A 47,541-nucleotide genomic window follows, 5' to 3' on the forward strand; every position below is an offset into this window, starting at 1 on the left:
CATATTTTTTTAATCGATACGGCCACCACCGAGATATACACAATGCTCTTGGTCGGAAGCGTAAGTTGTGTATATAAGACGGGGGGTGGGTGTAACTGGGGCAGGCGGTGGCGGTGGTTGGGGTCTTGGCGGCGGCGGCGGAGGGGCCTCCTGGGGAGGGGCGGCCTGAGATTGAGGTGGACTGCCTTGAGACGGAGGGACTTCTACCCGCTCACCCCCATCGCGGGAATCGACTTCTGAAACCAGATCTGCTTCCTCTGGGGGCTGCAGATCTTCTGGATCCAGAAGGATAAACTCAATGGCTTCTTGTTCTGGCTCGCGAGTGAGCCAAAGCCGCCCCAAGTGGAGCAATCCCAGCAGCACCAGCACGTGCAGCAGCAGCGACAGCGCCACCATCCAAAAAAAGTTGCGAGATTCATCCTCGCGGCGGCGCTGCTCAATCCAGATGCTGGTCATAGCCAAGATTGCCCTTTCCTTTCTTCAACGCTCTCAACACACCGAGTTGTCTGTTGCAGACTGGGCCACGGGGGTAACACCCCAGCTAGTGTTATAGCATCCGAGCAGTTGGCACTCCTGCGCAAAGGCGTATAGTCTATCTCGGGCTCGGGAAGGGATCCCACCTTGCAGCAGCTCTAAGATCGCCTACCTTGAAAAGAGCGGGGATCCCATTAGCCGGGGAAAAGCCCCACAGCTCGGGGTGCTGGCTCTGATGTTGGCTGGTGGGGCACTTTTGGTGGCTTTTTAGGAGCGACGTTATGGAACCCATCCGCTTTCATCTGGCCTTTCCAGTTGCCGATATTGCCTTGGCCAAGGCCTACTACGGCGATGGCTTGGGCTGTGAGATCGGTCGAGAAACCTCTGCTGCCGTTATTTTTAACCTGTACGGCCATCAACTGGTGGCCCACCTCACCCACGAAGAGCTGACGCCCCAGCGGGGCATCTACCCTCGTCATTTTGGCCTGATCTTCCCTACCCAAGGGGATTGGCAGGCGCTGGCCGACCGTGCCTTGGCGCGGGCCTTGCCCTTTTATCAAGAGCCGCGCTGGCGCTTTGTTGGCACCCCCTTGGAGCATGGCACCTTCTTTTTGCAGGATCCCTTCCATAACCTGCTGGAGTTTAAGTACTACCGCAACGCTTCCGCCATTTTCGGGGAGCGGGAATTGGCCTTGGTCGGGGACAGTGCTTCCCACCGCTCGCGCGAACGATCCCCGGCCCGCTCAAGTGGCATGTAGTGCAAACAGGAGGAACCTTTGGCCACTCAACCCCTGCGTTCTGGCCCTGCGCGCGGCCCTATCTGGCAGATGGATTTCAACGCCGTCCCCCTGCGGGATGAGCAGAACCGAAGGGTTTGGGAGCTGTTGGTATGCGATCCCACCGGCCGGTTTCGCCAAGCGCAGTATTGCAGTAACCAAGAGGTGAATAGCACCTGGGTGGCACGACAGTTGCGGAGCTACCTCGAAGCGGCTCCCCAGCCTCCCTCGGCCATTCGTGTGTTTCGAGCCCGCATGAGTTCCATCCTGCAACGGGCCTGCGATGCGGTTGGGATCCCGATGCTGCCCAGTCGTCGCGTTTACACCCTCAAAGCTTGGATGCGAGAACGGGCAGAGCAGGTTTACCCTCAAGAGACTCAGTTTACCTACAGCCCCGAACCTCCTGTGGATCCGGATCCGCCGGATCCCATCCGTCTGCCGGACAAGTTGCAGGGAGAACGCTGGGCCTTCGTGACCTTGCGAGCTGAGGATCTGCGGGAAGCCGACGCCTGGCCGATAGAATTTGGCGAGCTTTTTCCGGTTGCCTGGGACACTTTGACGCCCGACACATTGGCACCAGTGGTGCGGAGCACCCTCATTCCCGGCTTGGTGATTACCTCGCAGCGGGCTTTGCCGATGGCAGCCTGGATGAGCGGTATGGAACCCGCCTACTTGAGTGTGGCAGACGGACGGCTACTGCTCGAGGCGGGCCTCAACGATTGTTATCTGTTTGCACAATTGAGAGATGAAACACTGCGAACAGAGGCAGAAGTCTTTGCCCAGCGCCAGCAGCAGGCCCAGGGGCTCCACTTTCTTGCCATTCAAACCGATCTTAGGGCCCAGTCTTTCGCCGGCTTCTGGCTGATGCAACATCCGCTGTAAGTAGCAGCCGTTACAGCCTGTTTGTAAATTACAGTCATTTCAAACTAGATTGAGACACTCCCCAAACGCTCCGCGCCGCTGCCGCGACCACCCCCAGCTCCTCTCCCAGAGGGAGAGGGGAGTTAGAGACCAATGCGACAGAAATGTTTCATTACCTGTTTAAAATAATGACTACACTACTTGAAATGACTGCGTTTTCGATTCAAACTAGGGCCCTGCATCTGCACCCAAAACCTTGAATGCGCAGGGCCAGAAGGCTTTTCAAGGACTCCGTCCCGCTGGCGCGATCAGTGGCCTAGGCGTCTCACCCTAACTTGAAACCACCATATCGCCAAAGTCGCCAAAGAGAGAAGGGATCCTCACTAGGAAAACACAGCCTCCAGCGCCTGCAAGGTCTTTTTCACCTTGGCCTGGGCTGCCTCCACCTCGGGTTGGTCATAGGCTTTGGCGGCAAAGTCTAGTTGTTCTAAGCTGCGGCCCATCTCCTTAGCCAGGCGCAGCACTTCCCGCTTTTGTTTATCTGGCAGGGTAGCCGCCAGGCCGGTCAAGGTCTTACGAGTGAGTCCCATCGGCCCGTGGATGTAGGAGCGGATCTCCAACCAGTCCTCCGCCTCCACCAGGCTTTGCAGCCGCTCTACCTGTTGCTCCAGTTGTTGCAGCTCTCGGGGCAGGCCAGCAGCCGCTTGCACAGAAAGGGATCCCAGCCACAGCCCCAATGTCAGGATGGCAACCAGCAACACACTCCGCCAGCGACAGATCATCACATACCTCCCACATGCCTGCAACAGGCTTGACTTCTTGGCCATGATTGCCATCAGCTTTTTGGCAATCATTTGGTAATCAAATGAATAGTTTACCCGCTGGCTGCACCTCAGCCCCTTGGCTGCCTCTCGAAGAGCACAGCAAATCGGTTAGGCTAGGGATGTAAAAGAATGTAAATGGCACTCTCATGCAACGCATCATCCTCATGACCGGCAAGGGTGGAGTCGGCAAAACCTCGATGGCGGCGGCGACCGGCTGGCGTTGTGCCGAGATTGGCCTGAAAACTTTGGTGCTGAGCACAGATCCGGCCCACTCTTTGGCCGATAGCTTCGATCAGCCCTTGGGCCATGAGCCGGTCGAGGTCAAACCTAACCTTTGGGGGGCGGAGCTGGACGCCCTCAACGAACTGGAGCTGAATTGGGGATCCGTCAAAACCTACATTACCCAGGTGTTGCAGGCGCGAGGGCTAGATGGGGTGCAGGCACAGGAGCTGGCGATTTTGCCAGGGATGGATGAGATCTTTGCCCTAGTGCGGGTGAATCGCCATTACGACGAAGGCAAGTTCGATGTGTTGATCATCGACTCGGCCCCTACAGGCACGGCCCTGCGCCTCTTGAGCCTGCCGGATGTTTCTGGCTGGTACATGCGCAGGTTCTACAAACCCCTGCAGGGGCTGGCGCAAATGCTGCGTCCTATTGCCGAGCCGATTGTGAAGGGGCTGACCGGGATCCCGCTGCCGAATGACCAGGTGCTGGATGCTCCTTATGAGTTCTATCAGAAGATCGAGCGGCTGGAGCGCATCCTCACCAACAACCGCATCACCTCAGTGCGGCTGGTCACTAACCCCGAAAAGATGGTGATCAAAGAATCGCTACGGGCCCACGCCTACCTCAGCCTTTACGGGGTGGCCACCGATTTGGTGATTGCCAACCGCATCTTGCCCGATGGAGTGGTGGATCCCTACTTTGCCGCCTGGAAGGCAGCCCAACAGAAATATCGCCAGGAAATCCACGAAAACTTTGCCCCCCTGCCGGTCTTCGAGATCCCGCTGTACTCCGAGGAGTTGGTGGGATGGGACGCCCTAGCCCGCCTGAAAAAAGACCTCTGGGGGGATCGCAACCCGGCGGACGTGCTCTATGCCGAGCAAACCCTGAATGTGGTAACCGACAACGGCCAGTACCGGCTGGATCTTTACTTGCCCGGGATCCCGAAAGAGCAGGTGGAATTGACCAAAACCGGGGATGAGCTGAACATCCGCATCGGCAACCACCGCCGCAACTTGGTTCTGCCCCAGACTTTAGCGGCCATGACCCCGGCCCGCGCCAAGATGGAAGAAGACTACCTGCGCATTCATTTTGCCGCTTGAGCCTGTAGCCGCTAACAGGCCCGTTTCGCTTACTTTTGGGTCCCCGAACGTGAAGTTGACCTTCTGGGCTTTTTTCAAGCGCATACAAGCCCACGCTCTTCCGTCTCCACCTCGACCCTGGTTGCGTCAGTGTTGAACGGCAACGGGGCAGCGTCAGCGCCAGATGGCACAATGAGGGTGTTCCCTACTTCTAAAGATGGATCGCCGAGGATCCCTTCTCAGAAGAGGCTGAGATCATGCTGTTGCTTCGTATCTTCCTGGTGGCTCTGCTCATCGCTTTGACAGGTTGGTTTTCCCCTCCCGCCAGCGCCCTGCTCAACGACGACCGTTACGATGGCAACATCTTTGCCCTCTACGGGGCCAATGGCGGCATGATCCCCCCCCGCGTTTCCTTGAAGCAGGCGAAAGAGCAAGGGATCCCGGCCCTCCTCGTGTATTACATCGATGACAGTAGCGATTGCAAAAAATACGCCGCCACCATTGCCAACCTGCAGGTTCGCTACGGGCTGGGGGTCTATTTCATCCCCTATTCCGTCGATTCCCTCCTGCCCGGCGACGAGCGCGGCCAATACTACACCGGACAAGTGCCTCAAACCCTCCTCTTCGACCCAGAGGGAAATATCGTCTATCAATCCGTCGGCAACCGCCCCATCACCGAGGTGGAAAACGCTATTCGCGCCCTCTTCAAGTTGGATCCCGTTCCCCCAGGGCTGATCAAAGCCAAACCCTTCAACGAGATCCAAACCGGATTTGCCGGATCCCGTTCTCCCCAAGCCTACCCCCCCACAAAAGCCCAGCCGTGACGGCCAATCCCGATCCCTTTGATCCTCTCGAGGCTCTGCAGGAAAAACTCCAGAGTCTCCAGGCTCGTCTTGCCGACCTCAGAGAATTGGAGCGCATAGCCCAGCTTTCCCCTGAACAATGGGCCGAAATCCAAGCTGAAGCCAGTCAACTGGAGCAACGCCTGCAGGCTTATGTGCTAGAGGTGTTTAATCCTGTCCCCGCTACCTTTTGGCAGGTGGTACGCTTCGGCGGCCTTGGCCTGCTGCTGGGCATTGCCCTGCAGCGCTGGGTGCTGAGCTAGCCAGCACACCCCTTAAGATAAAAAAGCTCTTGGATCCCGGAGCCCTTGCCCATGCGCATGCGACGCCATAGACCATTTAGTCTTGACCGCAAGACTTCGCGCTTTCTGCCTCTGCTGGGCCTGCTTTTGGCGCTGCTGACCCTCCTGCCCCGTTGTCTGCTGGTTGTCCAACCCGGCTACGAAGCCGTCATCTTCAACCGCCTCACGGGAGTGGAAATGACTCCCCGCCGCGAGGGGATCCATCTGCTGATTCCGGTGCTGCAGTTCCCCACCCTTTACGATGTGCGCACCCAAACCTACAACATGACCAGCCGAAGTGAAGAGCGCAGCGTCAAAGCCGACGATACCCTCACCGCTCTCACTGCCGATGGGCAACGGGTGGATCTGGATGTTTCGGTGCGCTATCGCCTGGATCCGGATCGGGTTCCCGAAATCCATCGCAATGTAGGCCCCGATTACCTGAACAAAATTATTCGCCCCGCCTCCCAAGCCGTGGTGCGCAATGTTATCGCCCGCTATTCGGCCATTGGCGTTTATTCTGAGCAACGAGCTGAAATCCAAGAACAAATTGCCGCTGAGCTCTCTCGCCTAATGCAGCCAGAAGGGCTGGTGCTGCAGAGCTTGCTCTTGCGCAATGTGGAATTTTCCAAAGAGTTTCAGTCGGCCATCGAAGCCAAACAAATTGCCGAGCAAGAGAAGCAAAGAGAAGTGTTTCGCGTAGAGCAGGCTCAACTCATCAAACAACGAATGATTGTCAAAGCCAGCGGTGAGGCCCAAGCCATCGCCCTCAAAGGGGAAGCGCTGCGCAGCAACCCGAGCGTCATCCAGCTCGAGTATGTCCGCAACTTGCCCGACGACATCCAAGCCATCGTCAGCGAGCAAAACACCATCCTCAATCTGGGGGACTTTCTCAACAAGTAATCGATTCGAGAGTCCCAAGTTAGGATTGGATCCATCCAGTTCAGGTGCATCCACTCCAAGCCCGTTCTCAACAGACCATCAGCCCCAGCCCCTCTCCCAGAGAAGTGTTGCTGCTGTGCCCCTTAATTTCTTGATGGGCCGTAATTCTCGGCCTTTGCATTCATTTTGCATTCATAGAGAACCCAGCACTCTCCGGTACTCCGGGGGCCAAATACCGGGCCCGACACTCAACTGGCAAGCTGGCGTAGGAGCCTGGGGAGTTGACTGGGGCATCCACTCTCCGGAGCATCTGTATCAGACTAAACAGAAGGAGGCTGCCAGGATATCTAGGCTTTGTACAATTGCTCACAAAGCCCTGGGTTGATGGGAGCATGACTCTAGTCAATAATAAGCTCAACTATACTGAAAATAATGTATAATATGTTCGGTACGGATTACTACCAGTTGATTTTTCTGTTTACTTTCGAGTCTGCCAACATGGTAGCCAAAGCAAAGCAGAAAATTGGTAGTAAGACGACACGGAAACTGCGCTTTGGGTATTCTACTCAAAGCTTTGCGGGATACCGCCATTCTGTTTGGAAACAAACAGAATGCTGTCGCTGCATAGTTGAACAGTGATGTTCAGCAGTGTTCAGCGTAAATGTATCAGAAAACCCTTCCCTTTCCCGGAGCAGCTCAGTGTAAAGCCTGATGCTCTTTTTTCTCTGATGGGATTACCGTAGAGGTGTTGCTACTGGGATCCTGCAGTGACCAGCTTTTCCTGTGCCCAACTCGCCAAACTCGAGATGCCCAAGATGCCCGTGACAGTTGGGATCCCTGTCACACCTTCTGCGGATGAGGCGGATGAGACAGAGATCGGTCATCTTTTGATCGTCGATGATCAGCCCAACAGCCGCCTGCTGCTGGGGGATCTGCTGCAGAGCATTGGCTATCGGGTCAGCGAGGCCGAAAGCGGCAATCAAGCCCTGCAAATGTTGAAAACCTTCCAGCCGGATCTGATCTTGCTGGATGTCATGATGCCGGGGTTAGATGGGTTCGAGGTCTGTCGACGCATCAAAGCGAATGATGAGACACGCTTGATCCCGGTGGTATTGGTTACAGCGGTCAGCGATCACAAAAATCGCGTGCGCGGTATTGAAGCTGGGGCAGATGATTTCTTGAGCAAGCCCTTTGACGAGTCGGAATTGTTGGCGCGGGTGCGTTCCCTCGTTCGCCAAAAGCACCTCAATGAAGACTTGGATCATGCTGCTCAGGTTCTGTTCGCCATTGCCCGCAGTGTGGAAAGCCGGGATCCCACCACCGGGGATCACTGTGAGCGCTTGGCACAAATGGCCAAGAGCTTCGGCGAGTTTTTGCATCTGCCCCGTCCCCTGATCAAGGTGCTGATGTGGGGAGGTTACCTGCACGACATCGGCAAAGTGGGCATACCCGATGCCATTTTGGGTAAAACAGGCAAGCATACGCCGGAAGAGTGGGAGGTGATGAAATCCCATGTCTTGATCGGGGAGCAAATCTGCCGCCCACTACGCACCATGAAAGAGGTGTTGCCCCTCATCCGTCACCACCACGAGCGTTGGGATGGCAGCGGTTACCCCGACGGCCTCAAGGGGGAAGAGATCCCTCTGGTGGCCCGTATCTTCCAGATCATCGACATCTACGACGCCCTCACCTCAGAGCGACCTTACAAGCGAGCGTTCACCGTTCAAGAGGCCATAAGCATCTTGCGGGAAGAAACAGACAGGGGTTGGCGGGATCCCCAGTTGGTGGAGTATTTCTTTGAGTTTCTGCGATCGCGGGCGCTGGATTTGGAGTAGGCTAGATAGGGCTTGCTTGTAGTGTACCAGCAGGATAGAGTCTCTTGCCGGGTGCCGATCCGCTGCGTCGTTGTGTAGGGTGTCGCCAGTTGTTTCCTCGCTCACAACTGTGGCGGCTGGTCAGACAATTTGATTCCCACCAAGTGCTTTTGGGCGGGGGTATGGGGCGCTCTGCCTATGTCTGTCGGCGGCTGGAATGTCTGCAAGCAGCCCGGCGCAAGCAACAGATAAACCGAGCCCTCAAGGCACCTGTGCCTGACTCGTTGTTCCAACGGCTGCTAGATTCTCTTGAGCAAGATTCCCAGGGACATCTCCTCCAAAAGCCTGAGCCTTAGAGGTATTCCCAATGTAGGTAAGATATTCAAAGCGCCTCTTCAGGTTCGCTAAGTTGCGAACCACACGGCAGCCCCTCTCAACTGTCAGAATGGGAGTTGGCTGGAAAACTGAGGCCAAGTGGGATGAACTGCAGAGAGGTTATTCTGGAGGCGCTGTTGACATTTGCTCGTTCTTCCTCGGTTGCTTTACTGGATGTCCCCTGTGGATGTTGCCAGAGCAGCTTCAGACCTGGGTTCCCTTCAGGCCGGATCCCCGGAGGATTGCCGAGCTGTTCTCGATGCGCCGGAGGAAGCCCCCGCAAGCCCGAAAGGTTCGGCTCAACCCAATAACTTGGTTCCCATTGAGTTTGGATAGTAAAACTGACGAGAAGTAAAGGAGCAGAGGCTAGCAGACGAATGACCGATAAAGTTCGAATTTATGATATTGCCCGTGAGATGGGACGTGACAGTCGGGATGTGCTGGAGGTTTGTGAGCAACTGGGGATCCCTTTCAAAACCCACAGCAGCACCATTTCTCCGGAGCAAGCTGAGTTGGTGCGCAGCAAGCTGGGCGCCCCCCACATTGTGAAACCTCCTCGACCCCGGCCCAAACCCCCATCTGAAAGCCTGCCGCCGGAGCCTCCTGCTGAAGCCAAAGTCGGTGAGCGCCCTCAGCAGAAAGTTCCCGGCACCGCCAGCGCGATCGTCGGCATTCGTCGGCCCACGCCTGCTCAGCAGCCAGCTCCAGTTGGCGAGGCCAAGACGGCTGAAACTCCGCCGGCTGCCAAGCCCTCGCTGTCTCGACCTGAGCGAGTCTCCCCCGAAAAGGGATCGGCTGGTGGTGCTCAGCTCATAGGCCCACCGCGGCGGCAGGTTACCCCTCTTGTCCGCTCGTCTGAGGCCACCCAAAAGCCGGAGACTGTTTCTCAACCGGCAACCCCTCCCACTCCCTCTGAGTCTGCCGCGGCCAAAGCCAGCGGCTCGGAGCCCAGTCCTGTGGCCAAGCGCCCAATCGTACTCTCGCCCCCTCAACGAGCTACCTCCGGGACAAAACCGCCGGCAGAGCGGCCTGAACCGCCGCAAAAAGCTCCCGAGCCCAGTCGCCCCAGCCCCTCAGAAGCACCATCCCCCAGCCACGCCCGCGTTCCTCAGCCTGCAGAAGAAAAAGCTCCTTCTCCTCCACCTGCGCAGCGCCCCCGTCCACAACTGGTGAGCGCACCCGTTCGCCCTGGCACGCGCTCCCCGGCAACCAAAGAAGACAGTGTCAGCAGCAGCAAAGTCAGTGAAGCTCCTCGTCCGCAGCGGCGGATGGAATTGGTGGGGCCCCCTACCCGTCCTGTGGCCAAGCCAGCTCCCCCTGAGCCAGATGCCGCCTCTCCCTTGCCAGAGAGGATCCCTGGGGAACGTCCCAGCCCGGTGTTGGCGGAGGCTCCCGTAAGACCTACCCCACCCAAGGTCAAGCGCAAAACGGAAGAAGAAGAGGACGAGGAGTTGCAAGCTCTTAACCGACGGGCTGCCCGCGTCCAAGCCAAACGCAAACGCAGTCGGAGACGGGGGGAAGGAGATGGAGATGGTTTGGATTTGGATCCCATGACCATCATTTCAGCGGTCAAGCAGGCTGAGCTAAACGCCCTCAAGCCTTTGGCTCGCCCCACCGCCAAGCCTCCTTCCTATCGCCCACCCGTGGCAACGGCTGCTCCCACCGCCCGCCCCCGCCCTGCTGCTCGTTCGCAGCAGCAACCCACCTCCGCTGAAGCTGATGCTGCCGATCGCGCCAGCGGGACAGAGCCCTTGCCCGAAGAGAAGGTGTTGCTCTTGGATGGCAGCCTCACCGTTCAGGAATTGGCCCATCGCCTGCGCGTGGCCGAAACCGAGATCATCAAAACCCTCTTTTTCAAAGGGGTGATGGTGACCATCAACCAAGTCCTGGATGAATCGCTGGCCGAGTCGGTGGCCAAAGAGTTGGGCTATGAGATTCGCCGACCCGAGGCAGAACCCGAGGCCAAAAAAACCGAAATGCTGGATGTGGAGGACATCGACCATCTGGTCTCGCGTCCGCCGGTGGTAACCATCATGGGCCATGTGGATCACGGCAAAACCACTCTCCTCGATGCCATCCGCGACACCAAAGTGGCCCAGGGAGAGGCTGGCGGGATCACCCAGCGCATCGGTGCCTACCATGTGGATGTGAACTTTGAAGGCCAGAAGCGGCGCATTGTTTTCCTGGATACTCCTGGCCACCAGGCTTTTACCGCCATGCGCGCCCGGGGAGCCCGCGTCACCGACATTGCGGTTTTGGTGGTGGCCGCCGACGATGGGGTACAACCGCAAACTCTGGAAGCCATTAGCCATGCGCGGGCGGCTCAGGTGCCGATCATCGTGGCCATTAACAAGATCGACAAACCCGGCAGCCAGCCGGAGCGCATCAAGCAGCAGTTGGCGGAGCATGGCCTATTGCCAGAGGAGTGGGGTGGCGACACGCCCATGGTGGAGGTGAGCGCTCTCACTCGCCGTAACCTGGATGCTCTGCTGGAGATGATCCTATTGGTGGCCGATGTGGCGGAGCTGCAGGCCAACCCCAATCGTCCCGCTCGCGGCACGGTGATCGAGGCCCACCTGGACAAAGCCCGCGGGCCAGTGGCCACTTTGTTGGTGCAAAACGGCACCCTGCGGGTGGGGGATACCCTGGTGGCCGGCGCAGTGCTGGGCCGGGTCAAGGCGATGATGGACGATCGCGGCCAGCGGTTGCAAGAAGCCGGGCCCTCTTCGGCGGTACAACTGCTAGGCCTGGATGAAGTCCCGGCAGCCGGCGATGAGTTCCAGGTTTACACTGACGAAAAAGAAGCCCGTCGCATTGCCCAAGAGCGGGCGGAGGTGCTGCGGCAAACCCGTCTACAACAGGCGCTGCTGTCTCGTCGCGTGAGCTTGGGTAGCGTTTCCGCCAAAGCCCAAGAAGGTCAGCTCAAGGAGTTGAACTTGATCATCAAGACGGATGTCCAGGGATCCGCCGAGGCCATTCAGACAGCGCTGCGGGATTTGCCCCAAGAGGAAGTCCAGTTGCGGGTTCTGCTGGCGGCCCCTGGCGAGATCACGGAAACCGATGTGGATTTGGCTGCGGCCAGCGACGCCATCATCCTCGGTTTCAACACCACCCTGGCCCCCGGCGCCCGCCAGGCTGCCGATGACAAGGGCGTGGATGTGCGGGAGTACGACATCATCTACAACCTGCTGGACGATCTGCGGGCGGCCATGGAGGGCCTGCTGGAGCCGGAAGAAGTAGAGGAGCCGCTGGGTCAGGCGGAGGTGCGCCTGGTGATCCCCATCGGGCGCGGTGCGGTTGCCGGCAGCTATGTGCTCTCGGGCAAGGTGCAGCGCAATGCTCTGGTGCGAGTTCGCCGCAGAGGGGAGGTAGTTTACGAGGGACGTCTAGACTCCCTGAAGCGCTTCAAGGACGATGTGCGGGAAGTGGCTGCGGGCTTCGAGTGTGGGATCGGCATCGACAAGTTCCAATCCTGGCAGGAAGGCGACATCATCGAGGTGTACCAGATGGTCACCAAGCGGCGGACGCTGGCCTCTGTCTAGCTTCATCAAGGCACTTCAGGTTGGCCTGCCGGTCAGGCCTGTGTTCTCGGGCAGAGGATCCCAGACAGGGAGGGAAAATTTGAGCTGATCGCGTAAGCGGGACGGAGTCCTCAGAGGGGGGAATGGATGCAACAGAGCCAGAGACTGAGCCAGATGCTGTTTGTAACGCTGCGGGAGGATCCCGTTGAGGCCGAGCTGCCCAGCCACAAATTGCTGCTGCGGGGCTGCTTTATCCGGCGGCTCTCCCCAGGGATCTACACCTATCTGCCGCTCCTCTGGCGGGTGCTGCAAAAGATCTCGGAGATTGTCCGGGAGGAGATGAACGCCATCGGCGCTCAGGAGTGTCTTTTGCCCCAGCTGCAGCCGGCAGAGATCTGGCGGGAGTCGGGCCGCTGGGAGGTGTACACCCAGGCGGAAGGGATCATGTTTGCCCTTAAGGATCGCCAGGGACGTGAGCAGGCCCTAGGCCCCACCCATGAGGAGGTGATCACCTTGCTGGCCCGGGATCTCATCCGCTCCTATCGCCAGTTGCCGCAGACGCTCTACCAGATCCAGACCAAGTTCCGGGATGAGATTCGACCCCGCTTTGGCCTGATGCGAGGGCGGGAGTTCATCATGAAAGACGCCTACTCCTTCCATGCCAACGAGGAAAGCCTGCGCCAGACCTACCAGGATATGTACCGAGCCTATAGCCGCATCCTCAGGCGCTGTGGGCTGGAGTTTCGCGTGGTGGATGCTGATGCCGGGGCGATCGGGGGGCCATCGGCGGCCTCGCAGGAGTTTATGGTGCTGGCCTCTGCGGGAGAAGATGAGATCCTCTACACGCCCGATGGCTCCTATGCTGCCAATGTGGAAAAGGCTGTCTCCATCCCGCCGCAGGCTGCAGATTCTCCCTACGGATCTTTTCAGGTGTTGGATACACCGGGGACGGAGACCATTGACAAGCTCGCCGATTTCCTGAAGATTTCCCCCACCCTTATCGTCAAAAACGTCCTCTACCAAGCCCTTTACGACAACGGCCTGCGGGTGGCAGTGCTGCTCAGCATCCGCGGGGATCAAGAAGTCAACGAGGTCAAACTGGCCAACCACCTCAGCCGCTTGGCAGAGCGCTACCAAGCCAACAAGCTGCTCAAGCTCACCTTGGCGGATGCCGAGATCCAAAACAGTTGGCAGGGGGATCCCATCCCGGTGGGCTACATTGCCCCCGACTTGCCGGATAGCTGTCTGGGCCGGCAAAAAAACCTTGCCCCCCAGATCCTGCGCTTGGCCGACCAGACGGCAGCCCTGCTGCAGAACTTCGTAACCGGCGGCAACCAGGTGGGGCAGCACGTGGTGGGGGCCAACTGGGGCGAGCAATATCCCCTGCCGGAAGTGGTGGATGTGCGCAAGGCACAGGCGGGGGATCGGTGTTTGCTCAACCCCGACCAGATCCTGGAAACGGCCCGTGGCATCGAGATCGGCCATATCTTTCAGCTAGGCCTCAAGTTCTCGCTGCCAATGCGGGCCACCTTTACCGACGAACAGGGATCCGAGCAGCCCCTCTGGATGGGCTGTTATGGCATTGGGGTATCCCGCTTGGCCCAGGCGGCGGTGGAACAGTCCCACGATGCCAACGGGATCATCTGGCCCGTGGCCATTGCCCCCTATCACGTAGTGGTGGTGGTGCCCAACATCTCCGACGCCGAGCAGATGAGCGTGGCGGAAAAACTGGTGCAAGATCTCGCTGCTGCCGGCATCGAGACCCTCTGGGATGACCGGGACGAGCGGGCCGGCGTCAAGTTCAAGGATGCAGATCTCATCGGGATCCCCTATCGCCTCACCACGGGGCGCAGCCTCAAACAAGGCAAGGTGGAACTCAGCGAGCGGGCCAGCGGCCAAGCCACGGAAATTCCCATTGAAGAAGTGGTGACCACCCTGAAAGAGCGGATTGAAGCAGCCCTAGCTGTGCCAGACTGAGCGTGGTTTCTCCTGAACTCCATGCTGAACATCTCCATTCTTAAAGAAGACGAATCCTATACTTTTCGCTCTTATTTTGAGATGCCCTACGAGCCGGATGAAATCTTGGCTCAGTTTGGCTATCGACTGGAAATTGGGGAGTGGACATGGCCTGTTGCCCCTGCTCCACCTCAAACCCCAGTTCTGAAAGATCGGATCCGACAATTGTTACCTTTGGTTAGCCTCACCAGCGAAACAGCGCGGCGGGAATTGCTGGTGGCTCCTGTGCTGACCGAAGTGGCTCTCCATTGTCGAGTTCCTTTGCGGCTGGAGTATCCCCTGATGGTCAACAATTGGTTGAAGGGCAGCCTCGATTATCTGTTGCGAGGGAAGAACATCCTGCTGGTGGTTGAAGCCAAAAAGGACGATCTAACGCGGGCCTTTGTGCAAATGGCTGTAGAAATGATTGCCCTGGCGCAGGTGGAGCAGCAGGCTCAGATCTACGGTGCAGTGACGATGGGGTCTATCTGGCAGTTCGGACAAATTCTTGCCCATCAGCAGGTGATCAAACAAGACTTAACGCTGTATCGGGTACCTGAGGAGCTGGAAACCATTGCCGGCATTCTCACTGCCATGGTCAGCAACCCCAGCCCATCGTGAATTTAGTGACCATAAGTCATGAATCAAAAAACAGTCTGGTTTGCCCTAAAATTGATGCTGGCTGCTGCCGGGATCAGCACAGCCATCAAGTATGGTGGCCCTTACTTGGCCTTGCCGGAGCAAATACCGGTGGTGATCGGGATGATCGTTTTGCCCACCCTGATCGTGGCCGGGCTCCTGTGGCGCTGGCAAATGCAGTCTCCTCTATCCAAAACTCCCCTACAAGCCGGCAAGGGATCCCTGGCAATGGAAAACGATAAGGCCCTCACCCCCAGCCCCTCTCCCGGAGAAGAGAGGGAAGTTTGAACTGCTGGACATGCCAGGATTTCCAGATCCCCTGATGGGTGGGGGGAAGGCTATCGGGATGGATTGGGATCCCTTGAACCCCTTACTGCTGGGTAAGGCGCAAGGTTACCGTTGGGCTGGTTTGGTTGCCGGAAGTGGCCGTGAGATTCACCTGATACACCGTGCCAGAGGCCGGAATGGGAGGTCGAACGGTGATTGTGAAACGGCCCTGGGCATCTGCCTGCACAGTTTGGTTGGTCACGGTCTGTTGGGCGCTGATGATGCCGCCCAGAGAAGTAGAAGCCGTTACATTCACCCGCACCGAAGCATTGGGAGCTGTAGTGCCCTGCAGCGTAAACGAAGAGCCGGAAACCCGATCCTCATCCCGCAGGTTGGTGATCTGAGGCAAGAGGGGGCCGGGGGCGCTGACCGTGGCGGAAACCTCTTGGGTGGTCAGCCGCTGGATGCCCCCGGTGGCCCCTTCGATCAGGCGGGCCGGTTGTTCGGCGGTCATGAAGCGCACTTGGCCGCCATTTTCCAAGCGGGCGACGACGATCCCTTCCCGGGTGGTATCTTTCGCCTCGATTAGGGCGTTCACTACATAGGTGCCGCTGGAAACTTCCTGAGCCGGCAAGGTTTGCACTTGCCGTCCATCCTGGATGAGGTAAACCGTTACCCGGCTGGAAGGGGTACCTTTGACGGTGACCAACAGGATTTCTCCCGCTGCCAAAGGGCGACTGCCGGCATTGTGATCCACTAAGTCGATGGAAGCGCGGACAGGGCTGCCCACAGTGAAGCTCCAAGTCACGCGGCGGGTCACCCCCTGGGTATTGGTGAACTCCAGCAGAACTTCCCGGCGCCCCGGCGGCAGGGGTTGGGCAGGGCGATAGGTGAAGAAATCGCGGGTAATCACCGACTGGGAAGTGACGTCTTGGCCATCCAGGAAAACCCTCACCGTTTCCGGACGCACGCTGACTCCATCTTGGCTGCGGAAAGAAGCCGAGATTGGGGAGGTAGGTTCAACATTGGTGGCCGCTTGAGCTGGGCTGGGATCCGTAATTTGCTGAGCCCTTGCAGGCAAGCTCGACAACCCCACAACCGCAGCGCCAATCACCAAGGCCCGGGGAAACCAGGAATACAAGTTATCGCTCATGAGACCATCCGCAAGAAAAAATATAGAGTACAGGCGGACCGCACAGGCAAACAGAGTCCAGGAGAATATCGGCCTCGATATCCTGTTCGCATCCTGTCACAGGGGATGGCCCCTGTCGATACGCCTAAACCTCTGATTGGCTCCCCAATAGAGTCAATTCCAACGTCAAAACCGGGCAAAGTCAACTGCCATCTGCCGTGCCGGATCCCACGTCCATCCTGGCAAAATCCAGAAGATGACTGTAGGTGAGGATGTAAGGGATCCCTTTGAAGGATTTGACTTAACTTGTGTTCGATGGGTAATCGATGGGTATCAGCTCATCTCAATTCACAAAAATAGCCCCTGTCGCTTGCAGATCGAGGCAATGATCGCCGGAGACATCGTTGACCAGCCGCACCTCTACGGTGATCACATTCAAGGGATCCACGCTCACCTGGTAGCCCACAGGAGCCAACATCGGCGTGTTGATGGCCATGCAGTTGGGGATCAGCAGGTTGCTCAGGCGCAACGTTTCGCCGGCAGGCAGTTCCGAGACCTTCTGACGGGGATCGGTAAAGCCGTATTCCAAAGGCAGACCTGTGCGATTGCGGATCACCAGCTCGGCAGGTAGGTTGGAGTTAAAGCGGGCTACCGGGCGATCGAAGACCGATTGATCGACACCCACAGGCAGGCGCGGCAACGGCACGGTTTGGAAGGTGGGCTGAGCGGCAGCAGGGCCCTGTCCGGCAACCCAGGCTCCCAACAGGGCCGCCATCGTCAAGCGGATTCCTTTGCTTCGTTCTGCGTACCTCATGCTTCTGCCTCAGAATGCGCCTTGTGCAAAACTGGGATCCCATGGCAGGCCAAATGAGTGCTTCTCCTTGCCTGCTTGTATTGTTGCCAAAAATGGCTGGATGGGCCAGATGGCCGTCGCTTTTTCAAAGTTGCCCCCCTCTTCGGCCACCGGAGAGCCACACAGCAGGGATCCTCGCGCGGAAGGCTAAGTTGGAGCTGAGCAGAGCTGAAGATGGAAGCAAGGAACAGCCATGCCAGGAGAACCGGAAAAGCCAGAAAAAATGATTCTTGGAAAGGCAGCCTCATTGCAGGCCAGGCGCTGACCATTTTGGCTCTCCTGGGGTCAGCAGCAATCCTGATGGCGGGTTTCCTTCGCTAAACCGAGCTTTCAGATCCACAGTTGGCCCAAAAACTTCAGCACATTGACGGAAGCCGACCTTCCCTCTTCAAAGCAATGGTGGAAATGAATGTTGGGTTTTCAACCCATCCCTCATGACGATTCCCTCGATTGTTGAAGATGCCTTAAAAGCAGGAGTGCTGTCTCTGGAGCAAGAGGCCGCCATCTACTCCATTCTCCACAATCACCCCTGCACCGAGGCCGACCTGAATGCTTTGGAAGTTCTGTTGGACAAGTTAGGCCATTTCCCCGACTCTGCCGACTCAAGGCCGCAAGCCACAGGGTGAAAAGCAGCCCAGCAGAGAAGGGATCCCTGCTGGGTCTAGCCCCACGAAAAGGGAAACTCAGCTCAGCAACCGGCGGGCAGTGTTGAGCACGTTCTCCACCGTGAAGCCGAACTTCTCCATGCACACCGGGCCGGGGGCAGAGGCGCCAAAGCGGTCGATGCCAATGGCCACCCCCTCAAACCCCAGGTACTTGTGCCAGCCGAAGGTGCAGCCTGCCTCGACGGAGACGCGCTTGGTGACGTTGGGGGGCAGAACGGAATCGCGGTAGCTCTGGGGCTGGGCCTCAAACAGCTCCATACAGGGCATAGAGACCACCCGCACGGCCCGGCCTTCCTGCTTCAGTTGGGCTGCAGCTTTCACCGCCAGCTCCAGTTCAGAGCCGGTGGCGATCAAGATCAGCTCTGGATTGGGGGCATCCACCACCACATAGGCCCCTTTGGCTACGCCTTCAACAGAGGTGCCCTCCACCGGGTTGACGGCTTGCCGGGTAAACACCAGCACAGAAGGGGTGGTCTTGGCTTCTAGGGCCACCTGGTAGGATCCCACCGTTTCGCGGGCATCTGCCGGGCGCAGCACATAGAGATTGGGAATGGCCCGCAGGGAGGCCAAAGTTTCCACCGGCTGGTGAGTGGGGCCATCTTCCCCCAAGGCGACGGAGTCGTGGGTCATGACGTGCAGCACCCGCACCTGCGAGAGGGCGGACAGGCGGATGGCAGGCCGCATGTAGTCGGTGAAGATCAAAAAGGTGGCGTCGTAAGGGATGAGACCTCCATGAAGCGCCATGCCGTTGGCAATGGCTCCCATGCCGTGTTCCCGCACCCCAAAGCGGAAGTTACGCCCCTCGTAAGAGCCGGCCTGAAACTCTGGGATCCCCTTTAGATAAGTCATGTTGGAGTGGGCGAGATCTGCGGATCCCCCCAGCAGTTCCGGCACCGCTTTGGCCAAGGCATTCAGACAAAACTTGGAGAGGTTGCGGGTGGATTCTCTGCCGGTTTCGGCAATGGGGGCCAGCGCTTCTTTCCAGCCCACCGGCAGCTCCCCGGCCATGATGCGCTTGAACTCGGCGGCCTCTTCGGGGTAAGCCTTCTCGTAGGCGGCGAAGCGCTCGTTCCACTCGGCCTCGGCCTTGGCCCCTTTTTCGATGGCCTGGCGGAAGTGGGCCAGCACCTCGTCGGGAATGTAAAACTCCGGCTCCAGAGGCCAACCCAGGTTTTGTTTGGTGAGCTTCACCTCTTCCGGCCCCAAGGGTGCCCCATGGACGCTCTCGCTGCCGGCCTTGTTGGGGGATCCGTAGCCGATGGTGGTCTCGACAATGATCAAAGAAGGCTTGTTGGTGACTTCCTTGGCTTTTTGGATGGCCTCGGCGATCCCTTTCAAGTCGTGGTTGCCATCCTCTACTTTTTGCACATGCCAGCCGTAGGCTTCATAGCGTTTGCCCACATCTTCCGTAAAGGCGATTTCCGTTCTGCCGTCGATGGAGATGTGGTTGCTGTCGTAGAGCATGATCAGCTTGCCCAGTTGCAGGTGGCCGGCCAAAGAAGCTGCTTCGGAAGCCACCCCCTCCATGTTGCAGCCATCCCCCAAGATCACGTAGGTGTAGTGATCCACAATGGTGTGGCCGGGCTTGTTGAAGCGGGCGGCCAGATGGGCCTCGGCAATCGCCAGCCCAACCGCATTGCCCACCCCTTGCCCCAGCGGGCCGGTGGTCACCTCCACCCCCGGAGTTTCAAAGTTTTCCGGGTGGCCGGGGGTTTTGGAGCCCCACTGGCGGAACTGCTTAATGTCCTCCAGGCTTACATCGAAGCCGGTTAGGTGCAGCAGCGCGTACTGCAGCATGCAGCCATGCCCCGCCGAGAGCACAAAGCGATCCCGATCCACCCACTTGGGGTTGCGGGGGTTGAACTTCATGAACTGCTGCCACAACACATAGGCCATGGGTGCTGCTCCCATCGGCAGGCCAGGGTGGCCGGAGTTGGCCTTCTGAACAGCATCCACCGCCAAAAAGCGAATCGTGTTGATGGCAAGTTGTTCCAGAGAGGGAGGAGCAGCAACAACCATGTGGGATCCCTATCGCTCGACATTTGCTTTCCAGTATGCCGCGTTTTGGGTCGTGCTTCCGAGGCGGCAGGGATCAATTGGGCCGGGAAATTGGCTTTGTCCAAATTCCAACGGGGCCAAATGGCAGGCTAAGCTGAGTGATACCGTCGCTGCTGTTTCGTGCTGGAGCGCTTCTTTGACTGTTGTTTCTTCTTCTCCTGGCGGCAAACCCTCCTGGCTGCGGGCCAAGGCCCCTCAACGGGTGGGATCCGTCAAACAACTGCTGCGGGACTTGGGCCTAAACACGGTTTGCGAAGAGGCTTCCTGTCCCAACCTGGGGGAGTGTTTTGCCAACGGCACCGCCACCTTTTTGATCATGGGCCCGGCCTGTACCCGCGCCTGCCCCTACTGCGATATCGACTTCACCAAACGCCCTCTGCCCCTGGATGCCACCGAACCCCTGCGGGTGGCAGAAGCAGTGGAACGCTTGGGATTGCGCCATGCGGTGATTACGTCGGTGAATCGGGACGACCTGCCCGATGGGGGAGCCAGCCAGTTTGTGGCCTGCATTGCGGAAATCCGCCGCCGCATGCCCCAGACCACCATCGAGGTCTTGATCCCAGACCTATGTGGTAACTGGCAGGCGCTGCAGCAGATCTTGGCCGCCCAACCGACGGTGCTCAACCACAATACCGAAACGGTGCCCCGCCTCTATCGCCGTGTACGCTCGCAAGGGAACTACGAGCGCTCCCTCAAACTGTTGGAGTTGGCACGGCAATGGGATCCCGGCCTGTACACCAAGTCAGGGGTGATGTTGGGCCTGGGAGAAACTGCCGAGGAGATCTTGCAGGTGATGCGGGATCTGCGCCGGGCAGGGTGTGACATTCTCACCTTGGGCCAGTATCTGGCTCCCAGCCCCAAGCACTTGCCGGTGGAGCGCTATGTCACCCCAGAGGAGTTCGACCATTGGCGACGGGTGGGAGAGGAACTGGGCTTTTTGCAGGTGGTGTCTTCGCCCCTAACCCGCAGCTCCTACCATGCCGAGGCTGTGCAAGAGTTGATGCAGCGCTTTCCCAGGAGGAGCTCCTGAGCGCTGGGGCCTCGCCGGCTGCCCGACCTTGTGGGTTGCGCGAGAGAAGAACCCTACTCTGAGATTGGCTCAAGGCCGGGTTTCAGGGCGGCTACAACGTCAGGGATCCCACCTTGTGCTCTATGAGCTGCGCCAGATCTTGCAGGAAGGCCGCTGCATGGGCGCCGTAGATGACACGGTGATCGCAGGTGAGGTTCACCTGCATTTGGGAACGGATGGCAATGGCTTTTTCCGGCGTCGCCACCACCGTGGGGCGAGAAGCGCCGATGGCCAAAATGGATCCCTGGTTGGGGGGCAAAATGGCATCGAAGCGATCCACCCCGAACATGCCCAGGTTGGAGAGGGTAAAGGTGCCGCTATTGTACTCTTCCGGCTGCAGTTGCTTGCGCCGCGCCCGCTCCACCAGATCCTTCCAACGGCGGGAGATCTCGTACAGATCGAGCCGGTTGGCCTGCTTCAAGACAGGAGTGATCAGCCCGCCATCCTCCATGGCCACCGCCACCGCGATGTTGATATCGGCTTTGTAGTGGATCCCGCCTTCTGTGTAGCTGGCATTCAGAAGGGGGTGCTTCTCCAGGGTCATGGCCACGGCTTTGACCAAGAGGGCCGTCAGGGTGACTCCTTTGGGCTTCACCTGTTGGTAGAGGTGATCCAGGCTATCGGTGGTGATGGTGTAGCCGACGTGGAACACCGGCACGCCCAGGCTGGCGTTCATGTTGCGCACCACCGCCGCTTGTAGGGTGCTGAGGGGAACTGTCTCTCCCAAGGGGACAGCCACAGGAGTTGGAGGCGCGGGGGCTGGAGCAGAGGGGGCAGCCACTGCAGGAGCGGAAAGGGCCGCTGCCCGCTCCACGTCTTCGGCTATGATGCGACCGTTGGGGCCAGAGCCGCGCACGGTGCGCAGATCGATCCCCAGGCTCTCCGCCAGTTTTTTCGCCCGTGGAGAAGCCACGATCCGCTGGGATCCGGCGCCATCCGATCCATTTGGCAGTGTAAAGGTGGGGGTTGCCGCAGGGGCAGGACTTGTCGGCTGAGCTGCAGAGGCGCGGTCTGCGCTAGGTGGAGCCGCAGGGGTAACGCCAGCAGCGAGGGCCTTGGCTTTTTCCTGGGCCTGGGCCACTTCTGCCTCGCTTTCGGCAATCAGGGCGATGGGCGCGCCCACCGGGGCCGATGCTCCTGCCGGAATGAGGATGCTGGCCAGGATGCCGCTGTGGAAGGACTCCACGTCCATGTCCGCTTTGTCGGACTCCACCACCAGGATGTTTTCTCCTTTCTCCACGCGGTCGCCGGGGTTTTTCAGCCAGGCGACGATCTTGCCCGTTTCCATGGTGGAGCTGAGGGCCGGCATGGAGAGCTCGTGGATCATGGCGGGGATGGCAACACAGCAGAGAAGATTGTAACCCAGCCAACGCGATCTCAGCGCAGCCCCCTGAGCCTATTGGGTACCGTCGCCTTCCGCCTCAGCCACCACCAACAGAGTTTTCAACAGGGAATCGGGGTTGAGGCTGATGGAATCGATCCCCGCCTGCACCAGGAAGCGGGCGAAGTCGGGGTAGTCGCTGGGGGCCTGCCCGCAGATGCCGATCTTGCGGCCATGGCTTTTCACCGTCTGGATCACCTGGGCGATCATCCGCCTGACGGCCTCGTTGCGCTCGTCAAAAAGGTGGGCCACCAGGGCTGAGTCGCGATCCAGGCCCAGAGTGAGCTGGGTGAGGTCGTTGGAGCCGATGGAGAAGCCGTCGAAGATCTGGCAGAACTCGTCGGCCAGGATAACATTGCTGGGCAATTCGCACATCACGTACACCTGCAGACCGTTTTCTCCCCGCACCAGGCCATGGCGGGCCATCTCTTCCAGCACCTTGTGCCCCTCTTCCGGCGTGCGGCAGAAGGGGATCATCAAGATCACGTTGGTCAGGCCCATCTCATCCCGCACCCGTTTCATGGCCCGACACTCCAAGGCAAAGCCCTCACGGTAGCGGGGATCCGTGTAGCGGGAGGCCCCCCGCCAGCCAATCATGGGGTTTTCCTCGTGGGGTTCGTAGCGGGATCCCCCCAACAGGTGGGCATACTCGTTGCTCTTGAAATCCGACAGCCGCACGATCACCGGCTTGGGGTAAAAGGCGGCAGCAATGGTGGCCACCCCCTGGGCCAGCTTGTCCACAAAGTACTCCGGCTTGTCGGCATACTGGGCGGTGAGCTCTACCAGGCGCGGCTCCTCTTTCACCGCCTGCTCGTAGTTGAGCAAAGCCAGCGGGTGGACCTGAATGTGGTTGGCAATGATGAACTCCAGCCGCGCCAGCCCCACGCCATCGCAAGGGATCCCGCTGAGGCCGAAGGCTTTTTCTGGGTTGCCCACATTCATCATCAGCTGGGTGCGGGGGCGGGGCAGCTCCTCGAGGGGGATCTCTGTAACTTCATAGGACAGCAAGCCAGGATAGACGCGCCCTTCCTCCCCTTCGGCGCAGGAGACGGTGATGGGCTCGCCGGAACGGAGCACCTGCGTGGCGTTGCCGCAGCCAACAATGGCCGGGATCCCCAGCTCGCGGGCGATGATGGCCGCATGGCAAGTTCTGCCCCCCTGGTTGGTGACGATGGCGCTGGCCTTTTTCATGATTGGCTCCCAGTCGGGATCCGTTTTTTCGGTCACCAGCACCTCGCCGGCCTGAAACTGATCCGAGCGGCGCACATCCAAAATGACGCGGGCTGTGCCCTGGCCAATGGCCTCGCCTACGGCCCGTCCCCGCACCAGAGGCTCGGGCTGCGCCCCAGGCTGGGTGAAGCGATAGGTGGTCAGCTGGTTGGCCCCTTTTTGCGACTGCACCGTTTCGGGGCGGGCCTGGACAATGAACAGCTCGCCCGTGATCCCATCTTTGGCCCACTCGATGTCCATGGGGGTGAAGCGGCCCCGCAGTGCCGAGTAGTGCTCTTCGATAAGGCAGGCCCAGCGAGCCAACTCCAGGATCTCGTCGTCCTTGAGGGCATATTGCCGGCGTAGGCTTTCGGGGACGGGTACGTTTTTGGTGAGGCGGGATCCCTCCTCGTCGTAGACCAGCTTCAGGGCCTTGCTGCCCAGCTTGCGGGAGAGGATGGGGCGCAGTCCCTGCTTGAGGGTGGGTTTGAAGACCACGTACTCATCGGGGTTGACGATCCCTTGCACCACGTTTTCCCCCAGACCATAGGCGGCGGTGATGAGCACTGCGTCTTTGAAGCCGGTTTCCGGGTCGATGGAGAACATCACCCCCGAACAGGCCAGGTCGGAGCGCACCATCTTCTGCACCCCCACCGAAAGGGCCACTTGAAAGTGGTCAAAGCCCTTGATTTGGCGGTAGGAAATGGCCCGGTCGGTAAACAGGCTGGCAAAACAGTGGTGGCAGGCGTTGAGCACCGCCCGCACTCCACGCACGTTCAGGTAGGTCTCCTGCTGGCCGGCAAAGCTGGCATCCGGCAAGTCTTCTGCCGTGGCACTGGAGCGCACCGCCACATCGGTGTCGGGGCCGTAGCGCTCGCACAGCTTTTGGTAGGCTTCGGCGATGGCCTGCTCTAGCTGAGGGGGGAAGGGAGTTTGCAAGATCAAGGTGCGGGCAGCCTTGCCCCGCTCGCGCAAATTTTGGACATTCTCAATGTCTAAGTCTTTGAAAATCTCCTGCAACTTCTCCTCTAGGCCCGCAGAGGCGATGAACTGGCGATACGCATGGGCGGTGGTGGCAAATCCTGTCGGCACCTGGATCCCCTTTGAGGTGAGCTGCTGCAGCATTTCTCCCAAGGAGGCGTTTTTCCCGCCTACCTGAGCAATATCCCGTAGGCCCACCTCTGTGAGAGACAAAACCAAGGGCGGCTCTGAGCCAAGCTGGGGTTGAGAGGGTTGCTGAAGCTGGGATCCCCTGGTTGCTCCATCCGACATGCCTTACCTCCTTCTTAGATCCATTGAGCGATCCATTGAGCCAACGCCAATTGCTGGGGTGTGCTGTGTTGTCGGCTTGGGATCGCTCCCGGCTCTCCTATGCCAACACTCGGCCCAACTCATTCTTGGTGGGCCATAGCCTCACTCTAGTCAGGATTTTCTGCCCCTTAAAATTGCCCAGGGATCCCCCCAAGAAGGCTTAGAAGGCGATGAGACAAGGCAGATCCCCCCACCACCTGCCTGCGGAAGTTGCTGCAAATCTTCGACCTTTTTTACTCAGTGCAAAAGTAGCCGGGCTGCCACAATGGTCAAAGAAGGCAATTTGGGCAACAACGGCATGGAGGGCCACAAGGAGGCTGCAGCAGACATTCGCCAGATCAGGGTGACGGAAAAACAGCAGGGCTTGCGGCTGGATCGAGGATTGGCAGAGCAACTGCCGGAGCTGTCGCGGTCGCGCCTGCAGCAGCTTATCCGCCAGGGCCAGGTTTGGCTCAATGGGCAGCCCTGCCGGGATAAGGATCGCCCCCTGCAAGCTGGGGATGAAGTCGAGGTGCGGATCCCGCCAGCCACCCCGACTGCCCTGCAGCCGGAGCCGATCCCCTTGGACATTCTTTACGAAGATGACGATTTGCTTGTGATCAACAAGCCCCGCGGTTTGGTGGTGCACCCTGCCCCCGGCCACGCCAGTGGCACCCTGGTGCACGCCCTGCTGGCCCACTGCCCCCATCTTTCAGGCATCAACGGCGAGCTGCGTCCAGGTATTGTCCATCGCCTTGACAAAGACACCACTGGTGCCCTGGTGATTGCCAAACACGATCAGGCCCACCAGCACCTACAAGCCCAGATCCAGGCCAAAACCGCCCGGCGCATCTACTTGGGGGTGGTGTTTGGCCGGCCGGCCCAAAGCCAAGGCACCGTCTCTGCCCCCATTGGGAGGCACCCGGTGGATCGGCAGAAAATGGCCGTCCTGACCCCTGGCCAAGGGCGAGTGGCGGTAACCCACTGGCAAGTGTTGGAGCGGCTGGGCAACTACACCCTGATGCAGTTTGAGCTGGAGACCGGGCGCACCCATCAAATTCGGGTGCATGCTGCCCACATGCGCCTACCCATTGTCGGGGATCCCCTCTACACCCAGAGCAAAACCAGCCCTGTTAAGCTGGGCGGCCAAGCTCTCCATGCCTGGAAGCTCTCCTTTGTTCACCCGCGCACAGGCCAGCCGCTGCAGTTTACCGCTCCCCTGCCGGAGGAGTTTGAGCGGCTCTTGCGGCAGTTGCGCAGCCAGGCGGGCTAGGCAGCCTCTGGGGTTTCCCCCTTGCTTTGCCTGGTCATTGCAAACGGCTGTGGAACAGCTGGTTGGTTGATCCCCAGCTCCCCTCGCCCGCAAGGGGTGAGGGTCAGCGGCGAAGGGTCTTCATCTTGTTTGAAACGAGTATGCCCAGTTGTCCCCACACCCGTGGGGGTGAACCCGGCCAGAGAAGAGAATTAAGACAATCTCACATCTGCTGGGATCCCTTGCGTGGATGAGTAACACTGGGACTAGGTCGCAGAAGCGGCGCGTAGCGCAATCTCAAGGAGCCGAACATGAGCAAGAGCTTGCTGGAGCAGTTGCGAGAGATGACCGTCGTGGTGGCTGATACGGGGGATATCAACGCCATCGAGAGCTTTAAGCCGCAGGATGCCACCACCAATCCCTCTTTGATCACAGCGGCTGCCCAAATGCCCCAGTACCAGGGCATTGTCGATGAAACCTTGCTCAAGGCCCGCCAAGAACTGGGATCCAAAGCCGACATCAAAACCGTGGTGGCCCACGCCATCGATCAACTGGCCGTGGCCTTTGGCGTGCGCATTTTGTCCATCATTCCTGGCCGGGTCTCGACGGAGGTGGATGCCCGCCTCTCTTACGACACAGAAGCCACAGTTGCCAAAGCCCGCCATTTGATCGAGCTCTACAAGGCGGCAGGAGCGGATCCCAAGCGGGTGCTGATTAAAATTGCCTCGACTTGGGAAGGGATCCGGGCTGCCGAGATCCTGGAGAAAGAAGGGATCCACTGCAACCTTACCCTGTTGTTTGGCTTGCACCAAGCCATAGCCTGCGCCGAAGCGGGGGTGAAGCTGATCTCGCCCTTTGTGGGCCGCATCTTGGATTGGTACAAGAAACACACGGGCCGGGAGAGCTATCCCCCTGCCGAAGATCCGGGGGTGCAGTCGGTGACCCAGATTTACAACTACTTCCGCAAATACGATTTTCCGACGGAAGTGATGGGGGCCAGCTTCCGCAACATCGGGGAGATCATCGAGTTGGCCGGCTGCGATCTTCTCACCATCTCGCCCGCCTTGCTGGCGGAGCTGCAGAACACCGAGGGTTACCTGGAGCGCAAACTGGATCCGGAAAAAGCCAAGAAAATGGACATCCCGCGCCTGGTGATGGATCGAGCTACCTTCGACCAGATGCACCGGGAAAACCGCATGGCCTCAGAAAAGCTGGAAGAAGGGATCCAGGGCTTCTCCAAAGCGCTGGAGGTGCTGGAAAAACTGCTCACCGAGCGGCTGCAGAAGCTGGAGGGTGCCAAGGAAACCATTACCCACGCCGCCCAGGATGTCTTCCGCCTCTACGACCTGGATGGGGATGGCTTCATCACCCGCGAGGAGTGGATGGGGGCAGATCGCGTTTTCGATGCCCTGGATACCAACCAAGATGGCAAAATTACCCCTGAGGAAATGTTGGTCGGCCTAGGGGCAGCGGTCTATCTGAAGAATTAGCCGCTGGCAGCCGGCCTGGGAAAACCTCAAGGTCTATGGGCGAGAACTTTCGCCACATCGGAGACGGGGTGGCCGCCCTGGAAGCGCAAGCCCGCCGCTGGATTGCCCAGCGGCTGCAAGGGATCCCTTACGATCCGCCGCCGGGGCCAGTAGCCAGGCAGGTGCTGCATTGGATCGAGACGGATCTGCTGCCGCGCCTGCAGCAAACCCCCCAGGAGCTGGAGAACCTGCTGCATGGGCTAGGGGGCGGCTATGTGCCCAGCGGCCCTTCCGGCGCCCCCACCCGAGGCCGAGTGGACGTGTTGCCCACGGGGCGCAACTTTTACTCGGTGGACATTCGCGCCATCCCCACCCCCACCGCCTGGCAGGTCGGCTCACTGGCCGCCGAGCGGCTGGTGGAGCGCTACGTGCAAGAGCAGGGGGAATATCCCCGTCGCCTGGGCTTATCCGTTTGGGGCACTTCAACTCTAAGAACTGGCGGCGACGATTGGGCCGAGGCCCTGGCGCTCTTGGGGGTCAAACCCCGCTGGGATGGAGGACGGGTGGTGGACATCGAGATCCTGCCTGTAGCGGTTTTGGGCCGCCCCCGTGTGGATGTAACCTTGCGCATTTCTGGCTTCTTTCGCGATGCCTTTCCCAATCTGATTGCCCTGTTTGACCGGGCCGTGCAGGCCGTGGCTGACCTGGAGGAGCCAGAAGCCGACAATCCCCTGCGGGCCCACGTGCTGGCCGATACCCAGTACTGGCAGGAGCAAGGGATCCCAACGCAAGCAGCGGCGGAGCGGGCGCGGCTGCGCATCTTCGGTTCCAAGCCAGGGGCCTACGGGGCCGGCCTACAGGGGCTGATCGAGGCGCAAAACTGGGAAACAGAAGCGGATCTGGCCCGCGCCTACCTCAACTGGAGCAGCTACGCCTACCGGGCCGATGGCGAGGGAGAGCCGGCCCCCGAAGCCCTGCGGCGGCAATTGGCCCACCTGCAAATTGTGCTCCACAACCAAGACAACCGCGAGCACGACCTGCTGGACTCCGATGACTACTACCAGTTTCAAGGGGGGATGGTGGCGGCAGTGCGAACGCTCCAGGGCCGCAACCCGCGGATCTACTTCGGGGATCACGCCCGTCCCCACAACCCTAAGATCCGCACCCTGGCCGAAGAAATTGACCGCGTCTATCGCGCCCGCGTGATCAACCCCAAGTGGATTGCCGGCGTGATGCGCCACGGCTACAAGGGCGCCTTCGAGATGGCTGCCACCCTGGACTACCTCTTTGCCTACGACGTCACCACCCATGCTGTGCCGGATTTCATGTACGCCGGCCTGGCCCGCGCCTACCTATTGGATCCCCAAGTCCAGCAGTTCCTGCGATCCCGCAACCCCTGGGCGCTGCGGGACATGAGCGAGCGGCTGCTGGAAGCCCACCAGCGGGGCTACTGGCAAGAGCAGGCCCTGGAATTGCTGCCTCAGATCGAAGCCCTGATGCTGGAGATGGAAGCCTACCTGGAATCCCGCTCTCCCGTGGCGAGAGAAGGTTAAGTTCTGCTAAGATTTTTTCATCCAAACCAGTTGTGGAGGGATCCCAGGCCATGAGCAAATCTGAGCTGTTGCGAGAGATTCTGGGGCCACTGTTGGAGGACTACCGCTACTGGTTTGAGCGTTCTCGCCGCTTTTTGCAGGAAGAGACCCTGGAATTTATCAGCCCAGAAGAGCAGCAGTCCTTGCTGGAAGAGGTTTTGGCTGCCCAGGCGGAGCTACAGGTAGCCAAAGCGCTTTATCAGGCCTCTGATCAAGAGGTTGGCATCGACCCTGGGCTGATGGCAAAATGGCATCGCCTGCTTATGAAATGTGCCGAATTGGGCCGTCAATTTCGCCAGATTCACCCCTCCCCCGACCTGTAATGCTGCAGATTCTCTACCTCATCGCTTTTGTGGCCATTGCCTTTTTGGCCCTGCGCAACTTGGTTACCAATGTCATCACACTGGGCGTGGAAGAGCGCAAGGCCTCTCCTCGTCGTGCCCGCAGGCGGATCCCTCACCCAGAGCTGCTGGATGAAGATGGCAACCTCACCGAGGAGCCTCTACTGGTGATTCGCTCGGCCAGCTTGGAAGAAGCTCGCAGCCGTTTGGAAGATCTCTATTCCGGCTCGCCGGACGAAGATTAGGGGAGTTTCTTGGGCTTTCTCTCTTGGGCGTGGCTGCACTAGCCTGGGAAGGTACTGCGCGCCATTTGCCCGAGCGTCTGGTGGGCGAGTCAACGGAGATGGGATCCGACTTCAACGTGGAATCGGTGCTGGAGGCGGTGCTCGGCAAGCTGAAGGTTTTGGCGGAAACGGGACAAACCTTTGGTCAGCCGATCACTATTGGTGAGACGATTATTGTCCCTTACATGTCCTTGCATTTTGGCTTGGGTGGGGGAGGGGGTAACTTTGGAAAGACTGCTCCTGGCTGTCGCGGCAACGGCGGGGATCCGGCCAGTCTGTTCGGGGGAGCGGGGGGTGGGGTGCGCATCGAGCCAGTTGGCTTTCTGGTGATCCGAGGCGAGCGAGTGGAGCTGCTGACCACCGTCCAGAAGCCCGACCAGTGGAACCAACTCAGCGAGACTCTGGTGCCCCTGTTGCAGCAGTGGCTGCAAAATCGTGCCGGCAACTCCTGAAGGGACTAGCCGCGAATGGAGAGGCGGGATCCCTGGGGAGAGGGTTGTACCTCAATGCGGCGGGGGAAAGCATCCTGCAGGCTGGGGATGTGGGTAATCACCAAGATGCAGGCAAAGTCCGGGGCGATGGCGTTGATGGCGGCCAGCAGTTGGGCGCGCCCGGTGGCATCCTGGGATCCAAACCCCTCGTCGATGATTAAGGTTTGCAGGTCGGATCCCGAGCGCTGGGTGAGCAGGCGGGACAAGGCCAGGCGAATGGCGAAGTTGATGCGAAAGGCTTCTCCACCGGAGTAAGTCTCGTAGGGGCGGGTGCCGTGGGGATCGGCAATGAGAATGTCGAGGGTGTCATAGGGACTCCGTCCCGCTACGGAGGACAGCTTGGCCGGTGAGCAATAGCGTCGCCCGGAGCGCTGGGTAACCAATTGCAGGTGCAGGCGGTGTTGGGTAAGGCGGGCCAGGATCTGGTTGGCCTGGGCTTCCAGCTCGGGCAGGACATTTTCGACGATCAGGGCGGGGATGCCGTTGCGACCATAGGCATTGGCCAGCTCTTGGTACACCTGCTGCTGGCGGCGGGCCTGTTGCAGTTGCTGTTCCAGCTCGGCCTGTTCCGCCTGCTGTTGAACCGCCTGTTGTAGCCGTTGTTGGGCGGCCCCTATCTGAGACAGCACCTCATCCAGCCGCCGGCGGTGCTTCCGCAGGGTTTGGCGGATCCCTTCCAGCTGAGCAGGCAAAACCTCGGGATGCTCCGCCAGTTGTTGCTGAAGCCGTTCCAACTCTTGGGTGGCCTGGGCAAAGTGCTGGCGGCTTTCCTGTAGGCGTTGGGATAAGGCTTGGGTGCGGGCCGCCACCTCCGGCAGTTCCTGGCGGGCCACCTGTAGGGCTTGCAGGCGCACCGGCCAGAGTTGCGCTTGGGCCAGTTCGGCTTTCACCTGCTGGTGCAGGGATCCATCGTAGCCCAGGTGGTTTAACGCCTGTTCCACCTGAGCCAACCGCTCCGCCAGGGGAGAATCCGATCCCACTGGCGGGACGGAGTCCTTGGATCCCACCTGTTGCAGGGTTTCCAGTTGTGCCTGTAGAGATGCGATTTGCTCGCAGAGGCGAGAGCGGCGCTCTTGGGCCTTGCGGAGTTCTTGAGAGCGGCCCAGGGCCCAGCGCCAGCGCTCCAGTTCTCCCCGTTGTAGGGCGTGCTCGCGCTCGTCATAGCCCAGTTGGTGCAGGGCCTGCTGGATCTGCTGGAGCTGTTGCCGAGCTTCTTGAGCGTAAGCTTCCCGGTCGAGGATTTCCCTCAACTCTGCCGCTTCTGCTTGCCAGAGCTGGATTTGCCGGCGGCGTTCCTGCTCGGCTTCCCACTGCTGTTGCAATCGCCCTTGAAGGTGCAGGCGCTCATCCCAAGTGGCCAGTTCTTGGCTAAGACGGCGGTATTCTTCTTGCAAGAGTTCGATCTCCCGGTCGGCCACCGCCAGTTGTTCGCGGATAACAAACAGTTGGCCAGCAATTTCTTCTTGACGCTCGCGGTGTTTTTTCAGCACCACATCCCGCAGGCGCGGGCTGAGGGGACGGGCGCAGAGGGGGCAAGTCCAGTTGCGACGGCGTTGCGGAGCCATAAAGCCGGATCCCTGCGGCTCTGGTGTTGGCGTTGCGGGGGATGACTCGGCAGGTTGGCCGGCGGAAGATAGGGCCGGGGATACCTCCTCTTGTTCTGCTGCCTCCTCGACAAGGGCTGTCACTCTTGCCAAAGTGGGGATGGGGCGGCGCTCTCCCTGATCTTGTTCGCCTCGCGGAGCACTTTGAGCGGAAAACACCTCTTGACCTTCATCCCAGCTGGTCACCAACAGGCGGCAGCGTTCTTCTTCCTGTTGCCACTGTTGCTGGAGAACCCGCTGGCGTTCCTGGAGCTTTTGCACGAACAGCCGTCGTTCTTGGACTTTTTCCAACACCCGCTGCTGGTAGAGACGCCGTCGCTCCAGCTCTGCCAGGGCGGCCTCTCCTTCGGCAATTTTCTGCTCCAGTTGCTGCTGCTGTTGGGCTAGAGTTTCCTGGCTTTGCAGTTGCTGGCTGAGAAGCTGGAGGCGGGCTTGCAGACGTTCCCGCTCGCGGCGGATTTGCTCTTGCCAATGCTGTTGCTGCTGGAGAAGGACGGCGGCTTGCGCTTGGGCTTGGTTCAAGGCCTGGAGACGCTCTTGAGCTTGCTGGTAGTGGCGCAGGCCGGTTTCGATGCGTTCCTGTTCTGCCAGCAATTGGGCATCGGCTTGGGCCTGGGCTTGGCAGGTGGCCAACTCCTGTTGCAGCCGCTGCATCTTGCGCAGTTGCTGCTGCTGCTGCTCGGCTTGCTGGGCCTGGAGCTTTTGGTGTTCTTGGAGCAGGTGTTGCTGCTGCTCGAAGAGATGGTGGAGATGGCGATCTTGGGTCATCAGGGCTTGGTAGCGTTCGTAACCCGCCAGGATGTCTTCACTCTGGGCGATCAGCTCTTCCAACTGGAGCAGGTGCTGTCGCTGGGCACGCCACTGTTGCTCGGTGTGCTGTAGGTCGGCGCCGAGCTTCCGTAAGTGTTGGGTGAGGTGTTGGTGGCGCTCCTGCAGGATGCAGCGATGTTCGTAGAGGCGCTCTAGGGCTTGCAATTCCTGCTGTTGCTGGGCTAGGAGCTGCTGCAGATGAGTTTGCCGTTGTTGGAGTCGCTCCAGCTCGGCTTGGATTTGGCCAACGTGGGCCTGTTGTTGGTTGAGCTGCTGCAGGCGCTCTTGGAGCAGATCGGCTTTGAGTTTGGCACTGCGTGCCCGTTCCCGGCAGCGGTCGGCCAGCAAATCGTACTGCCCCAACTTGAGCATGTCGGCCAAGATCTGCTTGCGCTCGCTGGGACGCTTCAGGGTGAAGGCATCCGCTTGTCCTTGTCGCAGATAGGCAGAGTGAATAAAGGTCTCGTAGTCGAGGCTGAGCTGACTTTGAATGGCCTGTTGGGTGGCGCGCATGCCGCGGCGGGTTAGGCTGCGCCAGCGAGGTTGGCCGTCGGTTTCTCCGGTTTGAATTTGCCACTCCAGGGATCCCTCGCCCGATAGATGACGGCTGCGCAGGATGCGGTAGGTTTGTCCTCGCGAGCGGTAGATCACCTCTACCCAGGCTTCGCTGGCCCCCTTGCGGATGAGATCGCTATCGTTGCTGGCCCGGCTTTGCCCCCAGAGGCCCCAGGTGAGGGCGTCGAGCAGGGCGGACTTGCCTGCCCCATTGGGGCCACAGATACAGGCGGTGTGGATCCCGCGCAGATCCAAAACGGCGTGAGCGTAACAGAGAAAATTGTGCAAGGTTAGGCGAACCGGGATCACGGAAAACTCTGAGGGGCTCTGGTTGCCAGAAAAAATGGGGTTGAATTATTTAATCCAGAGTATCGCGATAGCGGTGCGGAGCATCTTGAAGTTCTTGGCAGGATCCCAAGTCTTACCTACTTTTTGGGGTCGCGTTGGTGGCGCAGAGCGCTTGGGAGATGCCTCTACTTTTGGGAATAAGCTGCTGGCCTGGGATCCGGTCGCAGCAGCCGCTGACACAGTTGGGCAATCTGGGTGGGGCTGGCCTCGTCCAGCCAGCGGTGAAAGGCTTGGGATTCCTGAAGGCGGCCCATCAGCAAGGTGGGGATCTGCTCCGGACTGTCCAGTTCCGCCAGCCACTGCCGGGGAAAGCCGGTTGCCGCAGCCAGCTCCTCGGGATCCCGTTGGCCTGCCTGCCACTGTTGCATCAGCCAGTTGACTCGGGCGGGGATCTGCTCCCAGGGGGAGGCAGAAGCGGCCAGGATCAGGGTTCGGGGCTGTACCTGTTGCAGCAGTTGTGCCAAGTCCGCCGGTAGCCAGGGCCAGCGGGCCAGCACCAGCTTTGCCCCTTTTGGTGGTGGAACAAGGTTCTCGGCCTCCTGCCCGTCGTAACAGATGGCCCCTTTCAGCGAATCCGGCAGGGGTTTCTGCCGAAAATCTTGGATCTCTATGGGGGGAGCAGAAAGGGTGGGTGCCTGCCACTCTCCCGAAGGGCGCACTGCCAGCACCTTGCCCTGCCAAGGCTGTTTGCCCCGGTCATCCGCTTCCAACTGGAGGGCGATGTCCAAAGCTTGGCATTTTTGCCAACGCTCCAGCTCTTCTCCGGCCTGCCAAAACCACAGAGTACGGGATCCCGGCGAGCCTTGGAGTTCAAACTTGAGGTGGCGGCCATTGCGGGAGACTCCCAGGTTGGAGCTATTGGGACGGAAGTTCATCAAGGCAACGACGGGGTTGGGATTGCCGTGCCCAAAGGGCTGCAGAAGCTGCAATTGCCGATACACCTCATCCAGCTCTGCCACCCCATCCCGATCCTGAGAGACCAGTAGCTCCCAGTCGAGGATAATCTCCACCGCCAAGGCGCGAGCCTGCTGATCCGGGCTAACCCGCGCGGCCAGCTCCCGCTGCAACGCCAGTTGCACAGCGGCCAGGCAAGCCAGATCCACTTGGATCCCGGCGGCCATGGGGTGTCCGCCTCCCCGCCGCAAGAGGGGGCGCACGGCCTCGATGGCCTCCACCAGGTTCACCCCTGGCAGGGAACGACCCGACCCATGGCCCAGCCCTGTGGCTTCGTCTTTGGCAATCAACACCGTCGGGCAGCGGTACTGCTCCACCAAGCGCGCCGCCGCGATCCCCAGAACCCCTGGGTTCCAGCCGGCTTCCGCCAGAACAATGGCTCCTTCCCGGGTCAGATCCAAGCTCTCTACCTGTTGGCTGGCCTCTTGGATCACTTGCTGGGTGAGCTGCCGGCGCTCTTCGTCAAGGGCAACAAACCGTTGCACCAGCGCCTGGGCCCGCTCTGGATCGGAGGTGGTCAGCAGCTCCACTGCTAAGCTGGCGTCTTCCAAGCGGCCAATGACGTTCAACTTGGGGGCGATGCGAAAAGCAATATCCTGGGCTGTCGGCGACCTCTGGAGCTGGCCGTTGCTAACCTGGGCCAGCAGAGCTCGCAACCCCGGGCGCTGCGTACTGGCCAGCACCGGCAGGCCCCGCTGCACCAAGTAGCGGCACTCCCGCTGCAACACCGCCACATCGGCCACAATTCCCACCGCCACCAGATCCAGGTGCTGCTCGACACCAGGGATCCCTAGGGCTTGGTAGAGCGCCTCCGCCAACTTGTAGGCCACTCCCACCCCCGGCAAGAAGCGCAGCGGATGTTCAGCCGGCAATCGCAAGGGGTTGACCACCGCATAGGCAGCGGGCAAGGGATCCGGCAGCATGTGGTGATCCGTCACGATCACGTCCACCCCCTGGGCTTGGGCTGTGGCAATTTCGGCAGCATTGCCCACCCCGCAATCCACCGTCAGGATCACTTGGCAGCCCTGGGCCAGCACCTGCTGTAGCCGTTGAGGATTGAGCCCGTGCCCCTCGGTGCTGCGCAGCGGTATGGAGAACTGGACTCGGAAGCCCAAGGGTTGTAACGCCGAGAGCAGGAGACTGGTACTGGTGACACCATCGCAGTCAAAGTCCCCCCAAATGCACAGGGTCTCTCCCCTTTCCCGCGCCTGTAGCAGCCGTGCCACCGCCCGCTCCAGATCCGGCAGGGATGCTGGTGGTGTGGGGGAATAGTGTTCGGGATCCACGAAGGCCTGCGCCTGCTCCCAAGTGTGCAGACCCCGCAGAGCCATCACCTTGGCCGCATACTTGCCATATTCCCGGCTCAGTTGCGGATTGAACTGGGGGGGAGTGGGCAGCAGCTCCCAGCGGTGCGGAGTATCTTCGCGCCAGCCGTAATCCATGCAAGCTAGGCCGACCCCTTGGCCGACAAGAGTAGAACTTCTCAGGAGCCTATCAAAAACGGCCCAGGGGGGAAATGGATCCCAGAGGAAAGGGCTGGGGATGATGGGCTACCTTGAACCCTACTGGCAGCAGTGAGAAGCCACACAGCAGGCGGAAGGGTGCTCGTGATTGTGGGTGGCACAGGCTTCGCTGCAGTAGAGTTGACCTTCGTAGCGATAGCCTTGGCTGCTCTCGAAGCTGCAGTTGCAGTGTTCACAGGCACAACGGACAAGGGTGCTGGCAGACATGATTTTCTCTCCTTCTTTCTCGTTTTTTCCTAGGGATCCTCTTGTCGAAGATCCGCGTCTCTACACCCTAGCGGTTGCTCAGCAACGATGCTGAAACAAGAATCAGAATCATTTTTGGCACTTCACCGATTACAGCCTATGAATTAGGATACAAGTATCCAAGAGAAAAGAGAGATATATACCAACCTATTTGTTAGATTTATCCCAAAGAGTTGTGGCAGCTTATCAGGCAGGCAAGACCTCCACTCGCCAGGTAGCGGAACAGTTCATGGTAACCCAAAGAACACTGCACCACTGGGTGCATCAGTATCAACAAACTCAGGATTTATCCCCCAAGAAAGTCGGCACAAAGCGAGTAGGTATTCTGGAACAACACCGGCAAGAAGTTATGACGGTCATTGAAAGGCGCCTGAACTATTATCCGTGGTAGTATCAAGAACTGGTACGAGAGCAACTGGATACTGATGTGAGTGCTGTTACGATAGACAACTTTTTAAAAAAGCGAGGAATGACGCTAAAAAAGAATTACCGCAGTGTAAAAATCAGAGAAGAGGAGGTGCAAAGGCAACAATTAGCCTATAGTTAAGAAGTCAAGAATATACCAGTGGAAGATATAGCTATTCTAGACCAGACAAGGGTGTGAGAGGCAATGGAACGGAGGGGTATCTCGGAGTTTACGCAGTCAAAGAGCTTACAGTTACCGTCAGAGATGCAAAGGGAAAAAACATAAGATTATTGAAGCTATTTCCTGGAGAGAGGCAGTAGGCTGTTGTGTTATCAAGGGTGGAATGCGGAAGAGCAATTTTCTGGAGTTTTTGCAAAGTGACTCATGTCCGGAACTGGATGCGCGGAAGGTGGTGATTAGAGTTCGGAAGTGGAGGGTTTGATTCAAGGAACAGGTGCGCGGATCATAGACCTGCCTGTGTATGCACCAGAGTTGAATCCGATTGAGAGGATGTGGTCGGTATTGAAGCCTTTTATCCGGCAGTTTTCCAGAGCCGGGAAGTATGGGATGGAGCAGATAGCAGAGACCTCTTGACTACTCATCAATCCATTCTGCTTCCGAAGTTGGTTTGCTAGGTGTTGCTACTGTGCCCCTTGATTCCTTAACAGGCTGTACTGCTCCATCCCTATGCACGAAGAGGGATGCCGCCGCCCTAATTACTGGGAAGAGACTCCCAGATACTTTGTCCCTCTAATGTCCCTCTAGTAAGAGGTACTGCACCACGAAGCACTCAGTGCCGCCGCAGGCGAACAAGCTGGCGGAGTTCGCAGTTACTGTATCAAGAAGCCGTCATAAAGGGCGGGGCTTGTAACCCAGTTTTCTGGTCAATGTGGCGTTGGCATCTCTTTGTGCTTTATCCTGAGGGGCGATAAGCTAAAGTACAGTAACAACACAGTCCTAAACTGGGAACTTTATTGATGCCTCCGCGCTCCTCTTCCTCCCAGAGTGGCTCTACCCCATTCCCCTTTCTGGAGGGGCGGGGTGCTGCTGCCGACGGGGCTGAGTCGAGCTTACCGCTGGGACAGCGTTTGCTGCGGGCGGGTCTGATCTCCCAATCCCAGTTGGCTCAGGCCCTGCGAGAGCAACAGCAAAACCACCTCAAGTTGGGAGAAGTGTGTCTCGAGCGCGGCTGGCTCACTCTGGCTGATCTCTACCGCTTCCTGCCCAGCCAGTCCCTTTCTCTAGGAGAGATTTTGGTGGCGCTGGGCCATTTGGATTTCGAGCAATTGCGGGTTGCTCTGGCTCAACAGCGTCGCTATGGGCGGAAATTGGGGGAAATCCTCACCTGGAAAGGTTGGGTACAGCCTGCCATTTTGGATCGCGCCTTGGATGTCCAGGTGCAACTGCAGCGGATGGCTTCCCCCAATGCGTGGGAGGCGCTGCAGCCTTTTTTGGCTAAGGATCCCGTACCCGAGGTTCAGCTTACCCCCCAAAGAGCGGCAACTCCTGGCCGAGAAGCTCTGGCCCAGGATTTGGCTGTACCCGAAGAGGCCAAGATCCCTTGCGAGGGAACAATTCAGCCATCGAGTCTCGAATCCGCAGTTGGGGGAGATTCCATCCCTGGAACATTAGCCGCGGCAGCCTCGGATCCCTTTGCCGATGAGCCTCAACCGGCCACCTTGGCTGACTACCGCAAGCAAGTGGAAGCCTTGCGGCTACAAATCGAGCTCCAGGAACAGGAATGGGATCGGATCCTGGCCAGCATGAACCAGCAGATTGCCGATTTTCAAAGCCAGTATCAGCAGCGCATTCAAAAACTGGAAGCCACCATTCGTCTCCAGCAGGCGGAGCTCCAGCACCAGGCTACGCTGCAGCAGGATTTGCGGGTTTGGCGGGAACAACTGCAACGTCTAGAAACGGAGCTGGCTCTTGCCCGCGCTGCTGAGCAAAGGGCGCAGCGGCAGTTGCAAACCCAGCAAGATTGCTATCAGTCGGAATTGGAGCAGTTGCAAGAGCAAATCCAGATTCTGCAGAAACGCCAGTCGGAGTTGGTGCCCAGCAGCGTTGTGACTGACCTACGCGCCCAATTGGAGGCAGCGCTTCATCAAATCCAGCAGCTCCGATCGGAGCGGGATCAGTTGCAGGCCCAACTTGCCCAGCAAGCTGCAGAGTCAGAGGCTGCTCTATCCCGGCATCTGGATTCCTTCTGGCCAGAGCAGGTTGCCGCCTTGGAGCAACAGATTGCGGAGCTGAGGGCCGCTTTGCAGATGTGGCAAGAGCGCTACGCTCAGTTACAGCAAGAGCACGAGGCCCAAATGGCGCGGCTTTCCGGCTATGTTCCCCCAGAGCAGGTGGAAAGCTTACAGGTGCAGCTACAACAACTGCAAGCGGAAATGGCGCGGCTGATGGCAGCCAACCGTGACTACGAAGCGCACATTGCCCAACTGGAGGAGCAACTACAGCAGAGCCAAGCCCTGATCCTTCAGCTCAGGACAGAACAGGCCGAAGCCGACCAGCGCATTGTCCAACTGGAGGGATCCCTGCAAGCCCGCCAAGAAGCCTTGGAGCAAGCTCAACAACAACTGAAAACGATGGGATCCCGCCTCAGCGCCCTTCAACAGCAGCAGGCCAACTTGACGGTGGAACTGCGAGATGCGCGAGAGCTGCTAGCGGCCTACCGACAGAGCTTGGAGACTTTACAGGAGAACCTCAAGATTGAGCAGAATCGCAACCGTCTGCTGCAGGTGAGTTACGAACAGCAAAAGCTGATCGCCGAAGCAGCCCAAGCCCAGTTGAGAGCAGCCAACTTCTCTGGTTCAACCGCCAAAGATGAGCCAGCACGTTCGCGTGAGCGAAACACAGTCCTTACGAGGAGACTGGAGGAACCTGCGACCGATGCCGGGGAGCTTCCCGCCAATCCTGAGGACACGCCGACGGATCCTTTGCTGGCGGAACTCACCCCCTGGGCCAGGCATCTGTTCCAAAACTTGCAGGCAGCGGGCTTGCTGGATCGGCCCCAGATCCAAGACATCCTCAGCCGCTGGCAACAGTCGGGGGGCAAGCTGACCGCGGTCATTGGCGAGTGTACCGGCCTGAAGGCAACCACGGTCGCGGTAGCGGTGCGGAGCACTTTCAAGTTCTTTGCGGATGGGGGGTATTCTGCCTGTTTGTCGGGGTGCCGCACGGTGGGAGAGTTCCTCAAGGCTGCCGACTTGTTGGCTGCTGAAGTGCTGGAGTCCTTGCCGCCGATGGATGAATCTTCGCCCCACTGGGGGGATCCCTTGGTGGAGCGGGGGTTATTGCGACCGGAGACGCTGCAGTATTTTCGCAAACATTTCCTGCCAGCTTCTGCCAGCGGATGCTGAGATATGCCAGAACTCCGTCCGAGCGCCGAGACCGTCAAGCGGATGAAGGTCTTGCCTCCACAGCACATTGTCGGGCAGGAGATGGCGGCACGACTGCTTGTGGCGGCTCTGGAGAAGGGGCGGGTGACTTCCAGCTACTGCTTCTTGGGCCCCCAAGGGGTGGGGCGGAAGCTGATGGCCCGTTGGTTTGCCCAGGCCCTCTTGTGCGAATCCAGCTCCGGGATCCCTTGCGGCAAGTGCTCCCACTGCCGTTGGCTGCTGGCGGGCAACCATCCCAATCTCCACTGGGTCAGCCCCACCTACCTGCACCAAGGCCGCCTAATTGCGGCAGACTCCCCGGAGGCGCAAACCTTGCAACGGCGCTCGCCGCCCCAAATTCGCCTGGAGCAGGTGCAGGGGGTATCCCGCTTCTGTGCCCGCAAGCCGATTCGAGCCCAGCGAAAGGGCTCCGCCCCGCTAAAGGACTCCGTCCCGCTTACGCGAACGGGAGCGGTGGTGGTGCTGGAGGGAGCCGAAACCTTGGCGGAAAGCGCTGCCAATGCTTTGTTGAAAACCCTGGAGGAGCCAGGCCCAGCCCATATTATACTCATCGCCCCTCAGGCGGCCTCGCTGTTGCCGACGCTGTTGTCCCGCTGCCAGATGGTGCCTTTTCGCCGCCTCAGCCCAGAAGAGGTCGACCGGGTGCTGAGTGGGTTGGGTTGCCCAGATCTGGCAGGGATCCCTCGATCCGAGCTGATTGCCTTGGCCCAGGGCAGCCCCGGCTTGGCCTTGCTGGCCCACCAGCACCTGCAGCAGATCCCGCCGTCGCTCCTTGAGGAACTCAAACGTTGGCCCTGGCACTCTTCTCTCCAGCAGGCATTGGAATTGGGCAGGGCGGTGGCCGGTTTGGAGCTGCCGGCACAACTGTGGCTGATCGATTATTTGCAGCAGCATTTCTGGGCGCAGGGATCCCGTCAGCCGTTTGCGCCAGGGGTGCAGAGCGCCATCCGGCAGTTGGAACGCATTCGCCAACACCTGTTGCAACTGGTGCAGCCCCGTCTCTGTTGGGAGGTCAACCTTGCCAGCATTAGCCCGGGTGGGTGATGTGGTAGCTGCCGTCGGCTTGTACCCAGGCGATCTCCGGGATCCGACATTGGCGGGCATAGGCTTCGATCTCTTCAGGGGCCCGATCCAGCAATTCCAGCTCCACCGCCTCCGATTCTCGCCAGCGGGCGGCCAAGGCCAGCGCCGCCGGGATCCCTGCCGGCACCAGGGGCACCACCAACCGTTTGCAGCCCATCTCCTCGGTTTTGGGGTCGGGGGGCAAGAGCCGGAGCAGCGTATCCGGCAGAAGGGTAAAGCCGATCCCCGGCTGTTCGACCTGCTGAGGGCTGTAGAGAGCATGCAGCCGGTCGTAGCGTCCCCCCAAGGCAATGATCTCCCCGCCTGCCACTGCCTGAAAAACGATGCCGGTGTAGTAGGCCAGGGTTTGCAACAAGCTCAGATCCAGCACCACCCGCACCCCGTGTTCCTCCAGCACCTGGCAGAGCTGCCGCAGATCCCGCAGCCGCTCAGGCGGCACAGGCAACTGAGCCAGGTCAGAAAGAACTGAGCCGGGCTGGCCCCGCAGCCCCAGAATCTGCAAGCCAATCTGGCGGGCGGCTTCCGGCAGAGGGGCCGATTCCAGGTAAACGTAGTCGAGCTGGGCAATGGCACGGCGCACTGCCGCTTGAGCCGTGGGGGCAACGGCGCTGAGCAAACTCTCGGTGAGGCTGACATCTCCCAGCAGCAGCGTCCAGGCGGCCTCCGTCCCGTTTACACAAGAAGAGATGCCGATCGAGCGAATGCAATCGGCCAGCAGCAGCAGAATCTCGGCATCTGCCAGCCATCCCCCTGCCCCGATCAGCTCCACTCCGGACTGAAAAAACTCCTGGCTACTGTAGGATCCCTCCTCCCGCCGGCTGTTGCGAAAAACGCTGCCGTGGTAGTAGAGCCGCAACGGCAAAGGCCCACCGGCTAGACGGGTGGCTGCCGCCCGCACAATGGAAGCAGTGAACTCGGGGCGCAGCCCCAGCATCGTCCCTTCGCCATCCCGCAGTTGCAGCACCGACTCAGCGCGGATGGATCCCCCCGCCAGCAGCGTTTCCAGCCGCTCTAGGGTGGGAGTGATGATGCGCTGGTAGCCATGGCGCCGGAAAACCCGGGTCAGCTGAGCCTCCAGCTTCTCCCGCCGTTGTACTTCCCGCGGCAGGAGATCCCGGGCACCGCTGGGGGGGCGCAGACTGCTGGAGACGGTGGAACTGGCCTCAGGGCGGGGATCCCAAAAGTGCTCCGCACCGCTACCGCGAGAGTGCTCCGCACCGCTACCGCGACCGTACACAGGGCTGCTCCAGCAGAGGATCCTGCTGCATCATACCGGATGTTGGAGGTCAGCTGGGATCCCGGGGAAACTCAGGCCACTCCCAGATGGGATCCGTGGAGCGTACTCGGTGCATTCCTGCTTCCGCAAAGCGGGCGAAAGCGGCCTCCGCCTGTTCGCTGAAATCCACAACGCCGGGGATCACCACCGCCGAGGTGCAGTCCTCCAGAAGGTAGACTTTCTTGGCCAAGCTGGGATCCGTGGCCTGGATCTCTTGCAGCAGGTCGCTCACCGTCCAGGCCACGCAGTGGCTTTTGGCTTGGCCAGCCACGATCAGGGCGTCAAACTGCAGCAGGTGGTGGATGAGGAGCTCATTTTTCTCGTCGATGGGATCCCCTTCCGGCCCAGTCAAAACCTCCGGGCTAAGCACGGAATAATTTTCCGTCAAGGGATTGGCTCCCTTGAGCTGCAGGCTGGGCTGGCTAAGGCGGGCCATGCCGTGAAAGAAAATCGCCTCCTCCACCGCTGGCACCAGGGCATGGCCAATCCCCCCCAGCATGGAGTGGTAGGGCCAGACGATGAGGGGATATTTTCCCCCCTGCTCCAACTGCTCGGCGTAGTGCAGAGCGTAGACCTGCAACCGCGTCAGATCCCCCTGGGTGAGGTTGGCAGCCATGGCGGGGTTAACCCGCCAGCGTCCGCAGCGGATATCGGCTGCCGAAATGGCCGTGGCCGGCTCAGGATGGGCTCCCTGCGCGTCCACCCAAAAGACGGGGTGGAAGATCTGCATGGCCGTGTGGGTGTCGAGAGTGGCAATGATCTGGGTGAGGCAGGCCAAATTGCGGTAGATGAACTGACAAAGCCGTCGATTGTCTTCCACCGCTCCCAATCCGCCGGAACCGGCCACAAACAACTCAAAGCCGGGAATGCAAAAGGTGTTCTGCACATCAATGAGCAACAAGCCCACCCGCACCCGATCCGCCTCTGCCGGCGGGATCCCTTGCTCCTTGGCCCAGAGCTCGGCTTCTGCTGCCCGCTCTTGGTAGGGCACGCGCCAAATCTCTCCCACCCGCTCCGGATCAAAGTGGGGGGGAAGGCCCGCTGGAGCCTTAACAGTTAGCTCCTGTAGAGTGGTATTCATGGCGTTCTTCCGGTGGGGGCTGGATTGACCAGGCTTGCACCCGCTCGATAGAGTTGGACGGGTAACACTTATGGTTGGTTTCACTATAAGTTGGGGGCAAGATTTTGTCCAGATGGCCGCCTGTATTTCTGGCTGAGTTTGGGTTTGGTGTCTTGTCGAGGCCGATTTTTAGGGTTTTTTGGGGTTGTGATGCTTCTGGTGGATCCCTACAAGCAGCCTTACTTATGGTAAGTTTCACTATAACCTTCGCAACAGCCCTCTGCTCGATCCCGCCGTTCCCCACTGGCTTCTGCCCCGAGGTTTTTCATGTTGAGCCCTGATTTCTCGTCGTTGCGGCCCCAAGACTATGGCCTGCTAACCGACCTGTACCAGTTCACCATGGCCGCCTGCTACGTGGGGGAAGGGCTAGAGTCTCAGCCCGCTGCCTTTGAGCTGTTTGTGCGGCGGCTGCCCACCGACTATGGCTACCTAATCGCCATGGGGCTCACCCAGGCAGTGGACTATCTGCAGCAACTGAGCTTCGCCCCCGAGGCTTTGCGAGCGCTGCGGGAAACGGGCATTTTCGCCGATGCGCCGGAGCGCTTTTGGGAGCTGCTGGCCCGCTGCCGGTTTGAGGGGGATGTGTGGGCGGTGCCGGAAGGAACCGCCATTTTCGCCAACCAGCCCCTGTTGCGGGTGGAAGCCCCCCTCTGGCAAGCCCAACTGGTGGAAACTTACTTGCTGTCCACCTTTAACTACCAGACCCTGATCGCCACCAAGGCGGCCCGTATGCGAGATGCAGCAGGGGATGAGGCCATTTTGTTGGAGTTCGGCACCCGGCGAGCTTTTGGTCCCCAGGCGGGGCTGTGGGCAGCCCGGGCGGCTCTGGCGGCAGGGTTCAATGCCACCTCCAACGTCTTGGCAGCCCTGAAATTGGGGCGCAAGCCGGCAGGAACCATGGCCCATTCCCTAGTGATGGCTATTGCTGCTCTCTCGGGAGACGAAACCCGCGCCTTTCAATCCTTTCGGCGCTACTTTCCCCAAGCTGCGCTTCTAATCGATACCTACGATCCCATCCAAGGGGCGCGCACAGCAGCCCAGCTCTTTGCGGCCAGAAGCCCAGATCAACTGGGATCCCGCGGGGAAATCGGCGGGGTGCGCATCGACTCAGGAGATTTGGAAGATCTCTCTCGCCGGGTGAAACAGATTTTGCCTCAAGGCGCCCCGGTGTTCGTCAGTGGGGATTTGGACGAATACGAGATCGAGCGCCTGCATCGCTCCCAAGCCCCCATCAGCGGTTATGGGGTGGGCACCCGCCTGGTAACTGGAGAAGGCGTAAACGGGGTGTACAAATTGGTGGAAATCAATGGGATCCCAGTGGCCAAAGCTTCCTTTGCCAAAGCCACCCTTCCCGGTCGCAAGCAGATCTTTCGCGGCCCTGAAGGAGACTTGTTGGGCCATGCTGACGAGCCCCCGCCTCCTGGCTACGAACCGCTCTTGCGCAAAGTTATGGAAAAAGGGCTGCTGCTGGATCCCTTGCCGGATCTGGAAGCCATTGCCCGCACCAGCCGCGCCTCTGTGCTGTGCCTGCCCCAGGGAGTGCGACAACTGCGCCAGCCGGATCCCTGGCCCACAGCCCTGACTGCCGCTTTGCAACGGTTGAAAGACCACACCCTTGGCCAGGAATGTGCCTCGGCGGGCCCTGCCTGAGGAGAAGGAGTCCCGCTGCACTATAATGTTCTAGCTTCAAGGTCTCTGCTTTGAGGTTTGAGTTTTGCCATTGGACTTGAGCCTCAGGCCATTTTGATTTTTGGTGTTTTCCTAGTCTTTGCCCCCAGCTCTATGACCCAACGTGCCCTAATTACCGGCATCACCGGACAGGATGGCTCCTATCTGGCCGAGCTGTTGTTGAAGAAAAACTACGAAGTTCACGGCATCATCCGCCGCGCCAGCACCTTCAACACCGACCGCATCGACCACATCTACGTGGATGCCCATGACCCCCAGGCCAGGCTGTTTCTCCACTACGGGGATCTCACGGATGGCACCACCCTGCGCAGGATTTTGGAACAGGTGCAGCCGACGGAAGTGTACAACCTGGGGGCCCAATCCCACGTGCGGGTGAGCTTTGATGCGCCGGAATACACCGTCGATGCAGTGGCCATGGGCACGCTGCGTCTTCTAGAGGCCATCCGCGACTACCAGCAGCGCACCGGGATCCGGGTGAAGTTTTACCAGGCAGGCTCCTCGGAGATGTTCGGCCTAGTGCAAGAGATCCCGCAAAAGGAAACCACCCCCTTCTACCCGCGCAGCCCCTATGCCTGTGCCAAGGTGTACGGCTACTGGCAGACGGTCAACTACCGCGAAGCCTACAACCTCTTCGCCTGCAACGGTATCTTGTTCAACCACGAAAGCCCACGGCGAGGGGAAACCTTTGTAACCCGCAAGATCACCCGCGCCGTCAGCCGCATTGTGGCCGGCAAACAGGACAAGCTCTACCTGGGCAACCTGGATGCCAAGCGGGACTGGGGCTACGCCAAAGACTACGTCGAGGGGATGTGGATGATGCTCCAACAACCCCAGCCGGATGACTATGTGCTGGCTACCGGGGAAACCCACACTGTGCGCGAGTTTGTGGAACGGGCCTTCGCGCTGGTGGGCCTGCCGATTACCTGGAAAGGCTCCGGCCAAGCCGAACAGGGGTTGTACAAAGACCAAGTGTTGATCGAGATCGATCCCCGCTACTACCGCCCAACCGAGGTGGATCTGCTGTTGGGGGATGCTTCAAAAGCCAAGCGAGTCCTAGGATGGGAGCCCAAGGTGAGCTTCCCGCAGTTAGTGGAGCTGATGGTGCTGGCCGACTTGGAAGCCATCGGCCTAGATCCGGATCCCATCTTGGGGGAACGGCGCACCCTCAACGGCTTGCTTAGCGAAGATCGCGCTTTCATCCGCACCCAGCTGGGGGTTCACTACGACTGACAGGGTGAATACAACGGTGGAGACGGGATCCCAAAAGACAGCCTTGACCCCTTGTCCAAAGCAGGAACTAAACGCTTAATATAGTAGATCGCCGATTCTTTTGGTGCCTCGTCCTCTTGCTCCCCAGCTGACCATCTCTTGCTGACTTTGTTTGCTGATTTCGGAGAAATGCCCGCATGTCCCGCTACACAGGCCCCCGCCTAAAAATTATTCGTCGCTTCGGGGGACTTGATCTGCCCGGCTTGACGCGCAAGCGCCCCAAAAATACCAACCCGCCCGGTATGCATGGCGCCGAGCGCAAGAAAAAATCCGAATATGCCATTCGCTTAGAAGAAAAGCAGAAGGTGCGCTTCAACTACGGGCTGAGCGAGCGGCAGATGATCCGCTACATGCGCAAGGCACGGCGCTCCAAGGGATCCACCGGTTTGGCCTTGCTGCAAATGCTGGAAATGCGGTTGGATTGCATCGTGTTTCGTCTGGGCATGGCTCCAACCATTCCGGCAGCTCGGCAGCTCGTGAGCCACGGCCACATAGAGGTTAACGGCCAAAAGGTAACCATTCCCAGCTATGGCTGCAAAGTGGGGGATGTGATTACAGTAAAAAATAAGGAATCTTCCCGCAAGCTGGTGGCCGCCTACGCGGAGTATCCGGGGTTGTTTTTGCCGGACTACCTGGAGTTTGACAAAGAAAAGCTGCGCGGACGCATCAAGGAATTGCCCCCCCGCGAGCAAATTTGCGCCCCGGTCAACGAGCTTTTGGTGGTTGAGTTCTATTCCCGCAAGCTCTAGGGATCCCCTTTTGTGGCCATTGCAAATTGCAGGGGAATTTTGGGCAGTTTGACGTTCTCCTCACCCTTGAGGCCGGGGGATTTTTCACGGTTTGTTTTTTGTAGCGTTTCCCCTGCTCATCGCTCCTGTTGGCGATGCGTAGCGTTAGCTAGACCGCCGGGAAGCCCTGCCCTCTGTTAGTGACTAGTGGCTAGTCACTATCCACTCACCACTATCCAGGGTGAAGGTCGGGATGAGAGGCGGGGACACTTTGGTTTTCAATGGACTGGCCTAAAACCGAGACGGTAACCCCACCGCATGAAGCAATAAGGTAGGATTCATTCCAGTAGATTACCCTTGCCTCAATGAGAACTGCTTACCAGTACCGTTTGCGACCTACGCCCAGCCAGATTGCTTTGATGAGCGAGTGGCTAGACTTGTTACGGAAGCAGTACAACTACCGCTTGGCAGAGCACTTTGCGTGGTGGGAACACAATCGCTGTGATATCAATGCTTGTCCCTTAATCTGTCACTTGCCTGAGCTGAAAGACAAGCCCGATTTCTACTCCCAGAAACGGGACTTGG

At 59.4% G+C, this 47,541-nt stretch carries 37 protein-coding genes and 2 pseudogenes; 27 read left to right on the forward strand and 12 right to left on the reverse strand.

Annotated features, from left to right (window positions below):
- Positions 1 to 9: 9 nt before the first annotated feature.
- A complete protein-coding gene (locus NW828_RS05320) occupies positions 10 to 456 on the reverse strand; it encodes a hypothetical protein (RefSeq protein WP_414382195.1) in 447 nt (148 codons plus the stop codon).
- 299 nt (positions 457 to 755) lie between these two features.
- On the opposite strand from NW828_RS05320, the gene NW828_RS05325 reads away from it, so the two are divergent.
- A complete protein-coding gene (locus NW828_RS05325; RefSeq protein WP_414382198.1) occupies positions 756 to 1,232 on the forward strand; it encodes a VOC family protein in 477 nt (158 codons plus the stop codon).
- 18 nt (positions 1,233 to 1,250) lie between these two features.
- Positions 1,251 to 2,132, forward strand: coding sequence for a Tab2/Atab2 family RNA-binding protein (locus NW828_RS05330; protein WP_011432767.1), 882 nt, complete (start codon positions 1,251 to 1,253; stop codon positions 2,130 to 2,132).
- Positions 2,133 to 2,494: 362 nt separating this feature from the next.
- Here NW828_RS05330 and psbQ read toward each other — a convergent pair whose 3' ends face one another.
- Positions 2,495 to 2,938 carry a photosystem II protein PsbQ gene (gene psbQ, locus NW828_RS05335; RefSeq protein ID WP_414349863.1) on the reverse strand — a complete coding sequence of 148 codons (444 nt, stop codon included), beginning with the start codon at positions 2,936 to 2,938 and terminating at the stop codon, positions 2,495 to 2,497.
- Positions 2,939 to 3,081: 143 nt separating this feature from the next.
- Here psbQ and NW828_RS05340 point away from each other — a divergent pair, with 143 nt between their 5' ends.
- The 10 genes from NW828_RS05340 (at position 3,082) to NW828_RS05385 (ending at position 14,876) form a co-directional block, all read left to right on the forward strand.
- Entirely contained in the window at positions 3,082 to 4,260 is a 1,179-nt protein-coding gene (locus tag NW828_RS05340; RefSeq protein ID WP_414332153.1) for a TRC40/GET3/ArsA family transport-energizing ATPase, read from the forward strand.
- Between the two features lie 236 nt (positions 4,261 to 4,496).
- Positions 4,497 to 5,063, forward strand: a complete 567-nt coding sequence (locus tag NW828_RS05345; RefSeq protein WP_011432764.1) for a thylakoid membrane photosystem I accumulation factor — start codon at positions 4,497 to 4,499, stop codon at positions 5,061 to 5,063.
- Positions 5,060 to 5,344, forward strand: a complete 285-nt coding sequence (locus tag NW828_RS05350) for a hypothetical protein (protein WP_041436379.1) — start codon at positions 5,060 to 5,062, stop codon at positions 5,342 to 5,344. Before NW828_RS05345 ends, NW828_RS05350 begins: the two co-directional genes overlap by 4 nt.
- Positions 5,345 to 5,395: 51 nt before the next feature.
- On the forward strand, positions 5,396 to 6,265 hold the full coding sequence (locus tag NW828_RS05355) for a prohibitin family protein (RefSeq protein WP_414382201.1): 870 nt from the start codon (positions 5,396 to 5,398) through the stop codon (positions 6,263 to 6,265).
- Positions 6,266 to 7,059: 794 nt separating this feature from the next.
- A complete protein-coding gene (locus tag NW828_RS05360) occupies positions 7,060 to 8,079 on the forward strand; it encodes an HD domain-containing phosphohydrolase (protein WP_414382204.1) in 1,020 nt (339 codons plus the stop codon).
- Between the two features lie 44 nt (positions 8,080 to 8,123).
- The gene (locus NW828_RS05365; RefSeq protein ID WP_011432759.1) at positions 8,124 to 8,414 is read left to right on the forward strand and encodes a YlxR family protein; all 291 of its coding nucleotides are present in this window, start codon (positions 8,124 to 8,126) and stop codon (positions 8,412 to 8,414) included.
- 396 nt (positions 8,415 to 8,810) lie between these two features.
- On the forward strand, positions 8,811 to 11,975 hold the full coding sequence (infB, locus tag NW828_RS05370) for a translation initiation factor IF-2 (RefSeq protein WP_414382207.1): 3,165 nt from the start codon (positions 8,811 to 8,813) through the stop codon (positions 11,973 to 11,975).
- A gap of 126 nt (positions 11,976 to 12,101) precedes the next feature.
- Positions 12,102 to 13,931, forward strand: a complete 1,830-nt coding sequence (locus NW828_RS05375) for a proline--tRNA ligase (protein WP_414382210.1) — start codon at positions 12,102 to 12,104, stop codon at positions 13,929 to 13,931.
- Between the two features lie 21 nt (positions 13,932 to 13,952).
- A complete protein-coding gene (locus NW828_RS05380; RefSeq protein ID WP_414382213.1) occupies positions 13,953 to 14,570 on the forward strand; it encodes a hypothetical protein in 618 nt (205 codons plus the stop codon).
- A gap of 18 nt (positions 14,571 to 14,588) precedes the next feature.
- Complete coding sequence (locus NW828_RS05385) at positions 14,589 to 14,876, forward strand: hypothetical protein (RefSeq protein ID WP_414382216.1); 288 nt, start codon at positions 14,589 to 14,591, stop codon at positions 14,874 to 14,876.
- Between the two features lie 82 nt (positions 14,877 to 14,958).
- On the opposite strand, the gene NW828_RS05390 is transcribed toward NW828_RS05385, so the two are convergent.
- Positions 14,959 to 16,008, reverse strand: a complete 1,050-nt coding sequence (locus NW828_RS05390; RefSeq protein ID WP_414382218.1) for a hypothetical protein — start codon at positions 16,006 to 16,008, stop codon at positions 14,959 to 14,961.
- Between the two features lie 322 nt (positions 16,009 to 16,330).
- On the reverse strand, positions 16,331 to 16,762 hold the full coding sequence (locus tag NW828_RS05395) for a hypothetical protein (RefSeq protein ID WP_414382221.1): 432 nt from the start codon (positions 16,760 to 16,762) through the stop codon (positions 16,331 to 16,333).
- Between the two features lie 512 nt (positions 16,763 to 17,274).
- On the opposite strand from NW828_RS05395, the gene NW828_RS05400 reads away from it, so the two are divergent.
- Complete coding sequence (locus NW828_RS05400; RefSeq protein WP_414382224.1) at positions 17,275 to 17,466, forward strand: hypothetical protein; 192 nt, start codon at positions 17,275 to 17,277, stop codon at positions 17,464 to 17,466.
- 57 nt (positions 17,467 to 17,523) lie between these two features.
- On the opposite strand, the gene tkt is transcribed toward NW828_RS05400, so the two are convergent.
- Complete coding sequence (tkt, locus tag NW828_RS05405; RefSeq protein WP_414382226.1) at positions 17,524 to 19,524, reverse strand: transketolase; 2,001 nt, start codon at positions 19,522 to 19,524, stop codon at positions 17,524 to 17,526.
- Positions 19,525 to 19,699: 175 nt separating this feature from the next.
- Between tkt and lipA the strand changes: the two genes are divergently transcribed.
- Positions 19,700 to 20,593: a lipoyl synthase gene (lipA, locus tag NW828_RS05410; protein ID WP_414382228.1), complete on the forward strand. Its 894-nt coding sequence runs from the start codon at positions 19,700 to 19,702 to the stop codon at positions 20,591 to 20,593.
- Between the two features lie 91 nt (positions 20,594 to 20,684).
- On the opposite strand, the gene NW828_RS05415 is transcribed toward lipA, so the two are convergent.
- On the reverse strand, positions 20,685 to 21,959 hold the full coding sequence (locus tag NW828_RS05415) for a dihydrolipoamide acetyltransferase family protein (protein ID WP_414382231.1): 1,275 nt from the start codon (positions 21,957 to 21,959) through the stop codon (positions 20,685 to 20,687).
- 69 nt (positions 21,960 to 22,028) lie between these two features.
- On the reverse strand, positions 22,029 to 24,494 hold the full coding sequence (gene ppsA / locus NW828_RS05420) for a phosphoenolpyruvate synthase (RefSeq protein WP_414382234.1): 2,466 nt from the start codon (positions 24,492 to 24,494) through the stop codon (positions 22,029 to 22,031).
- 337 nt (positions 24,495 to 24,831) lie between these two features.
- On the opposite strand from ppsA, the gene NW828_RS05425 reads away from it, so the two are divergent.
- The 6 genes and pseudogenes from NW828_RS05425 to NW828_RS05450 all read left to right on the forward strand — a co-directional run bounded on the left by NW828_RS05425 (position 24,832) and on the right by NW828_RS05450 (position 29,902).
- Complete coding sequence (locus NW828_RS05425) at positions 24,832 to 25,785, forward strand: RluA family pseudouridine synthase (RefSeq protein WP_414331111.1); 954 nt, start codon at positions 24,832 to 24,834, stop codon at positions 25,783 to 25,785.
- A 290-nt stretch (positions 25,786 to 26,075) separates the two neighbouring features.
- Positions 26,076 to 27,254: a transaldolase gene (locus tag NW828_RS05430; RefSeq protein ID WP_414382237.1), complete on the forward strand. Its 1,179-nt coding sequence runs from the start codon at positions 26,076 to 26,078 to the stop codon at positions 27,252 to 27,254.
- Positions 27,255 to 27,304: 50 nt separating this feature from the next.
- A pseudogene (locus tag NW828_RS05435) lies at positions 27,305 to 28,786 on the forward strand (cobaltochelatase subunit CobN); the annotation flags it as partial.
- 50 nt (positions 28,787 to 28,836) lie between these two features.
- Positions 28,837 to 29,148 (forward strand): DUF2605 domain-containing protein, encoded by a 312-nt coding sequence (locus tag NW828_RS05440; protein ID WP_414382240.1) that lies wholly within the window; start codon positions 28,837 to 28,839, stop codon positions 29,146 to 29,148.
- Positions 29,148 to 29,411, forward strand: coding sequence for a DUF2973 domain-containing protein (locus NW828_RS05445; RefSeq protein WP_414382243.1), 264 nt, complete (start codon positions 29,148 to 29,150; stop codon positions 29,409 to 29,411). Before NW828_RS05440 ends, NW828_RS05445 begins: the two co-directional genes overlap by 1 nt.
- A gap of 65 nt (positions 29,412 to 29,476) precedes the next feature.
- Positions 29,477 to 29,902: a GerW family sporulation protein gene (locus tag NW828_RS05450; RefSeq protein WP_414344594.1), complete on the forward strand. Its 426-nt coding sequence runs from the start codon at positions 29,477 to 29,479 to the stop codon at positions 29,900 to 29,902.
- A gap of 5 nt (positions 29,903 to 29,907) precedes the next feature.
- Here NW828_RS05450 and NW828_RS05455 read toward each other — a convergent pair whose 3' ends face one another.
- The 3 genes from NW828_RS05455 to NW828_RS05465 form a co-directional block, all read right to left on the reverse strand.
- Positions 29,908 to 33,219, reverse strand: coding sequence for an AAA family ATPase (locus NW828_RS05455; RefSeq protein ID WP_414382246.1), 3,312 nt, complete (start codon positions 33,217 to 33,219; stop codon positions 29,908 to 29,910).
- Positions 33,220 to 33,383: 164 nt separating this feature from the next.
- Positions 33,384 to 35,654, reverse strand: a complete 2,271-nt coding sequence (gene recJ, locus NW828_RS05460; protein ID WP_414382248.1) for a single-stranded-DNA-specific exonuclease RecJ — start codon at positions 35,652 to 35,654, stop codon at positions 33,384 to 33,386.
- 120 nt (positions 35,655 to 35,774) lie between these two features.
- Positions 35,775 to 35,942, reverse strand: a complete 168-nt coding sequence (locus tag NW828_RS05465) for a hypothetical protein (RefSeq protein WP_083757636.1) — start codon at positions 35,940 to 35,942, stop codon at positions 35,775 to 35,777.
- A 178-nt stretch (positions 35,943 to 36,120) separates the two neighbouring features.
- Between NW828_RS05465 and NW828_RS05470 the strand changes: the two are divergent.
- The 3 genes and pseudogenes from NW828_RS05470 (at position 36,121) to NW828_RS05480 (ending at position 40,835) form a co-directional block, all read left to right on the forward strand.
- A pseudogene (locus NW828_RS05470) lies at positions 36,121 to 37,044 on the forward strand (IS630 family transposase).
- Between the two features lie 320 nt (positions 37,045 to 37,364).
- Positions 37,365 to 39,752 carry a hypothetical protein gene (locus NW828_RS05475; RefSeq protein ID WP_414382251.1) on the forward strand — a complete coding sequence of 796 codons (2,388 nt, stop codon included), beginning with the start codon at positions 37,365 to 37,367 and terminating at the stop codon, positions 39,750 to 39,752.
- A 3-nt stretch (positions 39,753 to 39,755) separates the two neighbouring features.
- The gene (locus tag NW828_RS05480) at positions 39,756 to 40,835 is read left to right on the forward strand and encodes a DNA polymerase III subunit delta' (RefSeq protein ID WP_414382254.1); all 1,080 of its coding nucleotides are present in this window, start codon (positions 39,756 to 39,758) and stop codon (positions 40,833 to 40,835) included.
- On the opposite strand, the gene NW828_RS05485 is transcribed toward NW828_RS05480, so the two are convergent.
- Complete coding sequence (locus NW828_RS05485) at positions 40,819 to 42,111, reverse strand: ATP phosphoribosyltransferase regulatory subunit (RefSeq protein WP_414382257.1); 1,293 nt, start codon at positions 42,109 to 42,111, stop codon at positions 40,819 to 40,821. The two genes, NW828_RS05480 and NW828_RS05485, sit on opposite strands and share 17 nt — an antisense overlap.
- A gap of 49 nt (positions 42,112 to 42,160) precedes the next feature.
- On the reverse strand, positions 42,161 to 43,231 hold the full coding sequence (locus tag NW828_RS05490; RefSeq protein ID WP_414382260.1) for an isochorismatase: 1,071 nt from the start codon (positions 43,229 to 43,231) through the stop codon (positions 42,161 to 42,163).
- 306 nt (positions 43,232 to 43,537) lie between these two features.
- Here NW828_RS05490 and NW828_RS05495 point away from each other — a divergent pair, with 306 nt between their 5' ends.
- The 4 genes from NW828_RS05495 to NW828_RS05510 all read left to right on the forward strand — a co-directional run.
- Positions 43,538 to 44,920: a nicotinate phosphoribosyltransferase gene (locus NW828_RS05495; RefSeq protein ID WP_414382263.1), complete on the forward strand. Its 1,383-nt coding sequence runs from the start codon at positions 43,538 to 43,540 to the stop codon at positions 44,918 to 44,920.
- A 132-nt stretch (positions 44,921 to 45,052) separates the two neighbouring features.
- Positions 45,053 to 46,189: a GDP-mannose 4,6-dehydratase gene (gmd, locus tag NW828_RS05500; protein ID WP_011432725.1), complete on the forward strand. Its 1,137-nt coding sequence runs from the start codon at positions 45,053 to 45,055 to the stop codon at positions 46,187 to 46,189.
- A 176-nt stretch (positions 46,190 to 46,365) separates the two neighbouring features.
- The gene (gene rpsD, locus NW828_RS05505) at positions 46,366 to 46,977 is read left to right on the forward strand and encodes a 30S ribosomal protein S4 (RefSeq protein ID WP_011432724.1); all 612 of its coding nucleotides are present in this window, start codon (positions 46,366 to 46,368) and stop codon (positions 46,975 to 46,977) included.
- Between the two features lie 344 nt (positions 46,978 to 47,321).
- Positions 47,322 to 47,541, forward strand: a 220-nt coding sequence (locus tag NW828_RS05510) for a helix-turn-helix domain-containing protein (RefSeq protein ID WP_414382266.1), incomplete at its 3' end; no start/stop codon positions are given.

The sequence above is a fragment of the Synechococcus sp. W55.2 genome, assembly GCF_047461635.1.
In the GTDB taxonomy this organism is placed as follows: Bacteria; Cyanobacteriota; Cyanobacteriia; order Thermostichales; family Thermostichaceae; genus Thermostichus.

Excerpts from the sequence above, each read along its gene's own strand:
- NW828_RS05320 (WP_414382195.1), bottom strand. The coding sequence starts at position 456 with ATGACCAGCATCTGGATTGAGCAGCGCCGCCGCGAGGATGAATCTCGC.
- NW828_RS05325 (WP_414382198.1), top strand. The coding sequence starts at position 756 with ATGGAACCCATCCGCTTTCATCTGGCCTTTCCAGTTGCCGATATTGCC.
- psbQ (WP_414349863.1), bottom strand. The coding sequence starts at position 2,938 with ATGGCCAAGAAGTCAAGCCTGTTGCAGGCATGTGGGAGGTATGTGATG.
- NW828_RS05340 (WP_414332153.1), top strand. The coding sequence starts at position 3,082 with ATGCAACGCATCATCCTCATGACCGGCAAGGGTGGAGTCGGCAAAACC.
- NW828_RS05345 (WP_011432764.1), top strand. The coding sequence starts at position 4,497 with ATGCTGTTGCTTCGTATCTTCCTGGTGGCTCTGCTCATCGCTTTGACA.
- NW828_RS05355 (WP_414382201.1), top strand. The coding sequence starts at position 5,396 with ATGCGCATGCGACGCCATAGACCATTTAGTCTTGACCGCAAGACTTCG.
- NW828_RS05360 (WP_414382204.1), top strand. The coding sequence starts at position 7,060 with ATGCCCGTGACAGTTGGGATCCCTGTCACACCTTCTGCGGATGAGGCG.
- infB (WP_414382207.1), top strand. The coding sequence starts at position 8,811 with ATGACCGATAAAGTTCGAATTTATGATATTGCCCGTGAGATGGGACGT.
- NW828_RS05375 (WP_414382210.1), top strand. The coding sequence starts at position 12,102 with ATGCAACAGAGCCAGAGACTGAGCCAGATGCTGTTTGTAACGCTGCGG.
- NW828_RS05380 (WP_414382213.1), top strand. The coding sequence starts at position 13,953 with ATGCTGAACATCTCCATTCTTAAAGAAGACGAATCCTATACTTTTCGC.
- NW828_RS05385 (WP_414382216.1), top strand. The coding sequence starts at position 14,589 with ATGAATCAAAAAACAGTCTGGTTTGCCCTAAAATTGATGCTGGCTGCT.
- NW828_RS05390 (WP_414382218.1), bottom strand. The coding sequence starts at position 16,008 with ATGAGCGATAACTTGTATTCCTGGTTTCCCCGGGCCTTGGTGATTGGC.
- NW828_RS05395 (WP_414382221.1), bottom strand. The coding sequence starts at position 16,762 with ATGGCGGCCCTGTTGGGAGCCTGGGTTGCCGGACAGGGCCCTGCTGCC.
- NW828_RS05400 (WP_414382224.1), top strand. The coding sequence starts at position 17,275 with ATGACGATTCCCTCGATTGTTGAAGATGCCTTAAAAGCAGGAGTGCTG.
- tkt (WP_414382226.1), bottom strand. The coding sequence starts at position 19,524 with ATGGTTGTTGCTGCTCCTCCCTCTCTGGAACAACTTGCCATCAACACG.
- NW828_RS05415 (WP_414382231.1), bottom strand. The coding sequence starts at position 21,959 with ATGATCCACGAGCTCTCCATGCCGGCCCTCAGCTCCACCATGGAAACG.
- ppsA (WP_414382234.1), bottom strand. The coding sequence starts at position 24,494 with ATGTCGGATGGAGCAACCAGGGGATCCCAGCTTCAGCAACCCTCTCAA.
- NW828_RS05425 (WP_414331111.1), top strand. The coding sequence starts at position 24,832 with ATGGAGGGCCACAAGGAGGCTGCAGCAGACATTCGCCAGATCAGGGTG.
- NW828_RS05430 (WP_414382237.1), top strand. The coding sequence starts at position 26,076 with ATGAGCAAGAGCTTGCTGGAGCAGTTGCGAGAGATGACCGTCGTGGTG.
- NW828_RS05440 (WP_414382240.1), top strand. The coding sequence starts at position 28,837 with ATGAGCAAATCTGAGCTGTTGCGAGAGATTCTGGGGCCACTGTTGGAG.
- NW828_RS05445 (WP_414382243.1), top strand. The coding sequence starts at position 29,148 with ATGCTGCAGATTCTCTACCTCATCGCTTTTGTGGCCATTGCCTTTTTG.
- recJ (WP_414382248.1), bottom strand. The coding sequence starts at position 35,654 with ATGGATTACGGCTGGCGCGAAGATACTCCGCACCGCTGGGAGCTGCTG.
- NW828_RS05465 (WP_083757636.1), bottom strand. The coding sequence starts at position 35,942 with ATGTCTGCCAGCACCCTTGTCCGTTGTGCCTGTGAACACTGCAACTGC.
- NW828_RS05475 (WP_414382251.1), top strand. The coding sequence starts at position 37,365 with ATGCCTCCGCGCTCCTCTTCCTCCCAGAGTGGCTCTACCCCATTCCCC.
- NW828_RS05480 (WP_414382254.1), top strand. The coding sequence starts at position 39,756 with ATGCCAGAACTCCGTCCGAGCGCCGAGACCGTCAAGCGGATGAAGGTC.
- NW828_RS05490 (WP_414382260.1), bottom strand. The coding sequence starts at position 43,231 with ATGAATACCACTCTACAGGAGCTAACTGTTAAGGCTCCAGCGGGCCTT.
- NW828_RS05495 (WP_414382263.1), top strand. The coding sequence starts at position 43,538 with ATGTTGAGCCCTGATTTCTCGTCGTTGCGGCCCCAAGACTATGGCCTG.
- gmd (WP_011432725.1), top strand. The coding sequence starts at position 45,053 with ATGACCCAACGTGCCCTAATTACCGGCATCACCGGACAGGATGGCTCC.
- rpsD (WP_011432724.1), top strand. The coding sequence starts at position 46,366 with ATGTCCCGCTACACAGGCCCCCGCCTAAAAATTATTCGTCGCTTCGGG.